The 56,491-nt window shown below is 45.8% G+C and carries 63 protein-coding genes, 3 pseudogenes, 1 riboswitch and 1 other annotated feature (2 of these 68 only partly in view); of the genes and pseudogenes, 33 read left to right on the forward strand and 33 right to left on the reverse strand.

Going from position 1 to position 56,491, the window contains the following annotated elements; translation table 11 throughout:
- The 3 genes in view from JZI27_RS04965 to JZI27_RS04975 are tightly spaced (at most 25 nt apart) and all read right to left on the reverse strand, a layout consistent with a single transcriptional unit that may run on beyond the window.
- A protein-coding gene (locus JZI27_RS04965) for an ATP-binding protein (protein ID WP_280206952.1) crosses the window boundary here: on the reverse strand, positions 1–913 show its start. The gene continues 1,247 nt to the left of window position 1, outside the view; 913 of the gene's 2,160 nt are visible here — the first part of the coding sequence; its start codon is at positions 911–913; its stop codon lies off the left edge, out of view.
- Between the two features lie 25 nt (positions 914–938).
- The gene (locus JZI27_RS04970) at positions 939–1,121 is read right to left on the reverse strand and encodes a hypothetical protein (RefSeq protein WP_122909238.1); all 183 of its coding nucleotides are present in this window, start codon (positions 1,119–1,121) and stop codon (positions 939–941) included.
- Positions 1,122–1,142: 21 nt separating this feature from the next.
- Positions 1,143–1,373: a YneF family protein gene (locus JZI27_RS04975; protein WP_122909237.1), complete on the reverse strand. Its 231-nt coding sequence runs from the start codon at positions 1,371–1,373 to the stop codon at positions 1,143–1,145.
- 151 nt (positions 1,374–1,524) lie between these two features.
- Between JZI27_RS04975 and JZI27_RS04980 the strand changes: the two genes are divergently transcribed.
- Entirely contained in the window at positions 1,525–2,316 is a 792-nt protein-coding gene (locus JZI27_RS04980; RefSeq protein WP_122909236.1) for an N-acetylmuramoyl-L-alanine amidase family protein, read from the forward strand.
- A gap of 22 nt (positions 2,317–2,338) precedes the next feature.
- Here the strand turns inward: JZI27_RS04980 and prpE are convergent, their stop codons facing one another.
- The 7 genes from prpE to JZI27_RS05015 all read right to left on the reverse strand — a co-directional run bounded on the left by prpE (position 2,339) and on the right by JZI27_RS05015 (position 7,865).
- Positions 2,339–3,160: a bis(5'-nucleosyl)-tetraphosphatase PrpE gene (gene prpE, locus JZI27_RS04985; protein WP_122909235.1), complete on the reverse strand. Its 822-nt coding sequence runs from the start codon at positions 3,158–3,160 to the stop codon at positions 2,339–2,341.
- A 97-nt stretch (positions 3,161–3,257) separates the two neighbouring features.
- Positions 3,258–3,887: a response regulator gene (locus JZI27_RS04990; protein ID WP_280206953.1), complete on the reverse strand. Its 630-nt coding sequence runs from the start codon at positions 3,885–3,887 to the stop codon at positions 3,258–3,260.
- Between the two features lie 9 nt (positions 3,888–3,896).
- Complete coding sequence (locus tag JZI27_RS04995; RefSeq protein WP_280206954.1) at positions 3,897–5,048, reverse strand: sensor histidine kinase; 1,152 nt, start codon at positions 5,046–5,048, stop codon at positions 3,897–3,899.
- Between the two features lie 13 nt (positions 5,049–5,061).
- Complete coding sequence (liaF, locus tag JZI27_RS05000; protein ID WP_280206955.1) at positions 5,062–5,919, reverse strand: cell wall-active antibiotics response protein LiaF; 858 nt, start codon at positions 5,917–5,919, stop codon at positions 5,062–5,064.
- A gap of 35 nt (positions 5,920–5,954) precedes the next feature.
- Positions 5,955–6,512 (reverse strand): class I SAM-dependent methyltransferase, encoded by a 558-nt coding sequence (locus JZI27_RS05005; protein ID WP_122909231.1) that lies wholly within the window; start codon positions 6,510–6,512, stop codon positions 5,955–5,957.
- A gap of 96 nt (positions 6,513–6,608) precedes the next feature.
- On the reverse strand, positions 6,609–7,322 hold the full coding sequence (locus JZI27_RS05010) for a PspA/IM30 family protein (RefSeq protein WP_122909230.1): 714 nt from the start codon (positions 7,320–7,322) through the stop codon (positions 6,609–6,611).
- Between the two features lie 132 nt (positions 7,323–7,454).
- Positions 7,455–7,865: a LiaF transmembrane domain-containing protein gene (locus JZI27_RS05015; RefSeq protein ID WP_122909229.1), complete on the reverse strand. Its 411-nt coding sequence runs from the start codon at positions 7,863–7,865 to the stop codon at positions 7,455–7,457.
- Between the two features lie 317 nt (positions 7,866–8,182).
- A riboswitch (cyclic di-AMP (ydaO/yuaA leader) is annotated at positions 8,183–8,321 on the forward strand.
- A 4-nt stretch (positions 8,322–8,325) separates the two neighbouring features.
- On the opposite strand from JZI27_RS05015, the gene JZI27_RS05020 reads away from it, so the two are divergent.
- The 3 genes from JZI27_RS05020 (at position 8,326) to JZI27_RS05030 (ending at position 11,167) form a co-directional block, all read left to right on the forward strand.
- Positions 8,326–8,853, forward strand: a complete 528-nt coding sequence (locus JZI27_RS05020; RefSeq protein ID WP_122909228.1) for a C40 family peptidase — start codon at positions 8,326–8,328, stop codon at positions 8,851–8,853.
- 214 nt (positions 8,854–9,067) lie between these two features.
- Positions 9,068–9,787, forward strand: a complete 720-nt coding sequence (locus tag JZI27_RS05025; RefSeq protein WP_122909227.1) for a response regulator transcription factor — start codon at positions 9,068–9,070, stop codon at positions 9,785–9,787.
- Positions 9,788–11,167: a sensor histidine kinase gene (locus JZI27_RS05030; protein ID WP_122909226.1), complete on the forward strand. Its 1,380-nt coding sequence runs from the start codon at positions 9,788–9,790 to the stop codon at positions 11,165–11,167.
- 208 nt (positions 11,168–11,375) lie between these two features.
- On the opposite strand, the gene JZI27_RS05035 is transcribed toward JZI27_RS05030, so the two are convergent.
- The 5 genes from JZI27_RS05035 to JZI27_RS05055 form a co-directional block, all read right to left on the reverse strand.
- Positions 11,376–13,076, reverse strand: coding sequence for a YcdB/YcdC domain-containing protein (locus tag JZI27_RS05035; protein ID WP_280206956.1), 1,701 nt, complete (start codon positions 13,074–13,076; stop codon positions 11,376–11,378).
- Positions 13,057–13,593, reverse strand: a complete 537-nt coding sequence (locus JZI27_RS05040; protein ID WP_280206957.1) for an RNA polymerase sigma factor — start codon at positions 13,591–13,593, stop codon at positions 13,057–13,059. The genes JZI27_RS05035 and JZI27_RS05040 overlap by 20 nt, the downstream gene beginning before the upstream one ends.
- Positions 13,594–13,840: 247 nt before the next feature.
- Complete coding sequence (locus JZI27_RS05045) at positions 13,841–15,187, reverse strand: cytochrome P450 (RefSeq protein WP_122909223.1); 1,347 nt, start codon at positions 15,185–15,187, stop codon at positions 13,841–13,843.
- Positions 15,188–15,305: 118 nt separating this feature from the next.
- Entirely contained in the window at positions 15,306–15,878 is a 573-nt protein-coding gene (locus JZI27_RS05050) for a biotin transporter BioY (protein WP_122909222.1), read from the reverse strand.
- 96 nt (positions 15,879–15,974) lie between these two features.
- The gene (locus tag JZI27_RS05055; protein ID WP_122909221.1) at positions 15,975–16,532 is read right to left on the reverse strand and encodes a hypothetical protein; all 558 of its coding nucleotides are present in this window, start codon (positions 16,530–16,532) and stop codon (positions 15,975–15,977) included.
- A 147-nt stretch (positions 16,533–16,679) separates the two neighbouring features.
- Here JZI27_RS05055 and JZI27_RS05060 point away from each other — a divergent pair, with 147 nt between their 5' ends.
- Positions 16,680–16,994 carry a hypothetical protein gene (locus JZI27_RS05060; protein WP_183185020.1) on the forward strand — a complete coding sequence of 105 codons (315 nt, stop codon included), beginning with the start codon at positions 16,680–16,682 and terminating at the stop codon, positions 16,992–16,994.
- Positions 16,995–17,087: 93 nt separating this feature from the next.
- Here JZI27_RS05060 and JZI27_RS05065 read toward each other — a convergent pair whose 3' ends face one another.
- The 3 genes from JZI27_RS05065 to ilvA form a co-directional block, all read right to left on the reverse strand.
- Positions 17,088–17,615: an ankyrin repeat domain-containing protein gene (locus JZI27_RS05065; protein WP_122909220.1), complete on the reverse strand. Its 528-nt coding sequence runs from the start codon at positions 17,613–17,615 to the stop codon at positions 17,088–17,090.
- Positions 17,616–17,805: 190 nt separating this feature from the next.
- Positions 17,806–17,967 (reverse strand): protein YhfH, encoded by a 162-nt coding sequence (yhfH, locus tag JZI27_RS05070; RefSeq protein WP_122909219.1) that lies wholly within the window; start codon positions 17,965–17,967, stop codon positions 17,806–17,808.
- Positions 17,968–18,150: 183 nt separating this feature from the next.
- Complete coding sequence (gene ilvA, locus JZI27_RS05075; protein ID WP_280206958.1) at positions 18,151–19,398, reverse strand: threonine ammonia-lyase IlvA; 1,248 nt, start codon at positions 19,396–19,398, stop codon at positions 18,151–18,153.
- An 83-nt stretch (positions 19,399–19,481) separates the two neighbouring features.
- Positions 19,482–19,751 (reverse strand) — a binding site (T-box leader).
- 132 nt (positions 19,752–19,883) lie between these two features.
- Here ilvA and JZI27_RS05080 point away from each other — a divergent pair.
- Together JZI27_RS05080 and JZI27_RS05085 are read left to right on the forward strand one after the other, a co-directional pair.
- Positions 19,884–20,681, forward strand: coding sequence for an eCIS core domain-containing protein (locus JZI27_RS05080; protein WP_280206959.1), 798 nt, complete (start codon positions 19,884–19,886; stop codon positions 20,679–20,681).
- On the forward strand, positions 20,678–21,325 hold the full coding sequence (locus JZI27_RS05085; RefSeq protein WP_251244309.1) for a hypothetical protein: 648 nt from the start codon (positions 20,678–20,680) through the stop codon (positions 21,323–21,325). Before JZI27_RS05080 ends, JZI27_RS05085 begins: the two co-directional genes overlap by 4 nt.
- A gap of 16 nt (positions 21,326–21,341) precedes the next feature.
- Here the strand turns inward: JZI27_RS05085 and JZI27_RS05090 are convergent, their stop codons facing one another.
- On the reverse strand, positions 21,342–21,863 hold the full coding sequence (locus JZI27_RS05090) for a DJ-1/PfpI family protein (protein ID WP_280206960.1): 522 nt from the start codon (positions 21,861–21,863) through the stop codon (positions 21,342–21,344).
- A gap of 146 nt (positions 21,864–22,009) precedes the next feature.
- Between JZI27_RS05090 and JZI27_RS05095 the strand changes: the two genes are divergently transcribed.
- Complete coding sequence (locus JZI27_RS05095; protein WP_122909215.1) at positions 22,010–22,381, forward strand: winged helix-turn-helix transcriptional regulator; 372 nt, start codon at positions 22,010–22,012, stop codon at positions 22,379–22,381.
- A 100-nt stretch (positions 22,382–22,481) separates the two neighbouring features.
- Here JZI27_RS05095 and JZI27_RS05100 read toward each other — a convergent pair whose 3' ends face one another.
- A complete protein-coding gene (locus JZI27_RS05100; protein ID WP_122909214.1) occupies positions 22,482–22,823 on the reverse strand; it encodes a hypothetical protein in 342 nt (113 codons plus the stop codon).
- 421 nt (positions 22,824–23,244) lie between these two features.
- Between JZI27_RS05100 and JZI27_RS05105 the strand changes: the two genes are divergently transcribed.
- The 3 genes from JZI27_RS05105 to rlmD all read left to right on the forward strand — a co-directional run bounded on the left by JZI27_RS05105 (position 23,245) and on the right by rlmD (position 26,170).
- Positions 23,245–23,460: a hypothetical protein gene (locus JZI27_RS05105; RefSeq protein ID WP_122909213.1), complete on the forward strand. Its 216-nt coding sequence runs from the start codon at positions 23,245–23,247 to the stop codon at positions 23,458–23,460.
- 334 nt (positions 23,461–23,794) lie between these two features.
- Positions 23,795–24,652, forward strand: coding sequence for an alpha/beta fold macrolide esterase (gene mle / locus JZI27_RS05110; protein WP_122909212.1), 858 nt, complete (start codon positions 23,795–23,797; stop codon positions 24,650–24,652).
- A 126-nt stretch (positions 24,653–24,778) separates the two neighbouring features.
- The gene (gene rlmD / locus JZI27_RS05115; protein ID WP_280206961.1) at positions 24,779–26,170 is read left to right on the forward strand and encodes a 23S rRNA (uracil(1939)-C(5))-methyltransferase RlmD; all 1,392 of its coding nucleotides are present in this window, start codon (positions 24,779–24,781) and stop codon (positions 26,168–26,170) included.
- Between the two features lie 134 nt (positions 26,171–26,304).
- Here the strand turns inward: rlmD and JZI27_RS05120 are convergent, their stop codons facing one another.
- Together JZI27_RS05120 and JZI27_RS25030 are read right to left on the reverse strand one after the other, a co-directional pair.
- A complete protein-coding gene (locus JZI27_RS05120) occupies positions 26,305–26,736 on the reverse strand; it encodes a hypothetical protein (RefSeq protein ID WP_280206962.1) in 432 nt (143 codons plus the stop codon).
- A 716-nt stretch (positions 26,737–27,452) separates the two neighbouring features.
- Entirely contained in the window at positions 27,453–27,632 is a 180-nt protein-coding gene (locus tag JZI27_RS25030) for a helix-turn-helix domain-containing protein (RefSeq protein WP_481752793.1), read from the reverse strand.
- A 393-nt stretch (positions 27,633–28,025) separates the two neighbouring features.
- Between JZI27_RS25030 and JZI27_RS05125 the strand changes: the two genes are divergently transcribed.
- Positions 28,026–28,181 carry a hypothetical protein gene (locus JZI27_RS05125; protein WP_280206963.1) on the forward strand — a complete coding sequence of 52 codons (156 nt, stop codon included), beginning with the start codon at positions 28,026–28,028 and terminating at the stop codon, positions 28,179–28,181.
- 2 nt (positions 28,182–28,183) lie between these two features.
- A complete protein-coding gene (locus JZI27_RS05130) occupies positions 28,184–29,665 on the forward strand; it encodes a recombinase family protein (RefSeq protein ID WP_280206964.1) in 1,482 nt (493 codons plus the stop codon).
- 73 nt (positions 29,666–29,738) lie between these two features.
- Here JZI27_RS05130 and JZI27_RS05135 read toward each other — a convergent pair whose 3' ends face one another.
- Together JZI27_RS05135 and JZI27_RS05140 are read right to left on the reverse strand one after the other, a co-directional pair.
- Complete coding sequence (locus tag JZI27_RS05135; protein ID WP_280206965.1) at positions 29,739–31,289, reverse strand: recombinase family protein; 1,551 nt, start codon at positions 31,287–31,289, stop codon at positions 29,739–29,741.
- Complete coding sequence (locus tag JZI27_RS05140) at positions 31,289–31,450, reverse strand: hypothetical protein (protein ID WP_280206966.1); 162 nt, start codon at positions 31,448–31,450, stop codon at positions 31,289–31,291. The genes JZI27_RS05135 and JZI27_RS05140 overlap by 1 nt, the downstream gene beginning before the upstream one ends.
- Before the next feature lie 443 nt (positions 31,451–31,893).
- Here JZI27_RS05140 and JZI27_RS05145 point away from each other — a divergent pair, with 443 nt between their 5' ends.
- Both JZI27_RS05145 and JZI27_RS05150 read left to right on the forward strand, forming a co-directional pair.
- Entirely contained in the window at positions 31,894–32,070 is a 177-nt protein-coding gene (locus JZI27_RS05145; protein ID WP_155807955.1) for a helix-turn-helix domain-containing protein, read from the forward strand.
- A complete protein-coding gene (locus JZI27_RS05150; RefSeq protein ID WP_024983574.1) occupies positions 32,070–32,321 on the forward strand; it encodes a hypothetical protein in 252 nt (83 codons plus the stop codon). Before JZI27_RS05145 ends, JZI27_RS05150 begins: the two co-directional genes overlap by 1 nt.
- A gap of 678 nt (positions 32,322–32,999) precedes the next feature.
- Here JZI27_RS05150 and JZI27_RS05155 read toward each other — a convergent pair.
- On the reverse strand, positions 33,000–34,190 hold the full coding sequence (locus tag JZI27_RS05155) for a DNA cytosine methyltransferase (RefSeq protein ID WP_280206967.1): 1,191 nt from the start codon (positions 34,188–34,190) through the stop codon (positions 33,000–33,002).
- Positions 34,096–35,349 carry a hypothetical protein gene (locus JZI27_RS05160; RefSeq protein WP_280206968.1) on the reverse strand — a complete coding sequence of 418 codons (1,254 nt, stop codon included), beginning with the start codon at positions 35,347–35,349 and terminating at the stop codon, positions 34,096–34,098. The genes JZI27_RS05155 and JZI27_RS05160 overlap by 95 nt, the downstream gene beginning before the upstream one ends.
- 349 nt (positions 35,350–35,698) lie before the next feature.
- On the opposite strand from JZI27_RS05160, the gene JZI27_RS05165 reads away from it, so the two are divergent.
- A complete protein-coding gene (locus JZI27_RS05165; RefSeq protein ID WP_280206969.1) occupies positions 35,699–36,472 on the forward strand; it encodes a TdeIII family type II restriction endonuclease in 774 nt (257 codons plus the stop codon).
- Positions 36,473–36,514: 42 nt separating this feature from the next.
- Here the strand turns inward: JZI27_RS05165 and JZI27_RS05170 are convergent, their stop codons facing one another.
- Positions 36,515–37,825, reverse strand: coding sequence for a DNA cytosine methyltransferase (locus tag JZI27_RS05170; protein ID WP_280206970.1), 1,311 nt, complete (start codon positions 37,823–37,825; stop codon positions 36,515–36,517).
- Between the two features lie 115 nt (positions 37,826–37,940).
- Here JZI27_RS05170 and JZI27_RS05175 point away from each other — a divergent pair.
- Together JZI27_RS05175 and JZI27_RS05180 are read left to right on the forward strand one after the other, a co-directional pair.
- Positions 37,941–38,234 (forward strand): annotated as a pseudogene (locus JZI27_RS05175) (IS66 family transposase); the annotation flags it as partial.
- Between the two features lie 692 nt (positions 38,235–38,926).
- Complete coding sequence (locus JZI27_RS05180) at positions 38,927–40,564, forward strand: trypsin-like peptidase domain-containing protein (RefSeq protein ID WP_280206971.1); 1,638 nt, start codon at positions 38,927–38,929, stop codon at positions 40,562–40,564.
- A 483-nt stretch (positions 40,565–41,047) separates the two neighbouring features.
- On the opposite strand, the gene JZI27_RS05185 is transcribed toward JZI27_RS05180, so the two are convergent.
- Together JZI27_RS05185 and JZI27_RS05190 are read right to left on the reverse strand one after the other, a co-directional pair.
- Complete coding sequence (locus JZI27_RS05185; protein WP_035317551.1) at positions 41,048–41,962, reverse strand: IS3 family transposase; 915 nt, start codon at positions 41,960–41,962, stop codon at positions 41,048–41,050.
- Positions 41,963–41,973: 11 nt separating this feature from the next.
- Entirely contained in the window at positions 41,974–42,285 is a 312-nt protein-coding gene (locus JZI27_RS05190) for a transposase (protein ID WP_007786541.1), read from the reverse strand.
- Positions 42,286–42,525: 240 nt separating this feature from the next.
- Between JZI27_RS05190 and JZI27_RS05195 the strand changes: the two genes are divergently transcribed.
- On the forward strand, positions 42,526–42,858 hold the full coding sequence (locus JZI27_RS05195; protein ID WP_280206972.1) for a transposase: 333 nt from the start codon (positions 42,526–42,528) through the stop codon (positions 42,856–42,858).
- Between the two features lie 170 nt (positions 42,859–43,028).
- On the opposite strand, the gene JZI27_RS05200 is transcribed toward JZI27_RS05195, so the two are convergent.
- Positions 43,029–43,850 (reverse strand): DUF6597 domain-containing transcriptional factor, encoded by an 822-nt coding sequence (locus JZI27_RS05200; RefSeq protein ID WP_280206973.1) that lies wholly within the window; start codon positions 43,848–43,850, stop codon positions 43,029–43,031.
- 153 nt (positions 43,851–44,003) lie between these two features.
- On the opposite strand from JZI27_RS05200, the gene JZI27_RS05205 reads away from it, so the two are divergent.
- The 7 genes and pseudogenes from JZI27_RS05205 to JZI27_RS05235 all read left to right on the forward strand — a co-directional run bounded on the left by JZI27_RS05205 (position 44,004) and on the right by JZI27_RS05235 (position 48,729).
- Complete coding sequence (locus tag JZI27_RS05205) at positions 44,004–44,516, forward strand: VOC family protein (protein WP_280206974.1); 513 nt, start codon at positions 44,004–44,006, stop codon at positions 44,514–44,516.
- A gap of 421 nt (positions 44,517–44,937) precedes the next feature.
- Positions 44,938–45,246: a hypothetical protein gene (locus tag JZI27_RS05210; RefSeq protein ID WP_280206975.1), complete on the forward strand. Its 309-nt coding sequence runs from the start codon at positions 44,938–44,940 to the stop codon at positions 45,244–45,246.
- Positions 45,247–45,452: 206 nt separating this feature from the next.
- Positions 45,453–45,770, forward strand: a pseudogene (locus JZI27_RS05215) (DinB family protein); the annotation flags it as partial.
- A 231-nt stretch (positions 45,771–46,001) separates the two neighbouring features.
- Complete coding sequence (locus JZI27_RS05220; RefSeq protein WP_280206976.1) at positions 46,002–46,571, forward strand: SF0329 family protein; 570 nt, start codon at positions 46,002–46,004, stop codon at positions 46,569–46,571.
- Positions 46,572–46,660: 89 nt separating this feature from the next.
- Positions 46,661–47,368, forward strand: a complete 708-nt coding sequence (locus JZI27_RS05225) for a DNA alkylation repair protein (RefSeq protein ID WP_122909204.1) — start codon at positions 46,661–46,663, stop codon at positions 47,366–47,368.
- Positions 47,369–47,484: 116 nt separating this feature from the next.
- Positions 47,485–48,194 (forward strand): annotated as a pseudogene (locus JZI27_RS05230) (amidohydrolase family protein); the annotation flags it as partial.
- A 19-nt stretch (positions 48,195–48,213) separates the two neighbouring features.
- A complete protein-coding gene (locus JZI27_RS05235) occupies positions 48,214–48,729 on the forward strand; it encodes a DUF6843 domain-containing protein (RefSeq protein WP_251244094.1) in 516 nt (171 codons plus the stop codon).
- 29 nt (positions 48,730–48,758) lie between these two features.
- On the opposite strand, the gene JZI27_RS05240 is transcribed toward JZI27_RS05235, so the two are convergent.
- The 3 genes from JZI27_RS05240 to JZI27_RS05250 form a co-directional block, all read right to left on the reverse strand.
- On the reverse strand, positions 48,759–49,595 hold the full coding sequence (locus JZI27_RS05240; protein WP_280206977.1) for a pentapeptide repeat-containing protein: 837 nt from the start codon (positions 49,593–49,595) through the stop codon (positions 48,759–48,761).
- A 39-nt stretch (positions 49,596–49,634) separates the two neighbouring features.
- The gene (locus JZI27_RS05245; RefSeq protein WP_280207024.1) at positions 49,635–50,504 is read right to left on the reverse strand and encodes a GNAT family N-acetyltransferase; all 870 of its coding nucleotides are present in this window, start codon (positions 50,502–50,504) and stop codon (positions 49,635–49,637) included.
- A gap of 98 nt (positions 50,505–50,602) precedes the next feature.
- On the reverse strand, positions 50,603–51,118 hold the full coding sequence (locus JZI27_RS05250; protein WP_122909201.1) for a hypothetical protein: 516 nt from the start codon (positions 51,116–51,118) through the stop codon (positions 50,603–50,605).
- Positions 51,119–51,415: 297 nt separating this feature from the next.
- On the opposite strand from JZI27_RS05250, the gene JZI27_RS05255 reads away from it, so the two are divergent.
- From JZI27_RS05255 to JZI27_RS05280, 7 genes are all read left to right on the forward strand, one after another.
- Positions 51,416–51,796, forward strand: a complete 381-nt coding sequence (locus tag JZI27_RS05255; RefSeq protein ID WP_280206978.1) for a putative RNA methyltransferase — start codon at positions 51,416–51,418, stop codon at positions 51,794–51,796.
- Positions 51,729–51,902 (forward strand): hypothetical protein, encoded by a 174-nt coding sequence (locus tag JZI27_RS25035; protein ID WP_415783032.1) that lies wholly within the window; start codon positions 51,729–51,731, stop codon positions 51,900–51,902. Before JZI27_RS05255 ends, JZI27_RS25035 begins: the two co-directional genes overlap by 68 nt.
- Before the next feature lie 14 nt (positions 51,903–51,916).
- Complete coding sequence (locus JZI27_RS05260; protein ID WP_122909199.1) at positions 51,917–52,177, forward strand: SRPBCC family protein; 261 nt, start codon at positions 51,917–51,919, stop codon at positions 52,175–52,177.
- A gap of 219 nt (positions 52,178–52,396) precedes the next feature.
- Entirely contained in the window at positions 52,397–53,311 is a 915-nt protein-coding gene (locus tag JZI27_RS05265; RefSeq protein ID WP_280206979.1) for a copper amine oxidase N-terminal domain-containing protein, read from the forward strand.
- Between the two features lie 211 nt (positions 53,312–53,522).
- Positions 53,523–54,557: a TRAP transporter substrate-binding protein DctP gene (gene dctP / locus JZI27_RS05270; protein ID WP_280206980.1), complete on the forward strand. Its 1,035-nt coding sequence runs from the start codon at positions 53,523–53,525 to the stop codon at positions 54,555–54,557.
- Positions 54,558–54,620: 63 nt separating this feature from the next.
- Positions 54,621–55,187, forward strand: a complete 567-nt coding sequence (locus JZI27_RS05275) for a TRAP transporter small permease (protein WP_280206981.1) — start codon at positions 54,621–54,623, stop codon at positions 55,185–55,187.
- A gap of 2 nt (positions 55,188–55,189) precedes the next feature.
- Positions 55,190–56,491: the 5' portion of a TRAP transporter large permease gene (locus JZI27_RS05280; protein WP_280206982.1), read on the forward strand. Its footprint extends 15 nt past the window's final position; only the first 1,302 of its 1,317 coding nucleotides appear in the window; it begins with the start codon at positions 55,190–55,192; its stop codon lies beyond the right edge, outside the window.

The following is a 56,491-nucleotide window of genomic DNA, read 5'->3' on the forward strand; positions in this document are numbered from 1 at the left end:
CCGCGTTTTTATACTGATCCTCCAGTTTTTCGTTGATGCTTCTCAGCTCTTCCTGCTGAAGCTGAAGCTCTTCTGACTGACTCTGCAGCTCTTCCGTCAATGTCTGTGATTCTTTCAGCAGATTACTGACCTGCATATGAATGTAGATGCTGTTCATCACGGTTCCGATATCACGTAAAATTTCCTGAAGAAATTCTTTTTGCAGAGGCGAATAGCTAAGAAAAGTAGCCAGCTCCAGGACGCCCAGTACATGTCCCTCATGAGAAATCGGCATGATCGTCAGCTCAGCCGGTTTAGCGTGCCCAAGCCCGGAACCTACCTGTATGTAATGATCCGGGACATGACTCAATTCAATGGCTTTATTCTCCAGGGCGGATTGGCCGACCAGACCTTCTCCAAATTCAATGGTTTTTACCTGCATCTCTTCAGCGTCATAGCCATAGGTACCTGCTTTGAAGAGTCTCTGGGAGTCTGCTTGTCCATCACGAACATAGAGTACAGCATATTGCGCATTCACCAATGGCGTGATTTTATTCACAAGCGTTTGGGCCAACTGGTTGATGTCCTGAATACCTTGGCAGCAAGACGTTACGTCCAAAACCTGCGTCTTCAGCCAGCTATGGTCACGCATCGCCTGCTTGTATTCTTTTTCTTGATGGGCGTGATTTTCCAATGATTCTGCCAATTCGTTGAAAGCACGGGCAATGTCACCAATTTCATCTTTGGTATCCATCTGGATACGCGGGAGGTTCTCTTGAGTCCGAAAAGCCACCTGGGAGATGACGGACGTAATTCGCTTTAAGCGATACCTCATATTCCGAATCTTCCACACGGCTACCAGAACTCCGAAAACCAAGCCACTCAGAATAAAAATCGTACTGATGGTTTGTATGTATTGATATTGATATGCCACGCTCCCAATTTTTCCCATTCTTTTCCTATTCTTTTCCTCTTTGCTGTTTCAAACGAAGTATGATGCCGTCAATCAGCAGGCCGATGCCCGCTCCGTAAAAAGGTGCTGCGAATCGAGTTCCCTCTGCTACGGGCAACTCTTTCATATACACGAGAAACACACCGATAATGAAACCGATCATCGTGTAACGCAGACGGGTTGGGCCCATTGCGACACCACTCCTCCGTCTTTATTTTCCGAACTTGTTCGGCATTTTCATGTTTTTCATCGTACGGCTCATTTGTTTGAGCTGCTTTTGATTCAAATTCATGCCCATCGAACGTGCCATTGCTTGCAGCTGTTTATCATCCATCTGCATGTTGGACATCTGTTTTTTCAAATAATAAGTAGCTCCGTAAAAACCACCTACAAGGCCCAGGAGCAATGTAACGATGGGGATTACCCAGTTGTACCATGCCATCTAAGCATTACCATCCTCTTTGCAAAATTATAAGCCCTTTTATTGTATCATAGTTGAACGTTCATGACATGACTCCTTAGGAAAATGATGAGGCTGCCCTATGCATGTTTTCACTCTTTTTCATATGCTAGAAAAGAGGTGATGATAAACAATGGCTCCGATCCTGATCATTGACGCTGGACATGGAGGGGTTGATCCCGGCGGCGGAAACAATGCACAGTTCACAGAAAAGAACATGAACCTCAACATTTCGCTTTATCAATATAGACGATTTCAGGAATTGAATATCCCCGTCGCGATCACACGCACGACAGATGTTACCTTAACAGCCGACCAACGCACAAAAATGGTACGAGAAAGTGGAGCGCGCTACTGCATTTCCAATCATATCAATTCTGGCGGGGGAAGAGGGTCAGAGGTGATCTACTCCATCTATGGCTCACCTCAGCTTCCCAATCTCATCCAGGCAGAATTGAAGGCTGCGGGAATGCCCAATCGCCGAATCTTCACACGTACACTCCCAAATAACCCGAAAGCGGATTACTACTTCATGCACCGTCAGACCGGCAGCGTAGAAACCGTTATCGTCGAATACGGCTTTGCGGATAACGCACAGGATGCAAGTACACTTGCCTCCAACTGGGAGGCTCTGGCCGAAGCCGTCATTCGAGCATTTTGCATCTACGCCAAATTGAACTATCGCCCGCCTGCTGCACCACCGTCACCAACTACACCACCTACGACTACCCCCGCTCCAGAAAATCCAGGTAACGGAGGAGGCAATAACGTGCCCGAATGGAAACTGGAAGGTATTAACTGGTTGTACGAACAAGGCTTCCTGAGCGACGAGGTCTGGCGTCAAAGAGTGGACCAACCGCTGCCGCTTTGGGCCGAAGCTCTGATCTTAAAACGAATGTACGAGAAGATCACGGGAGGACAATAAAGAGACATGGCCATTGACGTCCTCACTCTGTTCCGTAACGGGTAAGAGGCGTATCCTGTAAACCTGAGTAATTTTTCCTGGCCGGCACACTCACCAGCTCGTCCTCGGGAAAGCGATAGGCAGTAAGCATGCCGCCAAACACGCATCCCTGGTCGATATTGAGTGTGCCGTTCAATCGTTCTGGTTGTGGACGAGGGTCATGACCCCACACAATCAAAGGCTCTTTTAATTTCCGTTCCTTTGCCCAGTCCTTGCGAATCGGCCGTCCATCCGGTCCTGTACCGGCTACATCTCCGTACCGACAAAACGTATGTACCGCAGGGGATTCCATGCCAATGTAATCATCACGTATCCCAGCATGTACCGCTACCGCTACCAGCTTGTCATTTTGTCTGACCATCATATGAGACGGCGAAGAGAATAACAATCGACGGCTCTGCTCTTTCAACAAGGACGTTTTTTTCGGTCCAAACTCCTGCTGGAATCGCCGAAACTCCTCATCCACCTTTTCATCCCCATGCGCCAGTGTGACGGGTCTTCCATCCAACCAGCGAGCAATCTTCCATCCGTGATTGCTATCGACCATCTCAGCCGCACCTGACGCGATGTGGCGAATAAAAAATTGCAGCATCTTGATAGAAGCAGGTCCGCGACTTGTGATGTCACCAAGGGATAAGAGCTTTCGACCCTGAGGATGGCGGTATGTTCCGTCCGAACCGCGCTCGTACCCCAGTAGCCGCAAGAGTTCCATAAATTCATCAAAACAACCATGTACGTCTCCTACAAAATCAACCCCATGATCTGCGTTTAGAATCTTGGAACGCGTCTGTGGTTTATGTCTCACGGTCTGCCCTCCCTTCTTGATTCGATTATTTACTATCTTTACCACATCTACAAAAAAAAACTCACTCCTTTATTCTGGAGTGAGTCGGCTTTCGCTGTCAACCGAGGTTGTGGGTATGGACGTAAATCGCTGCCTGCGTCCGATCCTCCACATCTAATTTTGCCAGGACGTTGCTCACATGCGTCTTCACCGTCTTGATTCCGATGATCAGTTCGTCAGCGATCTCCTGATTGGACTTGCCTTTCCCGATCAGCTTCAGCACCTCCAGCTCCCGAGGCGTGAGCTGCTCATGTGGATGCGCCTCCTGACCATGACGAAAACGGGCCATGATCTTCCCGGCAACCCTGGATTCCAATACCGGTTCGCCAGCCGCTGCTGCCCGAATCGCTTTGGCAATCTCCGCTGCACGAGATGTTTTGAGCAGGTAGCTGAAAGCTCCTGCTTCGATCACGGGGTACACCTTCTCATCATCGATAAAGCTGGTCAAGACGATGACCCTGCTTGCTGGGCATTTCTCCCGGATCCGACGTGTGGCTTCGACACCGCCAATCCCTTCCATGACCAGATCCATCAGGATAACATCCGGTTGCAGCTCCACAGTCAGCCGTACGCCTTCCTCACCGCTTCCTGCTTCCGCTACCACTTCGATATCGTCCTCTGTAGACAAGTAGGCCGCCAAGCCCATTCGCACCATTTCATGGTCATCTACCAGTAAAACTCGAATCACGGATTACCCTCACCCTTCTTCACGTTCCGACTGTAAAACCAAGGGAATCCGCACTTCGATTTGCGTTCCCTTTCCAATTGCCGAATAAATTTCCATTGAACCGCCGACTTCTGCAACCCGCTCCCGCATGCTTCGCAGCCCGTACGAGGTCCATTTTTTTTCGTCCGGATCAAATCCGACGCCATCGTCGGTAATGCGCATCCGTACTTGTCCCTGCAGCGTGAACAGCTTGACCACCACTTGCGTAGCTTTGGCGTGTCTAAGCGTGTTGGACAATGATTCCTGCAGGATGCGGAATAGATGATCCTCAATTCCGCTCGGCAAGCCTTCGACTGCTTCAATCTCCCAAGACAATTGCATGCTGTTTTTTTGCGTCAGCTCTTCCAGGAGATCCAGAATGGCTTCCTTCAGGCTTTTATTTTGCAAAGTGGCAGGACGCAAATGCAGCAGCAAGGCTCTCATCTCTGCTTGCGCTGCGGCAGCCATTTCCTCCACCAACTCGATTTGTTGAGCCGCCCGTTGTGGATTTTTCTCCACCAGCCTTTTGAGCGCTGCTGTCGTCATCGCTATGGCAAACAACTGCTGACTGACGGCATCATGCAGCTCCCGAGCCAATCGCTGGCGCTCTTCCGTCACGGCCGTATGCTTCAGCTGATCAGCCAAGGCAGCATTGTGGTTGGACAAACGCTGCAAAGAAGCCACCTGCTCCTCCCACTGTGATGCCAGCCTGTTCAATTGCCACCCCAGCTCTCCAACCTCATCCGTCCCCAGCTCAGGCACACGATAGGACAGAATGCCGCGCCCCAGATTCATCGCTGATTCCAAGAGGACATTCATTCGCTTCTTCAACAGGTTGCCGTATACGTATGACGCGATCAGCCCGCCAATCGCACCGACTGGCAGGGAGATCATCAGCGCCAGGACCATGATCAGCCAATCCGGATCATTGGGAAGTGGGATCGAGGTGAACTCTTTCATATAGCTGTTCGCTTGCGGATCATTCGCCACCGTGGCGTACCATTGCTTGATCACAGGATCTTTCAGAGCCAGGAAGTAGACGCTAAAAAAGCAGACAAACGAAACAATAACCACGCTCACAGCCAGCAAAAGCCCGTAGCGCATGCACTGCCATTGTAAACTTGATAATCGCTGTCGTCGCATTTGTCAGTACCCCCTAGATGTACTTGACTTTTATATCTCCGACGAGCAGCGAGATATGAAGTTGTACTTTATTTACAGCCGTGTCGTAATGATCGGAACGCACCATGACACAGCGGCTGATTCCTCCCTGACGATGCCCGAAAACCTCCAGGTCACCCACACTCACTTCTGCCGAAACCGATACAGGCAGATCAACGGGCACATAGATGGTGACATCACCGATCCACCCGTCTACGGAAAGCCTCGCTTCCTGGTTCACCAGCATAGCCCGCGACAAATCAATCACGACGTCGCCGATCCCGTGCCAAACGTGCAGATGGCTCAGCTCAAAACGACCCGAGGTCAAATGAAAGTCGCCAATCAGTGAACTTCGGGAATCTTTAGGCAACAAAATCCCGCTGCCGTGTTGGGCATCTGCATCACGCGCATCTGAAGGTCGGGCTCCCTTCCAGCGGTAATGCCCTTCGTGAGGGGGTTGCTTTTTGGGCGGTGCTTCTTCTGAAGGCAAATCTTCTGTAACAAGCTCCTCCTCCGGGAAGCGCTCCTTTTGCTTCAGGGAAAACTTGCTTTTGCCTCTTATCAGGTTGTATCCAAAGTAAATAAACAAAAGCGGTACGCCAATCTGGAACATGTCCTCAATTCCAATTCCGAGCCACATTTCCAAAGCAATCACGACGCCGAGAAAAAACAAGATACCACCGCGGACTTTCTTTTTCTCGCCCCACAGTCGTAAGCCAAAGTATACGAGCACCATCGGCCACAGATCAAACAATCCGAACGAGATGATACCCAAGCTGTCTAACAAGAGTCCAATGCCCGTCAAGATGATCAGGACACCGGCCATCATTTTGTGCAAGCGGGACAATTTCACGAAAGTCTCCTCTCCTACGCCCCATGCTGATTGTTTCACTTACATGTATTGCGACAAGTATAAATAAAGGCAGGGGGAATATTGAACAGGGTGAAATCTGTCTCGACCCTAGAAAAACGTGCCTGCAGTTCAGCCTGAAGTTGTAATGAATATTGAAACGTAATGAACATGCCATCAGGTGCGAGTACAGATTGAACCTGATCCAAAACAGCTGCGCGCTGTTCTGGCGGGAAATTCGCAAATGGCAAACCGGAAACAATCACGTCTACTTGGGGAAGGTTCAATTCTTCCAGATACTCACGAAGCTTCGTCGCTTCCTCCCGAATGAGAAGATCGGGAAACCGAGAATGGAGCATAGAACGAAACTGTTGATCTCGTTCCACCAGCAAGTATTTTGTATCTGGTCTTATATTTTGGTAGATCGTCTGCGTAAAAGCGCCTGTTCCTGGACCCAATTCAAAAATGACATCCGTTGTCGACCAGTTGATTTGACTCAGCATGTTCTCACATAGAAACCGAGAACTGGGGATGACGCTACCGACCTGTCCAGGCTCAGCAATAAAACGCCGTAAAAAGGCCAAAAAGTCTGCCAAGAATCCGTACCTCCTAGGGGAAAAGCAGCCTGATGAGACAGGCTGCCTAATTGCCACTATCTATTCTTATCTAGTTCGGCGGAACGGTCTCTTAGATCAGGATTGATCAGCTTTAACAGCTGGTGCTGGCTTATCTGTCTTTTCCTTCTTATCCACCATTGCCGCCTTTATGCTCGCCAATTCCGCATCCAGCTCATCTTTTTCCAGCTCGGACAGTGCATTCTCCAGTCCGTAGCTTGGCTGGCGCCATTGCCCACTCATTTGGGCTTCTGCTTCCATGCGGATCACTTTTTCTTCCATGCGGGCAAATCCACGCCCTGCAGTCTGTGTACCAATGCCAACTACTGCGTGATTCACCTGTTTTTGCGTACGAGCTACCTGTGCACGTGCCATCAGCGTGAACCTTTTCGCACGCATTTTGTAGAACTCTTCCTTCAGCTCGTTCAGTTTTTCTCTCATCTGTGTCGCCGCTTCAGAAGCGGTCAGATAGAGCTGCTCGTATTCCAACGCGCGTGCTTCAAACTGCTTCTTGTCCGCCAAAGCTCGACGGGCAAGCTCATCCTCACCCTCAGCGAGCGCCAGCTTCACCTGACGATCTCTTTTCTCTACTAAGGCATTTGCTTCTTCCCACTGCTGACGGAATTTCTTTTCCAGTGCCACCTGACGGGCTACCGCCACTTCAACCTGGCCAATTTCCACTTCCATATCTCGCATATATTGATTCAGCATGACTACTGGATCTTCCATAGAATCCAATGCATCATTCACCGAAGCTACAGTCAGGTCACGCAATCGTCTAAAAATACTCATTCTCTTTTCCTCCTCATCATATCACATCAGAATGGTCTTCCAAAGTACTTCGTTCAACCCTACTAGCTTTTTTGAATGAACCGTGTTGGCCGTATATCCTTTCCCCATGCAGAGAGGGGCAAGCGATTTTGGTTACGACCGTTTTGTTTTGTTCACTCTGCTTTCCCATTGATCCAACGTTTCTTCTTTTAATACTCGACGCGCCCATTGCCGTTCCCATTCAGGTGGTGCCTCCTTGGAAACATCATCCTTGGAACGAATCAGCCGGTATCCCAGATAGATGACCCCGACCGCCAGAAGGCTGGTAAACAGTAGATGCAGCTTTCCAATCAGCATCAGGAACCCGAACAGAAAAATCAGTATGCCCCAGAAGCGAGACCCTGAACTTCCCATGATTTTTCGAGCTCCGTAGATCATGATCACTGCCGGTATCAGCAGTCCGATCACATCACCACTGTCGATGCCGATCTGATCTAACAGAACCAATCCACCAATGAGCAGTAGAACCAGCCCGAGCAGAATCTTTCCAGACCGTTCTCCCATCTTGCGTTTCCCTCCTCTCTACATCTGTTGATGCAGATGTCTTCCTCATGCCTTTATTCTAGCCCCAGACACCTGCCTGCCATAACGGGCGAGCGGTTGGTTTTTCCCTCCGTCCTCGGACGGATGTTGATTCCTGCCTCAATCGGACGAGCACGATCGACAAACCCTAAAGACCCAGACCGAATCAGGCCCTGTTCTGTCGAAGGGATTTGGTTACACCATCTGACAATAAATTGTGACGAAATTGTGAACAAACAGGATAATAAAAGGAGATTCCGGATGAGCATGGAATACGTAGGAGTGCTCGTGTAAAAAAATATCGAAAATAGCCGAGTTCCGTTTGACGGAAACGGGGGAACCATGTATTTGGGGTGAATGGCTGTCCACTTTGACAGTCTAGGGAGTCCTTTCGACCGAACCCTTCAGCTAACCTCGTAGGCTCATGAGAGGAGCAGTTCTTTTGCGCAAGTTGTTTGCTTCATTACTGATTGTTGGATTACTTGTGATGGGAGCCGGCGCTGCGCATGCGGAAGAGCAGACAACAAAGCTGCAAGATGTTGTCAGTGAACTCTACGGTGTCCCTTACAAAACTTCCGGCAAGACCAAAAAAGGATTTGACTGCTCCGGTTTCACAGGCTATGTCTTCAAGGAATTAGGTGTGGAATTGCCAGCGAGCTCTGCTGCCCAGTACAAGGTTGGTACTGCTGTTGATAAGAAGGATCTGCAACCAGGCGATCTTGTCTTTTTTAACACGAACGGCCGCAGCATCTCTCACGTAGGCATCTACATCGGAGACGGAAAATTCGTTCATTCTGAATCTGGCCGCGGCGTCGTCAACACCAAGTTGAACGACCCTTACTACTGGAGCAAGCGTTACGTAGGTGCCAAGCGCGTCAACGTACCTGTTCTGGAAGCAAAGGCAGAGGAAGTACCGGCAACTCCGGAAAAAGAAAAGGCTGTTCAAGCAGCTTCGTTGCCGCAAAACTAAACATCCATCAACACCATGTAAGCCAGGGATCTTGATCTCTGGCTTTTTCTGACTCCATTTAGTACCAGGTGTCAAGATGTGACGCTATTTTTTTGGACTTTGTCAGAATATGCTTTATTTTTTTCGAAAACGCTTCAAGTCATGTTATGATAGGCATGAGTATCCACTGAAAAAAATGCTCACTATTATATAGAAGTAACTGGGGGTATATCCTGTGCAAGATCATATTCTTATTGTGGATGATAATCAAGAAATCATAGAATTGCTGGAAGATATATTGGAAAACGAGGGCTTTCAGGTATCCTCTGCCGAGAACGGTGCCGAGGCCCTGATGCAGCTAAAGCGAGGAGAAATTCCAAACCTGATCCTTCTCGACATCATGATGCCGAACATGAGCGGCTACGAGCTTTGCTCCCAGATTCGCCGGGAGTGGGATTTGCCTATTTTATTCTTGAGCGCAAAAGGCAAAGCTGTAGACAAGGTAGTCGGCTTCGAGATCGGCGCAGACGACTACATCACCAAGCCGTTTGATACAGAAGAGCTGCTTGCCCGCATTCGCGCTCACCTGCGCCGTTACGAGCGGATTCGCAAGCACACCGAGGAACAGCCGGAAAAAGAAGCTTCTTCGTCCCCAATCACGATCCTGAAATTCAAAGGACTGGAGATTCACAAAGAAACGTACTCCGTTTTCGTGAGCGAACAGAAAATTGAGCTCTCTACAAAGGAGTTTCAATTGCTGACGTTCCTTGCAGAAAACGCCGGAATCGTCTTTACCCGCGAGCAAATCTATGATCGGGTATGGGGTTATGGGTACGGCTCCCTGAATACCGTGACCGTGCACATTAAAAATCTGCGCGAAAAACTGGAAACAGACCGCCAATTCATCAAAACGCAGTGGGGGACGGGTTATGTCTTTATCGGGGAGAAGCTCTAGATGAGCTTACGCAACAAACTGTTTCTTTCTTTTATAGGACTGATACTCCTCAATGTCCTGCTATTTAAATTTGTCTTTGAAGACATCATTGTAGAGCAGCTGAAAACAGATCGACACAACCAGTACCAGTACGAAAAGGACACGGCCGAGAAGGTGCGGTTCATGCAGCTGTTGCGCTCGCATTACTTCAAGGACCCGACTGAACGGCTGGAGCTGGACAAGCATCTGCCGGAAGACCTGATGTACAGGATTGTGATAAAAGACGCAAGAGGCAACGTGATCGATTCGCGAACCTCGAAAGCCTATGATGTGAAACAACCGAAAGTCACTTCACCACGCAATGAGGAAAGCAACAGTTCCCTCAAAATCGTTGGCGAATATCACTTTCAGATGGAGCCTCCCAGAGAAGGGGAGACGGTTATCTACTTCTACACCGATGAATATGACATCATGCAGTCTAAGGGTGTCACGATGATGCTCGGATTCATTTACGGCAGTATCACGCTCGTCGGATTAGTACTGCTCGCTCTATTCGTACGCTGGGTTCTGCATCCTGTCAATGAATTGACACGCGTCACACAGGATATTCGCAATGGCAAGCGGCTGATCTCCTTCTCCTACCGCTCGCACGACGAATTCGGTCAGCTGTTTCAATACTTTGGAGATATGGTCGATGATATGCGTGTCGTAGAGGAGCGACAGTCGGAATTGATCTCTGCGATTGCTCATGATTTTCGCACACCACTAACCACGATCAAAGGCTACGCTTCCTATATCAGCTCTGGTCGTGTGACCGATCTGGAACGCATACAAAAACAGATGCGAAAAATTGAGCAAAAAACTTCCGATCTGGAAAAGCTGCTGGATGAATTGCAGGATTTCAGCAAGGACAGCTCAGAGGTCCGTTTAAAAATTAGCCGCATCCATGTGAAGCAATTCATGAAAGGGATCATCGAGGACTATCTGGAACGCATCAAGGATGCTGGACTCTCCTTTCAATGGAAGCTGCGCGTCTCCAACGAGCTGCATATCGAAGCCGATGAGGCCAAGCTGCGGCGCGTGATGGAAAATCTGATCAACAATGCCATCTACTACAATAAACCAGACGGCTCCATTCTGATTACCTGTGACCAGCGAGATGGACATGTGCTGTTTTCCGTCATCGACAAGGGCGAAGGGATCGCTCCGGAAGATCAGACAAAAATTTTCACCAAATTCTACCGTGTAGAGAAATCGCGCAATCGCGATCACGGTGGTACGGGACTTGGTCTGAACATCTGTCAAAGCATTGTTCGACGGCACGGTGGTGATATCACGGTCGCCAGCGAACTCGGTGTGGGAAGCAGCTTTTCCTTCACCATTCCGTTCTATACCACTTAATTTTATTTCAGTTTATGTTTATTTTACTGTTTCTTTATTTTTCACTGTTATAGTAATCATCGTAAGCATGTTGCTTTCAGTGATAAATAACCCCCAGTTCCGGTATCTGACACACGCGGCAAAACCGTAAGTGACTAGATGCCTTTTTTTTGTCTTTTTTCATGAAATAAGCCACCCACACTCGTTGGGTGACTCATTTTTCTGTTCTCTACCGCCGGGTCATGAATGCATTCCCGGTCTGTGCATCGATAAAGATCCGGTAATCTTTATTTCGCTGATCCTCTTGGGTATACACCAATACTGGAGAAGGACGTCCTTCTTCACGACGATACGCCAGCGAAAATGGGTTGTATTTTACATATTGGGTGACCGCTTGCTCCGGCGTGATGATTTCCTCTTTCAGTGGAAGTTTTTTTTGCAAGCTGGCCATATCCGGTACGGCGTTTTTTCGAAAGGCTAGCAATTCGCCTGTCGTACCATCGACTGCAATCTGATAAGCGATGTCTTGGTCTGGTTCCTTGACTACAGGTATACCAGCATAGCTCACCATGAAAGTAAACGTGTAGAGGTTCCGAACCTTTTCGTAGCTGGTGTGGGCCACCTGTACCTCGGAAATGGTAGGGTCCATGTACATCTGCAAATAACGGACAGCCTCCCGCTGCGCTTCTTCTTGGGCGAGTCTTCCATTGCCACGTTTCGGCTCCCGAGACAACTCAACTACTTTACCGGTGACGGGATCTGCGGCTAACATAGCCGAACGGCCACTTCCATCCCAGCTGTAAATCTTATAGCCTTTGAGAGGTCCTCTATCCCTAGCTTTCTCCATAATCTGTATATCACTCTCCACAGGCAACCCCCATGCTTGACGGAAGTATATGGCCGCTTCCTGCTTGGATTTGATCTGCGGACTATTTTCTTGCGGACTGACTGGAATCGGAGAAACGCCTCGACTCGTATCTCGATCGTAATTGGAGGTGTAGATGATCTGTCCCGATTCGGCATTCAAGCTCACTGCACCGGAAAAGCGAACAGCTGGAGCGTACTCAAGCATTGGCCCTGTCCGCGTGATCTCCCCTGTATCTGGATCTACAGCCTCCAGATTTTCGATATAACGAAGTCGCATCTGCTCGCGTAATGTTGCTTGCAGCTGTTCAGCAGTGATTGCCTGATCAGGTCCAATCAAGTCAGACAACCGCAAACCGAGCGCCCCATGCGAAGCGGAATATTGGACAACCTTTCCTCGTTCATCGACACGAATCGCCACTTCGCTGCCTAACAACGGTATTCCATTCAGAAACTGCTGATACACCATTTCCGAGGACCTGGAGATCATCTGATAGCGCGAGCCCTCCTCGCCCATCATGCTTTGCAAAAACGTCGCGGCAATCCCCTCTTTTTGGGATTCTGAAATGGCCTTTTGTGAGTGTGAAGCTAATCCCTTCCCATTGTTCTGGTACCAGAGCAAGGCACCCGTTTTCGAATCAATTCTGATATCCGCCTGCTGGCTCTCACCATGCTTTAGGCGGCGATTATACACCTCGTCGAAGGTTTCAGATTCGATCTCGTATTGTTGCAATTCCGGAACCCATTGATATAGAACAGCCAATCTGGATTTCACCAGTTCATTCTTAGCTTGGTGCGCCACCTGCTCACTTCCGGCGATTTCTACCTGTTGGGCAGGACGATCTTTCAAGACGATATAGGCTGGAACTAGAAGTACCAGGCAGGTCAAGGCACCCTTGAACAGCCATTGGAGCCGAACTTTCATTCGCTGCTGGTGTGTCCAAATCTGCTCTTGAGCTTTTAGGTTTTGCAGCATTTCCTCCGAAGTCTTCTGATTCATCTGATAGCGTCTCGCTTGTCTGAGCCTCGTAAGGATATCCTCGTTGTCATTTAACGAATGATTCAAAGAAACCACCACCCTCCTGATTTTCCTCTAACCATTTGCGCAGCTGCTTTCTCGCACGATAAAATGTCACATGGACATTCGATTCTGAGCACCTCAGGACTTGGGCCGTTTCAGCTGCCGAAAAGCCCTGAATTCCGTAAAGTAGCACGACCTCCCGATACGACACCTTCAGACGTGACACCGCCTCGTATAGCTGATTGATTTCTTCCTTTTGAACATATCTCTCCTCTACGCTCTTTTCACTCGAGGAAAAAGCATGCATGAAGGGATCTTTGACCCATTTTCTAAGCCGTTCCTTACGTAGATGATCGATGGCATGATTTCTGGCAATGCTAAAAAGCCACGTCTTTCGTGTTGCCTTTCCAGAAAACTGACTTTGCTTTCGGATGGCTTTAATAAACACGTCCTGTACGAGATCTTCCACATCATGATGACCGAGATAATAAACCAGGAAGCTGTACAGCTCGTTACTGTACAAGGTAAACCACGTCTCGATTTCCTGCTGATTCCCATCCAAAATCCTCATCCCCCGATCAATTGCACTATGATAATAGACGGATATGCACCAATTACCCTTACACCTTTTTCCATTAGAAAACTTGGCTACGCCAAGCTTTTGGCGGAGCCTTAGTTGCACTTATACTATCTTCCGCTAATCTTTTTAGCGCTTTAGCGCACTCAACACTTTCCGATAGTATAAAAAAATATAAAACACCGAATCCACGAAGAGCTTTCGCAGAACGGTGTTTCATATCCTTGCCCATTTATGAGCCTCGTTTTTCCAAACGCATCATCAAGCCATTCTTCGGACGCAGGGTAACCAGTGGCTCTGGCTCTACCTGTTTCTCTGGCTCTGCCAAGCGAAGCTTATACTGCTGAGCAATGGTGGCCAACAGCAGAGCTGCCTCCATCAGCGCGAAGTTGTTGCCGATACAGACTCGCGGGCCCCCGCCGAATGGAAAATAGGCGTACGCCGGGATTCGCTTCAACAAATCCCCCTCAAATCGCTCTGGGCGAAATGCATCCGGGTCGTCGTAGTACTTTTCCATGCGATGCATGACGTACTGACTCATCATCAGCGTGTCACCAGGCTCATAGGTGTGGCCGCCGATCTCCACTTCTTCCACCACCTCCCGATTGATCACCCAGGCCGCCGGATAAAGCCGCAGTGTCTCCTGTACGATCAGATTGGCATATGAAAGCTTGGGAAGATCTTCGACAGTGGGCAATCTGCCGTCGAGTACTGCCTTCAGTTCATCGTGCAGCTTTTGCTCCGCCTCCGGATGAGTGGCCAGCAAATAAAAAATCCAAGACATCGTGTTGGCTGTCGTCTCATGACCCGCGACAAAGATCGTCATGACTTCATCGCGTACCTGCTCGTCCGTCATGCCTTGTCCATCATCCTCATCCCGCGCAGCTAGCAGCATCGCCAATAAATCCGTATGTCCGGACTCGCCGCTTTTACGCCGCTCCTCAATCAAAGCGTAAATCGTCTTGTCCAGCACCTCACTCGATTCGATGAACTCACGATTGCTGCGAGTAGGGACGGAAAGCGGAATGTCGATAAAGGAAGTGGCTTTGGAAGAGACGTATTTCAAACCGACATCGATCGCATGGGCAATCTTGTCGGATCCCTCCTTGACCGTTTTTCCGAACATGGTTTCCGTAATGATGGCGAGTGTAACCTTCATCATATCATGATGGATATCAAGGACTTCTCCGTCTTTCCATTCGCTCATCAGCTCTACACCCTGACGGACCATCACATCGCCATATCCTGCGATCCGATCTCGATGGAACGCAGGCTGCATCAGTCTTCGCTGCCGCATGTGTTTTTTTCCTTCACTAGTCAAAATACCGTCACCTACTACTGCGCGCGCGACCTGCAATCCTTTCGCTTTGCGAAAATGCGCTTGCTTGGTGACCAGCACTTCTTTGATCTGATCGGGGTTGTTCAGCATGTAGATATGACGTTTTGGCCCAAAACGAAAGTGCGCGACGTCGCCGTATTCCTTTGCCGCATCGCGGATAAATTGCAGTGTATCACGTCGAAAAGCCAGGATATTGCCGGATAACGGAAGTCCCTTTGGGCCAGCAACGGTTTCGTTCATCTTGTCCTCCTTCAATGCCACACTTGGGATGTTTCCCCATAGTATCCGGCAGACCATGGAGTTTATACGAAAAAAGCCGTCCCTCTTGAGGACGACTTTTATTTTAGAAGGAAAACACTTACGGCTGCGCGATTCCAGAAGAGCTGCGAGGAAGCAACAGCCTGTTGGCAATCAGCCTCTCCCTTACTTTGATGCCGATCAGGGAAGCCAGTACAGCTTTGATCACACCTACCATCAGGAACGGAGTCACCCCAAAGGCAATCGCCTGCTCCCACGGGATATCGAGCACGTATTTCAGTTGGACAGTACCGAAAATCAGCGTAATGACCATACCGACGAGATTTGCAAGGATGGCAGTAACATAGGTAAAGCGCGTTTTTTCCATAATGAGCCCTGTCACATAAGCGGTAAGAATAAATCCGGTAATATAGCCGCCAGTCTTGCCTACGAGAACCTGGAAACCGCCACTCGCTCCCGAAAAGACAGGCATTCCGACAGCTCCCAGCAAAATATAGATCAGGATCGCCAAGGTCCCATATCGGCTTCCCAGGATTGTAGCCGTTAACCCGACCGCTAACGTCTGTCCCGTAATTGGGATCATCGGCAAGGGAATGGTGAGCTGTGACAAGACAGCCGTGACTGCTGCAAAAATCGCAGATAAGAGCAGCCAACGCAGACGTTCATTTCTCATAGAGTTCTTCCTCCAAATTATTTGTTAACTAAAATATAAAATCAGTTAACAAAATAATAGTATGGATCGGAAGAAATGTAAATGCCCTGCTTGCCTTTATTTTTTCGTGTCGCAAAAAATCTGCAGTTGACGGAGAGATTGTACCGTATGCTCGATCAAATCCCGCAGGTCGTCGATGTTACCTTCGTCAATTTTGCGATGAAAATCCAACGTCACTCGATTGTCATACTGCTGCGGCGGCCACTCTACGCGATGCTCGCCCAAACGCGCCGACACGGTCTGAGTTATATAGGGACGGCTACCCCAAATGTCATTGAGTATCGTAGCTATCGCCTTCACATCTTCCTGCACCTCACGAATGACGAGATGAAAATGGATGCAAATCGTACAACCGATATGGTCCGTCAACGGCTGCTCCAGCTGTTCAGCAGCGATGTCAGCCAGCCCGGTCCGAAGCTGCATCTGGGCACATACAGCCTGTTCGCGACTCTCCATCTGCGCCAGCTCGAAATGGATTTGAAACAATCGATGAAAGGTAGCCATATCCATCACGTCGGATCGGCCTGTAATGGTGATCGCCCCTTCAAAATCACGATCGTACACCGCGCCTTCCAGGACCACCCGAATATTATCGAATACTAAAGGATGAAACATCTGCCTTTCTCCCTCCACACTCCCTGACTTCTCCTGTCTAGGATGCCCGGTTTTACGCTCTTTTGCAAGCGGATGTCACTTCGATCATAGCGTTATAGCCCTCGACAGTGGTACCATGAAGATGATCCAACCATTGAGGTGACTGCCATGTTTTTAATTGCCATACTCGTCCTCGTCGCGATTGCAGGAGAAATCCTCCATCGACTGAACCCCTGGAAAAAACCAGAGCCTGCCTATGAAGACCTGGTAGCCCAGATCAAACAGACCGGATGGTATCAGGAGCTGGCGGCTGATGATGCATGTCGGCATGTACTGGAGAACGATCCGAACGTACTCAGCTTTTACTCAGGGACCTATGAAGCGCAGCGCCTCTTGACGCAAGAAGGCTTTCAGTTGGGCCTCATCGATTATGTGAAGGAGCAAGCAGAACATCAGAAGCGGGCACCACGCCCAAATAACTAGACCACTGGCCTGTCCCGCTCCAGAATTCATAGGTTCGTTTATACGTTAAAAAGAAACGCCGCTCAGGTGAATCCCGAGCGACGTTTCTATACGTTATTCCACAGACTCAGCGGCATGCTCACGTAAAAGCTGCGCAACTCGATCGTTGCCCTGAGCGACGGCAAGCTCCAAAGCCGATTCCCTTCCTTCCTGTCTAGCGTTGACCTGCGCACCATGCTTCAGCAATAGCGTAATGAGTTCTTCCTGGTCATCGTGGAATGCGGCTGAATGCAAGCAGGTATGGCCATTACTATCGAACAGATCCGTCCTCGCCCCATTCTCCAATAACAGACGGATAACGGCGAGATTTCGCTCTCCGGCAATCGCCGCATGCAACGCCGTGTTGGACGGGATAAAGGAAATCTTGGAATGGGAGCGTGCATTGACATCTGCTCCGGATCGGAGCAGTATCTGTACGGCTTCAGGGTGGCCAAAATGCGCCGCATACCCCAATAGAGTGAGGCCATTTTCATTTTCCGCATTTGCCAGCGATGGATGCTCCTGTAACAGTGACCCCAGCTGATCTTTTTTTCCGGATTGTGCTGCTTCAAACGCAGCTTGAATTACCGCTGCTATGCTCACAGTGAAATCCCTCCTCTGTTTTTTCTGTGACAGCCTTCTCGAAAATCACCTTTTTTAACGAAATCGATCTGGAGGTCGCCCCTTACTCTTCTGGAGAAAATCGGCATTTTCCTGCAAAACAAAAAAGCATACGCGCCGGATTCTTCCCTAGCGGTATGCCTGTTATAGCAGCTGTATCATCGTAGCCTGATTAGTTCTTTTTGTAGTAGTGCTTGTAAGAGTCAGCTGTCGCTTGATCCTGGCAGGAGAAGCACTCCGTCGCATAGGATTCAGCCTGCTCAGAAATCACCTTGCCGCAAGACGCGCAGCATTTTGCTTCGAGATTGCGAAAAAAGGTAGTGATCGGTGTCATGATTATTCCCTCCAGAGCTGTTGTTAACTGTATTGTAATACAACAGCATCTGTTTTATAAAAGTTTGTTATAATACATTATGGCGGATTATTGAAATTCTGCTCCGTTTTTCTACCGATTGCTCCTGTTTTCGCTGTATTCATACATTTTTGCAAATTCAACATCTGTTGTAACACAACCGCCTTATATCAATAGGTTAAACAGATACGGATCATGTGTAATCTCCACATAGCCTACCCCGTGCTGCTTCATTCTGTTGATGAGCGGCTCGTAGTCATCCTGGCATTTCAGCTCGATTCCCACCAGAGCAGGTCCGTTTTCCTTATTGGTTTTTTTCGTATATTCAAAGCGCGTAATATCATCGTGAGGGCCGAGAACCTTTTCCATAAATTCACGCAAGGCTCCCGCACGTTGTGGAAAGTTGAGAATAAAGTAGTGCTTCAATCCTTCAAACAGCAGGGAACGCTCCTTGATCTCTTGCATGCGATCAATGTCGTTGTTGCCTCCGCTGATCACGCAGACGACATTCTTGCCTACGATTTGGTCACGGTAATAATCCAGAGCAGCGATAGACAGAGCACCTGCAGGCTCTACTACAATGGCGCTGCTGTTATACAGCTCCAAAATCGTCGTACACACCTTGCCTTCTGGCACCGGCACGATATCATCGAGCACTTCCTTGCAAATCTCCATCGTCAGCTGTCCGACCTGCTTTACCGCTGCTCCGTCCACGAACTTGTCGATTTCGTCCAGCGTCACCAGATCGTCTTTTTCCAGCGCTGCCTGCATGGAAGACGCTCCTGCTGGCTCTACCCCAACGATACGCGTGTGCGGACTGATTCCTTTTACATACGTCCCGATCCCGGCAGCCAATCCTCCACCACCAATCCCCATGAAGACAAAATCAACCGCCTCCTCCATGTCGTTCATGATTTCCAAACCAACCGTCCCTTGGCCGGCTACCACCAACGGATCATCAAAAGGATGCACGAATGTCCGATCTTCCTGAACACAATATTTCATCGCTTCAGCGAACGAATCGTCAAAGGTATCTCCTACCAGCACGACTTCTACATAAGAACCGCCGAATAGCTTTACCTGCGTAATTTTTTGCCGCGGGGTTGTCGTCGGCATGAAAATCGTTCCCTGAATTTGCAGATGGTTGCAGGAAAAAGCAACTCCCTGCGCATGATTTCCCGCACTGGCGCAGACGACACCCCGTGCCCGCTGCTCGGCCGAAAGACTGCGAATGAAATGGTACGCTCCACGGATTTTAAACGACCGGACGACCTGCAAGTCTTCTCTTTTCACATAGACATTGCACCCGTAGCGTTCGGACAACAGCTTGTTTTTTTGCAACGGCGTTTTTTCCACCACGTCCTTCAACGCATGGTTGGCGACAACGATCTCTTCCACTCTCACTGTACTCATATAGGGGTTGCTCCTTCCGAGGTGTCTCGATCCGAAATAAAATAAAGCTCCCTCCTCGCCAGCAGCGCTTTTGGCGCATGGCTGGCTGAGGCGAGAGCATCGCGGTACCACTCAGCTATTCTGTTTCCCTCACGAAAAACAGACTTAAGAAGTTCAACGAGGAACTCCCGTCCTGTAACGGGGACGAATCCGTTGTCCTTTACACGGGTCAGAAATAAGATGCATTTTCCCGGCCTTTCCAGGACACAGCTCCAAGGTGATTTTCAAAACAGGCTGGCGGCCATCCTTTCAGCATGTGGACGGCTCTCTGCACGCTGCTCTCTGTTTTTACTCTTCCTTTTCTACGCTATCCAATACGAACTATTCGAATTAGTAAAACATTCTACGGGTAAACCAGCAAGTTGTCAATCTTCTGCTCCACATGCAGGAAAACAGTTGGAAAAACTGCGAATATGTACTCTATTCTTCTATCGGTGGTGTCTTTATTGAAAAGCTATAGCCCCGAATCAAACCATCCAACCCGCGAGCCAAACACCAAACAGCAGATTTTATCAAGTTCATCATCACACAGCACCTTGCCCGATCGGGTCATGCAGCTCCAAAAAAGCATTGGCAATCAGGCTGTACTCCAGCTGATGAAAGACAAAAAACAGGATCAGGTGCTTCAGCCCAAAAAGAATGAGACCGGGTTGCCTGATGCGCTCAAGACTGGACTGGAAAACCTTTCTGGTCTGGATATGTCGGATGTAAAAGTCCACTATCAGTCGGACAAGCCCAAACAGATCGGGGCACTGGCTTATGCCCAAGGCACCGACATTCATCTCGGACCTGGCCAGGAGCATCATCTTCCCCACGAAGGGTGGCACGTCGTCCAACTGATGCAGGGGCGCGTAAAACCCACCGTACAGATGAAATCAGACATTCAGATCAACGATGAGGTCAGCCTGGAAAAGGAAGCCGACCAGATGGGGGCACAAGCACTGAGATTGGGCAAAGCGAATCCAGATGATCCATTCTCGCCACTCCTCGCTCCCTCTTCACAACCAGCGATCAGACCCATACAAGGAGTCTGGGCATCGGTTCAGGGGACAGCAGCCGGCAAGCTCAATCTGAAAACGTTAACCGGAGAACTGTCTTCTTCAGGCAAGCAGTTGTATCAATTATCCAGGACCGGTGACTTATACGAAGAAGTAGGATACGTTCACGGTGATCTAGTGGTCAAACCTTATGATCCTCCTACTTCTAACTCCGTCGTATACATTCCTTCTATGAAAATTGGATGACCGGGCAGACAACCAGTCTGTCCATCAACACGGAATTCGGGCCGGTTGCCGCCAGACACAACCGGGGCGCACCTTACATTACCTCAAGAGAAGAAGATTACAACAATGCCAAGCTGGGCACGACCTACACGTCGTTTATTACCGGTCTTCGGAATGGAACCAATGATGATAGTGATGATGCCGTTTTGGCGCAAGCACTTCTCGATAACGATACTACTGAACTGACGACCGACCTCCAACATCGTGCCGCTGCCATGCTGAATACGACAGTCTATCTGGCTGAAGAATGGCGCAAGCAAGGAGCGGGGAAAATTTTCCGCGCACTCCTGCGACAAGTTATTAATGAAGAGATTACCTTCGACGATTTCTTGCAATCCTTCCGATTTATCGCGAGTGCAGACGAAGGCAGACGGCAGGTTGCCCGCTTTCAGGATGTCATCGATGAAGAGTTGGATTACGATGATCTCGATGAAGATGAACAAGGAATTTACGACAACATGTCGGAAATCGAGCACGACGATTTCAGTTCCGACGATGAGATGCGCGAGGATAAAGAGCTGAAAAAGCCCCGATTGTTCGCAGCGAGATACCAGCAATCCCGCCAAAAAGCCTTCGGAGTCAACATCCGAAGGCTTTTCGTTTAACTTCTTCATTTCGACCTTATTGTTGCAACGCCTTGACCAGACTTTGCCCAAACTCTCTGGCACCATCTGGACCATCGCTGGTAATAATGTCATCATGCGCCACTACATGCTGCTTCACGTACTCGACTTCGTTGGCAGCAAGCTCGTTGATCATCACATCGACAGGATAGCAGGTACCCTGGCGGCCTGTGAGCAAGCCGGTTTTCGCTACCACAACGGAACCCGCGCAAATACCAGATACAAGAACGTTATGCTCATAGGCTTCCTTTAGATAGGAAAGAAGCTCCTGATTGCCCCACAAGTAATCAATCGTACCCGATCCACCGATCACGGCCACGACATCGTAATCCGTAGCACTGACATCAGAGAAAAACACTTCTGCATTTGCTTTCCCTGCATTGTCACCCGTGATTTCACCCGTTTTGGTGCTGGCGACGGTTACCTGAATTCCCGCTTGCTCCAGCTCTGCTTTTGGATGATTCAATTCATCCTCGTTGAATCGATCCGGCGGAATGATCAGCAATGCTTTTTTACTCATATGAAAAGCCCTCCCAGTAAGCGAATAGCTTCGTTTTTGAAAACCTACACACATTCTATCTCCTGCTTGCAGCCCCGTGAAGTATGCACCTTTTTGTACGGAGGTTACAAAAATGTTACTATCGGTAGAGGAGGCGTATGGATTCCATGTCAGATACACTACGAAAAGAAATCAGAGAAAAAATACAAAATGGCGATTACAACTGTGAAAAGGAACTCACCATGTCCGTCATCAGCGGTAAATGGAAAGTTGTCATCCTGTGGCATCTCGGTGTGGAAGGACCACATCGTTTCAGCGATTTGCAACGGCTTTTCCCGAAAATCTCGCACAAGATGCTCACGAACCAGCTCCGCGAGCTGATCGAGGACGGCATTGTTCATCGAGAAGTCTATCCCGAAGTCCCTCCCAAAGTAGAATATTCCATGACCGAGCTAGGAATGACGCTTTTGCCGATCGTGGAAATGATGTATGAGTGGGGCAAGAATCGCATGCAGACACTCAAGGCACATATGTCTTAGGTGTTTCACAGTCACACCCTGGTTGCCTCAAAGCACGCAAAAACGGGTCCCTTTTCGAGTAAATCACTCCAAACGGAACCCGTTTTTCTATAGGGCGATCCTATACCGTTTCGTAAATAGCTTCGTAACGTTTGCCGATCTCTTCATCGTTCAGACCCTCATCACGCAAGCGTTTGATAAGCGCATTTGCCCAGATTTCGGTACGTTGCGCCATTTTTGCGTATTTTTTCGCTTCCTTTTCCTTGCGCTTTGCACGGTCCTCGCCATTGGACTTGAGATTATCGAGGATGAACAGCATGTGCATCGTGTCATCCTGATTGAGTTCAGTCCACTCGTCGTTCAAGAACGCAACCACCTTTTTATAATAACCGTCAAACTCATTGAAGGAAATCTCTGTATCCATATTGAGATATTCTTTCATTTTTTCAAATAGCTCTTGCATCTAGCGTCACAACTCCCTCATCCATTTCTTCCGCACCATTATATCAAAAAGGAGTTCACTGAGGAAGTTGCCATTATTTGTGAAGCTATTAACTTCGATGAAATTGATTCGAAAGTCATTTGCTCATGCGTAATTGCCTATGTTATAGTCTCCTTTGTCTGAAAAAACAAAAAATTACGAAGGGGATGTTGATACTGAAGAAGCTGTCGTTTCTGCTAACGACTGGCGGGATGGGTGTTGGGGCATTGGCTAACTCGCACCTGCAGGAAATCAAGAGGATTATAACAATACCCTGTATTCGAAGGATCCAAGCGATACGACCTTCGGGGGCAAAACCTACACTGAAGTACTCATCAGCCCGGCCGGTACGAATATTGAATATACCGCCTTCACCCCGAATGGCAAGTATCAGAAGCTGTACTTGCAAATAGCCGCACTCGGAACAGAGATCAAGGATATCCGGATTTCCGACAACGATACCCATGCAACTCTGAAAACCATCGAATCGCTCTCGTCAGGTGACGGCATGCAAACAATCGAAGTCGATATCACTGGTGTGAAAAACATTGCGATCAACTTGAAAAAAGAGCATGACAGTGGATTTATCATCCCTCTGACCACCTCTTACTACAAGTAATGTAGCCACAGCTTTTTCTCCGACGACCTACTCAAAGGTGAACCCTCTTCCCCGTAAATCACCGCTTCTCGTTTGACTCCATCCGCTTTTTACAGGTAAATTTCCTAGAAATATAATGGTTTTGAATAAGAATGTCCATTTGTTATAATCGAAGGTGGGTACGAAGCCCATTCCTTGTTACAAAGGGGAATCATGCCATGATGAACATCCATTTCATTCGCTTGCGATAAAAATACTTGTCAAGAAAACCCAGCGTTTTTCCTCGCATTTGCTTGGGTTTGTTTGAACATGCTTTTTATTTGCTAAAATAACGAATGAAACGGAGAGATTGGCTATGAAAGAAAAGATTCACACCATCTCAGGTATTGACATATGTTCGGAGAGTTTTGGAAATCCTGCCCATCCCGCAATTCTGCTCATCATGGGAGCGACTTGCTCCATGGTCTATTGGGACGAGGAGTTTTGCCAGCGCCTGGCGGACACTGGACGATTCGTCATCCGCTACGACAATCGTGACACGGGCCGCTCGACGACCTATGAACCAGGCACAGCCCCTTATACCGTAGCAGACATGGCTGACGATGCCATCGGTGTACTCGATGCATACGGGATCAGTCAGGCTCACCTCGTCGGCATGTCGCTCGGTGGAATGATTGCCCAAATCATGGCAGTCAAGCATCCCATGAGGGTGTTGAGCATCACGCTGCATGCCTCCGGATTTTACGGGCCTGCTCATGAGGTAAATGAGGCAGAGCTGCCGCCCATGGACGAGGAAATCCTCGCTCACCATGCGAGAGGCGCCGCACTGGACTGGTCAGACGAAGAGGCTGTCGCAGACTATCTGGTAGCCGGTTCGAGAATGCTTTGCGGCTCCAAGCATGTGTTGGACGAGGCGCGGACATACAGGCAAGTAAAAGCTGAGATCAAGCGTGCCCGTAATCTGCTCAGCATGTTCAACCACGCTTTGCTGCAGGAAAACGAATCGTATGAGGTGAAGGTGGCGGATATTCGTGTGCCTACTCTAGTCATTCACGGCACAGATGACACCATCCTTCCCTATCAGCACGGTGTTGTCCTCGCCCGGGAATTGCAAGATGCCAAGCTGATCACGCTGGAAGGCACAGGGCACGAGCTCCATCCAGACGATTGGGAGACCATCATCAAAGCCATCGCAGCACACACTGCCAGCTAGATAGGCGAAACCGAAATACGAAAAGGGTTACACATTCGGCTCTGCCACGTGTAACCCTTTTTCTTTTTAAAACCGGAAAACTCGTTATAATAGGATCATAATCGAATCGTGAGGTGAACGGACCAGATGAAACCATATCCAAAGGAACAAGACGCCAGCATCCGTGTCGGCCAGCAAATGACCCTCACCATCAAAAGCCTTGGCATCAACGGCGAAGGCATCGGCTATTTCAAGCGAAAGATCGTCTTCGTAGATAAAGCGCTACCCGGCGAGGTCGTACATGCCGAAGTTACGGAAGCACGCGAGAAGTACGCCATCGCCCGGCTTTTACGCGTAGTAGAAAAATCCTCTGCCCGAGTCAAGCCTCCCTGTCCCGTCTACGAGGAATGCGGTGGCTGTAGTTTGCAGCACATGGACTACCAGGCACAGCTCGCCAGCAAACGCGAAATCGTCATCGAATCACTTCGCAAATACGCCAAACTCGACCATCCTCCTGTCTCTCCCACTATCGGAATGGACAACCCATGGTCGTATCGCAATAAGGCACAGTTTCAGGTAGGCAGTCAGGACGGTAAGCTGGTAGCCGGTCTCTATCAGACTGGCAGCCATAAGCTGGTCAATCTGGAAAGCTGCCAGGTACAGCATGAGGCGACCACCCAGATCGTGCAGGCAGCGAAGACAATTATTGAGGAGCTTGGCATCCCCTCGTATGACGAGCGAAAGCGCAAAGGTGTCATTCGCACCATCGTCGCGCGGGTGGCTTTTGCTACAGGAGAGACTCAGCTGACGCTGGTCACCGCTACGCCAGACATTCCCCGCGTCAAGGAACTCGTGCTGGAGCTGCGGACACGTCTCCCCCAACTAATCGGCATCACGCAAAACGTAAATCCGCAGAAGACCTCAATCGTATTTGGCGAGAAAACGGTCACCCTTTGGGGCAAGCCCTCTATCGCGGAAAAGCTGGGTGATTTGTCATTTGACCTGTCCGCTCGCGCCTTTTTCCAGTTGAATCCCGAGCAGACCGAAAAGCTGTATGATCAGGTGAAGCTAGCGGCTGGACTGACGGGAACGGAGCTTGTGCTGGATCTTTACTGCGGGACAGGCACCATCGGTCTGTGGCTGGCTCCCTTTGCACGTGAAGTGCGCGGCATTGAAATGATCCCCGAAGCCGTCGAGGATGCCCGTCGCAACGCCGAACGCAACGGCGCGACCAACTCCAGCTTCCACGTGGGCAAAGCCGAGGTGTTGATGCCCAAATGGGCCAAGCAGCAAGGTGTTCGCCCGGACGTCGTCGTAGTTGACCCACCCAGAACCGGGTTGGATGATGCTTTGATCCGATCGTTGCTGGAGGTGCTGCCAAAACGGATTGTTTATGTTTCCTGCAATCCGTCCACGCTGGCAAAGGATGTTGGGAAGATGCTCGGAAAGTATGAGCTGGTGAGTGTGCAGCCGGTGGATATGTTTCCGCATACGGCGCATGTGGAGTGCTGTTCACTGTTAGTGCGGAAGGACAATTAAATTGGAGATGTATTGGCGGAAATAGTAAAGAGGGGCGGAAATCCCCTCTTTTTTGTGCTTAAATAGAAGTTGGTTTTTGAAGAACGCTTATTGAGGTTAGGTAGTCGTTTGGTTACAGAAAATGATTAGTGAAATTATTTATTCCCTTTGAACGTATAATGGTCAACATATTTTGGAACTTCGTTTGTGTCTAGGTTTTCCCAATCAGTATCCATTAGGGTACTGCCTTTAACTTGAATTTCGGCTACAATTTTACTTGTTTCTTTTGTGATGTAATGAAGATTTACTTCCTCAAAAAGATTTAGCTCTTTTCTAGGGGATTTCTTAACCGCATCAAGTAATATTTTTGTTTCTAATTGGATATGTAATTCTCCATCTTGACTCCATGTTTTCTCCTCATCTAGCAACGGAATTTCAATATTTAGGACACCATTATTAAATTCGGATATTATGTTGTAAGAGGTACTTTCATCTAAGTATTCAAGTAATTTTTCTTCCTGACTTTGAGAACAAGCTGACAGTCCAATCATTAATGCCAATAAAATTAATGTCCAAATCCGGTTCATTGTTTTCTCCCCTTAAATAATCCCCGTTGAAAATAAGTATATCAAAAAACGGAATAACTTTCCTCGTTTATACTCCTGTTAGTATTATGTAGAAAATTGTTGAAAGCAGTTTTTTACGCCTAACCGATATTCTAAAAATTTTCAGGCGTGCAATTCGAACCTAAACTCTAACTGTGAGGTAATTACCCGAAGACTAGGCACTCCACCCCATTATGCAAGGTTGTCTAAGGAATTAACAATCCCCTTGCCCTTCGCTTCGCTCGGTCAAGGCTTCGCTTCGCTCAGAGGGTTCGCTCCGCGTTGCTCCGCTCACGGGGCTGTCGCCCTGAATTTTCTTGGGGTGAACACAGGTGGGTCTAGGAAACGTTATTCCCCTTATACAAGGAGGGGAATGGAAAACACAAGTGGGTTGAGGTTTCCTACATGACATCTGACGCGCTCAGGTACGGCTTTACCGCGTGTATATAAAAACATACTCTGTCATGAATCCCTCGCCATATGGCGACCGTGACGGGGCTACTGTTAAAGTAGAATCTGAGATTTGAGTTACTAACTCAAATTAAATAACTAACCGTCTAACGGGGCTACATCGACTAGTGAAAGTCGAGCCAGTTTTTTTCGTGTTCTCCTGTAACCACGTTTATTCATTATTTAATTACTGGCTAAAGTCCTGCCGCTATGAGCGCACAGTCGCTACCACGGTGCAGAATAGCTTATTACCTTCCCTGCTTGTTTTCCTCCATGAATTGGATTATGTCAGCTTCTTTGAAGCGGATGCAACCACCCAAACGGGTATGCGGAAGAACATTCGACTTACAAAGTTGATAAACGGTGCTTTTAGATACCCCTAAGACCTGCATGACATCCCGAACAGAAATATATCTCCCCACCGCCACCCCTCCTTCTTTTTAATTTTCTATCCCTATTAAAAGTAAATCGTTGGTTTTTATAACATTACGCGCGAAATCGAAGGGTTTGTTTTGTGCGGAAGTCTGTCGGCTTAATAGGTAGAAGCAGAGCGAAGTTAATAGGAATAGGTACTTTATGGAAGTAACTGTGATTTCTTATTTTGATAATTCGTTGATTGAACCAGAAATAATACTGCTTCGAGATTGCTAACGAAAGATATTAAGAGGTTTACTTTATCGCGTTAATTAATCGGGTTGAGCATCATCTTGTTGCTTTATGCCGCCCGTATTTTTAGCGTGTTAAAAATTAGGTACTATCTCGCAATTATTTGTCTTCCTGCCGCGATTGTTAGTGCGATAACGTCAAGGGAGGAATCACGAATGAAAATCGAACGTACTTATGATGACAGCGCAACATTCCTAGACCTGTTTATGCCGCTCGTTTACTCGGAAATCGACAGATTGATAGAACAGGCAGCCGATTTCCAGTATAATGATGGTAACGCCAATACATCTCATAGTGAAGGAGTGGCCTAACTATGAGATGCGCAGTTTATATACGAGTTTCCACAGACAAAGATGAGCAGAAGTTGTCGTTAGAGAACCAAAGAAGTTTGTTCTATAACTACATTGAGGGCAAGAAGTGGGACGTTCACCATCTGTATGTCGATGTAGAGAGTGGAACAACGGAAAAACGTGAAAACCTAATTAGAATGATTGAAGATGCGAAGGCTCGAAAGTTCGATGTTATTCTTGCCAAAGAACTTTCGAGATTAGCACGTAACGGTGGGCTGTCGTACCAAATTAGGGACATTGCCATGCAGAACCGTATTCACATCATCACTTTGGACAACGCGATTAACACGCTAGAGGGTAATAGCGAAATGTTTGGCCTATATGCGTGGTTGTATGAGCAGGAATCACAGCGCACGTCCAATCGAATCAAAGCCGCCCTCAGCAGTAAAGCGCGAAAAGGTGAGTTCAAAGGTTCGGTTCCGCCCTATGGGTACAGACTTCAACAAAGCAAGTTGATTATGGCTGATGATGGCACACCGGACGTTGTAAAGCGCATCTACCGTATGTACCTTGATGGTAAGGGTTTTGATGCAATCGCACGAACACTGACACGAGAAGGAATACCTACACCTGCTCAAATCATTGGTAAGAAAAATGCAGGGCAATATTGGCATGGTTCATCCATAAAAATTATTCTGAGCAATCCTCATTATGTCGGCGATTTGGTGCAAGGCAGGCAGACGACAACAAGTGTTACAATTAAAGGCCGCGAAGAACTGCCGAAAGAGAAGCAGATAGTTGTTCAGAACGCCCACCCTGCCATTATCTCTAGGGGAGACTTTGAAGCGGCTCAGAGGTATATGGAAGGACGGAAGCAACAACAGGCTAAACCGAAGGCTAAAAAGCATCTGTTCACAAATCACCTGTATTGTGCGGACTGCGGAAAAAGCTTATGGTATGTCCATCATCGTAAAGGTTACGTTTGCGGAAACTATTACAAGCACGGTAAACATGCCTGTAGCCAACATAGCATCAAGGAGAACGAACTTACAGGGGTTATTCTGGATGACCTGCGCTGCCTGACAATAACGCTCAACAAGAAGGGCGTAATGGAACAACTAGAGTTCAAAGTTAAGCAGGTGGCTAAACAAACGGAAAAACAGGTTCAATCCCTGTCGAGACAAATTGAGAAGTTGAGGGAAGAAAAGAAGGGCTTCATCAAACTTCTTGCCAGTGGAATGATAACGGAAGAAGAATATAAAGAAGTAATTCAGAGTAATAACGAGGAAATTGCAGGTTTGCAGTCCAAGTTAATGAGACTTACAGTGAATAACAGTAGTAGCGGTGCAGAAAGTATGTTGCGATTAAAGAGGGAACTAAAGAAGTATATGGGACTGATGGAACTAACGCCCGATATACTTCATCGTTTAGTAAATAAGATTGTAGTCAAGGCGGATGGTTCGGCGAACATTCAATATAAGTTCGCCGCCACCGCCATTATCTAGGCAAGTTTACCAGTGACCAGTAGTCCAGTCATGTGGAGTGTACAGTGTTACTAAAATTAAGAGGGGCAAATGACTAAGCCCCTCGTTTTTCCAACGCCCTGACCGAATTAGGGCGGGTAATGTTATAATGAATTGCTTTGATCGTGCCATCTTCATTGACTTCTATTCTCTGAATAAGTCTTTGAAGAACCTGTTTCAAAACTTGTTCATCGTCGATGTCTAGCTTTGCGAAGCGGGCTATCTGCTTTTTAAAGGCATGGAGTTGTTCGTCCATGTCTTTTTTCGTTTCAAGCAGCGATTCAATCTCAGCCTTCTTTTGAGTTAGCCTAGTTTGTTCCTCTTGAATGTGTTCGTTCTGTACCTTGAATTGTACGATGTCGATAACCTTTTCAGAGTACAGTTGCAACAGGCTTTGAAATTCTTTATTAAGCTGTTTCAACCGTTTGCTGATGTTGGTCAACTCTTTGGCATACTTGGCTTGCTGTTCACTGGCTTTGCCATTTACCGCCCCGTACAGCTTTTCCATCTTGACGTTATCAGCAATTAATTCTTTTAGATCATCTTTTACCGCTCGTAGTAACGTATCAGATTCTACGATGTGTGAGGAACAATAAGATCGTGAATGCTTCACATAGCCCCCACAAACATAAGCCCCGCTTTTTCGTCTGTCGGTACGGAAAACCATTCCCTTACCGCAATCAGCACAGACTGCGATGTGAGCAAATAGACTCTCGCGTCCGTTGCTTTTGTTCTTGCCCTTTTGCTTCATCTTCTCTTGAACTGCGTTGTATTCGTCCATAGAGATAATGGCAGGGTGGGCATTTTCAAAAACAATCTGCTGACTTGGTTCTACTCGTTTACGCTTCTTGGAAATGAAGTCCTTTGTTTCTTCTCGATGATGAACAAGCGTACCTGTGTAAACTATGTTACTCAAAATGAGTTTTACCGTGCTTTGATGCCATAATTCCCCTGCGTTACTACCGCCCGATACGGTTCTTGGAGTTGGAATGCCCCGATCAATTAGGTGGTTGCTGATTTTGTACATGCCCCAATCTTGATACAGATACAGGTCAAAGATTTCCCTGACAATGGGGGCATAATCTTCATCCAGTTCCAGCCGCTTATTAAACGGGTCACGTTTGTAACCAAATGCGGGGAGGGAAGCCTTGTAAACTCCCTGCCTTGCACTCGCCCGCAATCCTATCTTTATCCGCTCAGACAGTTTTGCGCTTTCTTCCTCAGCAAGTACAGCCTTCAAGTTAAACATGAGTTTGCTTGTGCTTGTTTCCGTATCATAGTTATCCTCAGGAAGAATCAATCGAACTCCAGCGGACTCTATTTCGTAGGCAGTCAGCATATTCTCAACACTGTTCCTTCCCAGCCTAGATACGGATTTTGCAATTACAGCGTCAAACTTTTTCTTTTTTGCATCGTTGAGCAAACGCATGATGCCATCACGCTTGTTCCTGGTTGCTCCACTGATACCATCATCAATGTATTGACCAACAACTGTCCAGCCGTTTTGTGCAGCCAGGTTCATAGCGTAGGATACTTGATTTTCAAGACTGTTCTTTTGGGCATCTCGCTTAGTACTTACACGGGCATAAATGACAACTTTCATCATTAGTTTTTTCCCCCTTCATTGTCCACGCAAGAAAGGGGAGTATTCGCTTTATCGCTATCGTAAGCGGCTGATAAAATTTTGTCAATTTGACCATTCAGAATAAAGATCAATGCTTCCTCCAATGAATTTCTTCCGATAAACAAACGATCTACTTTGTTCATCAGTTATCCCCTCCTCACCGTCCCTATCGTGGGGAGTGCGGAAACAGTTGCGAAAAAAATTAGGGGCGGGAGCGGGGCAACAGAACTATTGGATAGGGTACCCACTGCCTGATAGTTAATTGATTCTCAGATAGGGATAGGTAACGCTTGAAATATGAGTACAATAAATTCCTCAATCTTTTGTGCGCACCGAAAATTCTGTTCCCAAATATAACCTAAATTCCCTTTTGTGTTATTTCGGTACTGAATTGATGTTCACTAAGGTAACTCCGATGAAGAACGAAGCATTATTTAGTGCAGATACTTCCATTTTATTGAAATAAAATGTTGATTTCGTTTTGCCTATATTTTTGTCAGAAGGAGATTCTACATTCCGTAGTTAGCGTTTTTATACGGTTACTTATACTATCCAAACAAAACAGTAAAGAGGTGATTTTTTGTCGATGTTGAGCAAATTTTATACGCCCCGCCAGGTAGCCACGATGCTGGGGCTTACTCAATTGACTATCTACAAATGGATTGATGCTGGAAAACTAAAGGCTTACAAGGTTAACCAACGCTGGATGATCGAACACAAAGACGTTGAGAACCTTTTTTACGGTAAAGGAGGGATTCAGTAATGAATTACTACTCCATTTCTGAGGTTGCTAACATGCTGACCAATTCTAGCCGTAGCAGAATGATAACACAGGAGCGGGTTTGGCAGTGGATTGAGAGGGAGGGGCTACGTGCTGAACGTGTACCTCCCAATTTAAGAGTCGGCTCAAGACCGTATCTTATTGTTGAATCTGATCTTATTGCCTTTTTACAGAAAAAGGGCTGGGATGTTGATTCTATTTTCCCAGCCCGAAAAGACGAATTTTCTCTTTAAAATCATAAGTATATCTTCCGTGGTTTTACGGTAGCACACGTTAAATAACCGTCCCGACTAATCAGTCGGTGTGTCGCTCGTTAGAAGAGCATGCCCCTGTACTACTGGTTTGAATACTACACGGTACAGGGACAACTCGCAACTGATCATTGCATCCCTCAGATTCTACCTTATGTAGCCCCGTCACGGTTGCCGAAAGGCAAGGGAGTCATGGCAGACTTATGATTTATCATAAACGCGGTAAAGCCGTACCTGAGCGCGTCTGATGTCATGTAGGAAACCTCAAACCACCTGTTTCCTTTACTCTTCCCCTAAAATTAGGGGGAGTAAAGTTTCCTAAACCACCTGTTTTCCCCCCCAGCCAAAGAATAAATAACCCCTCCTCAATTCAGCGGGCGAAGCGCAGCGTAGCCCGCATGTGAGTAGACGTGAGCGAAGCGAACGGCTACCACATCAAAAAACATGATTTTCATAAAGAAAACCCGCCATGGGCGGGTAATCAGTAAAGTTAAGTTGTAAATCTGTTCAGCAGACAGGCTTTCTATACTTCAATCTTTAACTTTCTCTAGTTCTACTTAATATACTTAGGGTGACGAAAACGACACTTCATGAAGTGCTGAAAACGACACTTCACTTTGCGTTTTGAAGTGACGAAAACGACACTTCACTTTAGCAGTGTTAAACAAGTCTTGGTAAACCTTTAAAGGCTTCCCCCACCGATACATATGGGTTTGGCGATAATAAATCGGGAGTATCACTATGGGTTGGAACAGGGAGTTCCATAACCCCTAATTCCTTTTTACAGCCTAAGAAAATTAGACGTTTTCTAAGTTGTGGTGCACCATAATCCGCCGCTAGAAGCGGGGCAACAGTCACATTGTAACCAAGATTAGACATACGCTCCAAAATGTCGCGATAAAGTTCCCCGCGTTGAACTCCTTTTAAGTTCGCTACATTTTCCATTACAAAAAACGGGGGACTAATTTTCTCAATAAATCTGAGGTATTCGTAAATCAGATTTCCCCTTGGGTCATTTGTTGCCTTTTGTTTACCAGCTTGACTGAATGCCTGGCAGGGCGGCCCACCAAATACAATATCAGGAACCTGATCGCATTTTGATTCTTGATGCCATAATAATTTTGGGTCTTGTATCTCTGAAATATCTCCTTGCAAAACGCTTGCTCGCCCTTGGTAGAATCCTCTAAGAGTATCACATGCGTCTTTCCAATTATCTAATGTAACTAAGGTTTCTATTTTCATTGATTTATATGTAGCTTGCTCCGCACCGATATCAAGTCCACCAGCACCGCTAAAAAGACTAAAAGCAGTTAAGTTTCTTTTACCATATCCCAATTTTCTAACAGAAATTAGTACCGCTTCAAAAACCGCTTTAGCCAATTGTACTGGCACTGCATTGCCAACTTGCATTTGCGTACTGGTTAATGAGCCTTCAAATTTTAATGAATCTGGAAAGCCCTGAAGTCTTGCAGCCTCGCGCACGGTAATAAAGCGATTCTCATAAGGATGCACAAACTTATTAAAGATATATCCAGTTACCGTTAAAGAAGGTTTAGACGGATCGAGGCGTATCATTCGCATGTTTGGGCCGCCGCGTCTATTTGGGTCTTCCTTTACATAATAACGAAAGCTATCATGCCAAAGTTCTTCAGGAAGGTCTTGCATTTTTTGTCCAATTTTTAATGCGTTAATCCTTTTTTGTACTTCAGAACCTGAGCGACGAAAGACATGATTAAAAACAACAGCACCTGATTCATCAGAATTGGAAGTTTTCTCTAATCCATTCGTCTCTAGGGTGATTTCGTGTAAAGGAAATGATTCCGTCAAATAAGTTGTAGATTGGTGTCTCACTGTCAAGTTCACCTGCTTTCTTCGCTAATCCTGTTTCATCTAAAGCCCAAACTACATCTTGTAATGAGGTTAGATATTCGTCGTAATGTCTTGCAGCATGTATATTTGATATTAGTGCGGTTTTAATCTGATATTGCTGGTTAATAGGTTTGCTCTCAGCGCCTAACTTTAACACTTGATAAATTCCTTTTTTAATATCGTCAGTTCTATCCATGCCCACACTAGTTTTTCCATCGGAAACAGATTCATAGCCTGTTCCTGATCTGGCAGGCCAATCGACAGGTCTTGGCTTAGGTTGTCCACAAGCGTTGGTCAACCAGAATATGTTGCTTGATCTGTCTTTATCGTGATAAGCCACTTGATATGCTTCAAATGCCCTTTTCCAAGTATCTAAGTATAAATCAAAAAGATCATCATTTCCCCTAATAATATTTTCAAGCTGGGTGTATGCCCAAATAGTATTTGTTAAAATATCATCTTTCGTTTGAAGTTCAACAAATTTACTTTGCCAAGTCCCATTATGAAAAATAGGGAGAAGCAAGCAAATATTTGATGAAGATAAAGATGAGTTGTCTACAGCAGAATGAGGTATTTCAACTATTTCACCATCGACTAAATCAGTAATTTTTTCTTCAGATCGAACCAATAATGGCAGGGTAATTAGCGGCGCAGCTTTAACTTCAGCCAATAGCAATATGTTTTTTTGCTCATCGTGTATTAAAATATCGATAGGTTCACTGCCTTTGAAAATCTTAAAGTTCCTTGATGATTTTACAAAAAGCCTATCCAGAAACACACAAAGCAAACGGGATGTTGCAGTGCCAATTTTTCCTGATTCCGGTTTATTAGAACGATGAAAATAAAATTTTCCCGAAAGTACACATGCAGGGCAAGTATTGGTATAAGGGAAAATTAAGGATTGGTGTTCCGGACAGTAACACCACCCTCTGTTGATTACGCTTCTATAATACTCGGCACCTACCAATAAATCGAATGATGCGGCCAGAGCAATTCCGATAGGAACATTGGTTCTCTTTACTGCATTGTAACACAAATCGATCAATGTATCGGCTAAATTTTGTTCATGAGTTTCTGGCTTAACAAGTTGGGCTTTATCTAACATTTGATCTGCCCATACTGATTCTTTACTTTCCCCCATAAATGATCGCTCCCAAAGGTTAATATCACAATGTAGATTATAACTGATTTGGACTTAACCATCTATTGGGATATAAACAGGTAATACAGCGAATACTCCCGCTTCCTTTGGACACAACGTACTTTGTTCTCACTGTCTATTCAACACATGTGGAATGTTGCTCACTGTTAATTAGAAACGAAAAGTAATATGAGATGTATTGGCGGATGATGAGTAAGGATAGAGTATCGGATTTGATCCCGATACTTTATCCTTATTTGTTTTTCTTTGATGGGATACACTGCCTATCTTCATATATGTAGCCGTGGTATAATCTACCTATCTTTATTGTTTTGAAGGGATGGTATCTGTGAATCAAGCGGTAAAGGGAGAAATTCGAGAATTAATCAGGAGTAAACTAATATCGAAAGTTGAAAATTATAAACCAGAATCAGAGCATAAGCCATTTTTTACAGCCATCTTTTCCGAAGACAAAGTATTAACTGCTTCATTAGTACATTCTTTTTATACAACATTTGGAATGTCAATCTATGAACAGTTAACAATGATGTTAGCTAGGGCAGCTAATTATCATGTAGAAAAACAATATAAACTCGAAGGGGACATTGATTTACGAACTTCCCAACTTATAGATGAAATGTGGGAGTCGGACAAATCAAATGGTAGTGCGGATAAACTCGAAGAGTTACAAAAAATAAGGGACAGCATTTATCCTGCTCGACAAGTTCAGGTTCAAAATGATTCTGTTGTAGATATTTTTTTAAGAAAACCGAACGGTGAAGAATATTATATTGATATAAAGACGGTTAAACCAAATAAAGGAGAGTTCGAGTACCATAAAAGAAAGTTGTTGAGATGGGCTGGCTATCGTTACTCAGTTAATAGAGATGCAAATGTCTCTACATTCCTTGCCATACCATATAATCCTTTTCATCCACAGCCATATACCAAAAAAATGTGGGGAAAAGTGAAGTGCATGGATGGCAACAATGATCTACTTGTGCAAGAAGACTTTTGGAATTTAGTTGGTGGTTCCCAATCAACATACGATGATCTAATAGCTATCTTTAAAGACGTAGGCGATGAACTCAGTGATGTAATTAATTCTAGGTTTAAAAAATAAGAAAGCAATTACTACTGAGAACAGTAATTGCTCCTTAAACATTTATATGCTCAATGCTAGTTGATCGCTGTCTTCATAATCACTTTCAATTAAATTGGTACTGTTATGGCTAGATAAACAACTCACGATAGCTTGTCCAAGTTGGAAAGCTAGCTTAACAGGAACTGCATTTCCAATTTGTTTATATTTATCGCTCATAGAGCCTTTAAATTCCCACCAATCAGGGAAAGTTTGAATTCTTGCATATTCTCTCACTGTAAAAGGTCTGACTTCATCTGGATGGCATCTTTCTGTTTGTTTTTGAGAAGGGGAAGTGGTTAGGGTAAGGCATGGCTCGTCCCATGACAATCTTCTTGCCATTCCTGTCCTTCCCCCTCCAGAGTAAAAACTTTTACCCATAAAGTCTTTCTGTATTTCTAATGGGAGGTCTCTCCAGCACCCCCCAGGAGGTACAAGTTCTAAAACCTGCTTTCTTCTTGCAGAATACTGCATCCCCTCGGATTTAGGGACGTCTTTTAGTGCTTCTTGAAGGGTGAGGATTTTTTTATGTTGCTTAGGATAATTAAATCTGTACCCCTTTTGGGTTCCGACAATCACAACCCGCTCTCTTTTTTGCGGAACACCGTAGTTAACAGCATTCATTAAACGGTATTCAACATGATAGCCAAGATCAGTAAGGATTTGAATTATCGTTTTTAATGTACGTCCTTTATCGTGGTTGATAATTCCTCTTACATTCTCAGCCATAAATAGTTTAGGTTTGATTTCCTTAACCGCTCTTGCAAACTCAAAGAAAAGAGTTCCTCTTGTGTCTTCAAAGCCAAGTTTTTTGCCTGCGTAACTGAATGCTTGGCAAGGAAATCCGCCCGTAACTACATCTACATTAAATTTTGTAAAGTCAATATTCCGAACATCTTCATTTATTACATTGTATTGAGGACGATTGTGCTTTAATGTTTCACACGCTTGCTTATCAATTTCAATCAGAGCGGTTGTTTTTAATCCTGCTTGTTCAAGTCCAAGAGCCAAACCGCCACCACCTGCAAAAAGTTCAAGAACAGTAAAATTTGTTTTAGTCTTGGGGACAGTATATTCTATCGTAGATTCTGCAATCATTAAGTTTTTTGAGTTATGTACTACCTCAGTATTTTCCTCAGACTCTAGTAAATCCATAGGAGTAACACCTAATAACTCACATAAATTGAGAACATTGCTTTTGATAGGATTAAATTTAGTTGATAGCATTACGGATAGTTGATTTTTTGTAATACCAAGTAATTCGGCAAGTTCAGTTTGAGTTGCTATCCCTTTTTTGTTCATCAGTTCTTTAACTTTTTCTTTGTTAATCCGCATGCATTTCCCTCCTTTACCCGTTCGCAAAACTAAGTTAGTTATGATTTAATAATAACACACTAAAGAGGATAATGGAAGTGTAACAGAACATTTGTTCTATTTTATTTTGCCTTTTTATAAGACGGACGGACGTCTGGAACTAGACAACAACCGCAGTGAACGTTCGATCAAGCCATTTGTGATCGGGCGTAAAAACTGGCTGTTTGCGAATACTTCACGGGGAGCAACGGCGAGCGCTACTATTTACAGTGTCATTGAGACGGCAAAAGAAAATGGGCTACACCCGTTCCGGTATCTTCAGTACCTATTCGAACAATTGCCACAGCTTTCAGATATTCATGAGCCGAAGGCACTGGAACCGTTTATGCCGTGGTCAACTTCGTTGCCGAATACCTGCCGTGTTCCTTAATCTCCATCTATCATACGCTGGCTCCCATCTACCTACTAGGTGGGGCCTATTTGACGTTCACGTATGTAAGACGGTAAGAGGCGCAGGGAGAATCCCTTGCGCCATCTTGAGCGTTATTCCGATTCCTTCTCAGCTCAAATCCACTTTTATAATTAGAAGTGAATAAGATGTTCCATTAACATTGAAATGTGATTTCATTCTCAATGTTTAAAATTTCGTTAAATTAAAGCATTGCCTAAGCTGTATTGATCTGAAAGAAGGATAGTTAAAGCCTTGTCGGTAATCGGGATGAGATTTACACTATTAGCAGTAGGGCACGATAGATTGTCTCTTAACTTTCTATTTTACAAATAACTGGAGAATAGTATAATCTAACTGACAAGCAAGTGGGTAATTGACTTTTGGTGGTGAAAATCGCTACCTGATATAAAAATGTATTATTTATCTGCGCACTGTTTACTGTTTTGTTTAATGGTTGTGCGCATGTGTACGCGTTAAGCTTTTGAAGGGTAGAATTCAACTTGCTTGTCACATTTTATAATTGTAAGGAGTAGGGTGTTATTCCTAGTCATATCCAGATTGAGTTAAAGAACAATCCCACTGATATTAGAAATAGATTTAAAAATTTATCAGAGTTTGAGGATATTGCTACCCTCTTAGAAATTCCGGTTGAATTTCTTTGGAAAATATTGGTGAGAGATAAACTTAATAATTACAGAATGTTCAAACTTCGAAAGAAAAACGGTAGTGAACGTAACATTTACTCCGCTTCAACAAATTTAGCTATTCTTCAACAAAAACTAGCATACATATTATCCTTAAACTTCAATGATCATGAAAGATCCCACGGTTTCGTCAAAAATCGTAGTATTGTAACAAATGCATCTGTACATTTAAATAAAAAATATGTTCTTAATTTTGATCTTGAGAATTTTTTTGAGAGTATTAAATTCCCCAGAGTAAGGCATATGTTTATGGCTTATTTTAAATTTAATGCTAAAGTAGCTGCTACTTTAGCAAATATTTGCTGTCACCCAGATGGATTTTTGCCTCAAGGTGCAGCAACTTCGCCAATAATCTCAAATATACTAGCTAAAAGTCTAGATAAAGATCTGACCAGGATTGCCATAAACACAAAGTGGTGCCATTATACTCGTTATGCAGATGATATTACTTTTTCAACAAACAATAAAAAATTCCCGAAAGAAATTGCCTACTTGAAAGAAGATGGCAGTGTTGCTTTGAATGATAACATAGTCAATGTAGTTGAGAAGAATGGCTTTCAAATCAATTTTGAAAAAACAAGACTCGACTCTTACAAAGAAAATAAAACAGTCACAGGAATAACAGTTAATGAAAAGCTAAATGTTAGTAGAAGATATATCAGGAGAATTAGATCAATATTAAATTGTATTGAAAAAAACATCGAAAATCTCGATAATGCAAAAAAAATATTTGAATCTAAATACCCCTTTCGCCAAAGAGAAAAGGCAAAGCAACCTGACATGTTTCGTATTTTAAGGGGAATGATTTCCCATGTGGGACATGTAAAAGGTAGACAAGACCCTGTTTACTTGAAACTAGCTAGGAGATTTAATGAAATTGCAAAATTATATTCCCTGCCTTCTATTAAATTACCGTTATCCAGTAGAGAGTTTCATGAAAGTCATACATTTGTTATAGACTGTGACACGCAGTATTATATAACGAAAGATGATGAACTATCTGAGGCTTTTTCTGGTCAAGGCACTGGTTTCCTACTAAAAAACATAGGTTTAGTTACAAACTCTCACGTAATTGAAGATTTTATTGATATTATAGCTGAGAAAGGTACTTTTACAAAAAAGTTCTACATAAAATTCTATAAATCTGTGAATTATCTTGAGAATCAATGGGCCAGAATTATTTGTTTCGATAAAGACAAAGATATTGCAATATTAAGCGCAGAAGGTATAGACACTTCAAGCCTAGGATATCTGTATAATGAATCTATTGATAAAGGGCAACCTATTGAACTTGTTGGTTTCCCAAACTATAGACAAGGACAAGAAATTAGGATTCAGAAGGGATTCGTTCAGGGTATTAGGATTCATAAAAGCAGGGATGAAAATAACAATTACAAGCGCTATGAAGTCTCAACTACTATTTATGCTGGAAATAGTGGGGGACCAATTGTTAATGAAAACAATGAGGTTGTGGGGATTGCAGTAAAGGGAGCAACAATGGACGGTGTATCACCTAACGAAATAATCCCAATATCGGATGTAATTGAGTTAGCTAGGAAACACGGTATTGGACAAGATCAAGAAAATTTATCACTTCAAGACTAATTTTTGGTTGCTCGTTTTAATTTTAGTATAATACTATTTCACAATAATAATGTTGCTAGAGATATTATCAAAACTCACAATGGGTCTAAGATACATCTAACGTATCCTGACCCATCTTTAATTTAATTAGTATCTCTGAAAGTTAGTGACCACATTTTTGACCACACAGTAATGTAACAAGCGATGGCTGACGGTGAAATTAAATGCTTTAGACATCCTCAAAGCAGCACACCAATAAGGATTTAGCGGATTAACCCCCTAGGTTTGGACACATACTCTCTTATTCTTACTTTTTCATAGCTTTTCGTTTTTGGGTGAGGAATACTATTGACGGTAACGGCTTGACATGGAGCCTCTACGGGCATAATTTCTTACTCAAGTCCGATGCCTAAGGGTTTCGTAAGGCTACCCAGCCTATCATGCCCGCCTCTCCATGTAAAGCCTAACGAACTTTCCGGTATGAATCCATGTGACTCTAGATTATTACACACGAACGGCTTTAATGGGGATAGGACTTACTTGGTTTTGTCTATAAAACTCGGCAGGTGCTAAATCACGAATGCTAGAGTGAATTCTTCTCTCGTTGTAAAACTTCATATACTCGGTTACCACCTCATACGCTTCCTTGTACGTTTCAAATTCGTGTCGAGATAAGCAATCGTCCTCCAATAGTCGGTGAAAGGACTCAATATGTGCATTCATATTCGGAGTCCTGGGCGGAATTCTCTCATGTTCAACCTTGAATGATTCACAAGCCTCTTGGAAGGCATGGGAAATAAACTGTGGTCCATTGTCTGATCGGATCACAGGTTTTGGGTCATCTTCAAATAATTGGCGTTTCCATAGAGCCTGTTGTAGAGTTCTTGCCACATCTTTTCCTTCACAAGTTAATCCGATATGATAGGCAACTGCCACTCGATCATAGACATCTAAGACGGTCTGAATAAAGAAAAAGCGGTCTTCTCCTACAATGTAACCATACTTGATATCTGTCTCAAAAAGCTGATTCGAATTCGTAATGTTACGGTTTCTAGCAAGCTTTCTAGGGTAATGCGTTCGTTTCTGGCGTTGTGGACGAAGAATATCTAGCTCTGTACAGAGTCGATAGACTTTCTTCTTGTTGATAATTAAATCATGCTCGCGGCGCAGGAGAACGGTTAGTTTGCGATAACCGTAGGCATACCCGTCTCCAGTGATGCTCTCCATCAGCCACTCCTTGATTTGTTCATCGGAAACCTTGGTTCCATCTTGTTTGAATGAGTAGCCCGGTATTTCTCGTCCCTCACGTACTGTTTTTTCTAGATGTGGTTGAGTCTTTTGTTGCTTATGATAGTAGTAGGTCGATCTCGGAATCCCTATAAGACGAAGCACTAAGGCTGCTTCGTATCCCTGTTGAATATAATGTTCGGCTACTTCAAGCTTTTCAGTAAGTGAGGGTTTTTCTTTTTTATGAGGTCACGCAAGATGGCAATCTCTAAATCCTTTTCACCCAGTAAACGCTTGAGTTGATCGTTTTCTTTAACCAAAGCCTTGGAACCTGCATCATCGACCACAGCCATATTGAAATCCTCGAACTTTCCTGCATCTGCATCTTTCATCCAACGTTGGACGACATTGTAGTGGAGTTCGTATCTTCTGGCAACGGCAGCTCGATTTCCACTTTCCAGAGCTTCTTTTACCACTTGCATTTTAAACTCATTGGAGTATTGTTTTCGTTTCATTGTTGCCTTCCCCCTGTTCACATATAGTGTACTAAATTACACTCCATGTGTCCAAGTTTCCTAAGGGGCTATTGAGTTAGCTATTAAAATTATCACAAGTAACCAGCATCCCGAAACGGCGCATGTGGAGGTGACAGTGAGACTTGAAAGAAAAGATACCTCTTAAGCCCCAAAATTGGATTTGAGTCTACCCCCCTTATCTTGTTAAGCTGGTATCAGAAGAACAGAGGGGGATTTTTTATGCAACGAAAACGCTATCCAATCGAGTTTAAACAACAGCTGGTTCAAGAAGCCCAAGATGCAGGAAATGCAAGCCAAGTTGCCAGACGGCATAGGATCGATGCGAAAATGTTGTATCGTTGGATACGTGATTCGAAACATGCGGATTGGAAAAACACTCCTGCCGAAGCCAAAGCGGTAACGAGTTATACTCCGAGCCCGGGAGAATTTCGTGAATTGGAAACCGAGAATGATCAACTGAAGAAACTACTTGGAGAAAAGGATTTGGAAATCGCGATCCTCCGTGATCTTGTAAAAAAGGTGAACCCAGCTTATCGGACAAAGTGGAAATAGCCGACAAGTGGATACAGCTGGGGTATACAGCCAAATTGGTGCTACGTGTTCTTTAGAGGGGTACGACAACTATTCTGACACAGGGGGTATTGATGGTTGGCGGATGAAGGCCAGAGCACTCAGGAATAGTTGCGGAGTGTCTGGGATTGCCTTCCTGCGGCCAATCCCCTTCAGAGGATGTCCGAGCCTTTTCGATATTCTGCCGGTGATAGGCCAAGGACCGACTTGAAATCTTTAATAAAATGCGCCTGATCGAAATAGCCCAGCTGCACCGCCAGTTCCGCCCATTGCGCCGACTTGTCCCACTCGAGCCGAAGAGCCGTTTCCTGCAACCGGAAGCGCTTGATGACCCATTTCGGTGTAACGCCGACATATTTTCGAAACAGGCGCTGCAATTGCCTGATTGACAGTCCGGTACGTTCGCTCATCTGCTCCACGCGAATGATATCTCGGTAGTCCATTACGTCCTGCACGATGCGAGCCGCCAGTTCCGCCTGCGCATCGCGCTCCGGCAACCGCGTCGACAAGGCGATTTCTGCCTGCCGGGCCATCGCTGCATCGTCGCCAGCGTCCAGCACTGCGTGCTTCCACTCGTCCGCCACAGAACCGAACACTTCGGACGCCTTGACCGTCGCCCCGGTCAACAATGAGACGTCTCTCTGCCAAAACGGGTAAAAGCCGCCCGCACGAAACTTCACGCCAAGCACACGCCCCACTCCGCGCAGCTTTCGGACGAACGGCTGCTTCGGAATGCCATACAGCAGCGCCCGGCGTCCCAGGTCATCGTGCTCGAAAACCAGATGCACGTTCGGATACGACAAGACTGTTTGGGAATAAGGCGTTTCGGGGTGCACATCGAAGTGTATAGTCCAGTAATGCTCGATGAACGGTTCGAGCAACGGACCCGGTTCGAAACGGGATAACGCAAACTTGTCTCGACCGGCGGTCGCATGCAAGATGCCGCGCGTCGACGAGCCGTCTTTTTCCTTCATGCCTGGTCAACCTCCCGGTAAGTCGGCGATGTCGCCTTTTTACAATACTTTGGAAGTACGAAACGCCTATAATCAAGAATAGCAGTTGCGATCCGATTTCAATTTCGATGAAGTCGCAATTGTCAGCTGACTTGACGAATTGGAGGAATAACAATGGACAACCACCAAAACGATGCAGGATCTTTGGGGAAATTCACCAAAAATGGAACGCCAAACGGATATACCACTATTACGCCGTTTATCGTTGTAAACAAACCAGCTGAAGCGATCGCCTTTTACGAAACCGTATTTAACGCAAAGGCGAAAAGCGTAACGGAATTTGGCGATGACGGCAACAAAATGATCGTACATGCAGATATCGATTTTGGCAACGGATATTTGCAACTCGGTGCCGCAAACCCAGCCTATCGACTCGTTTTACCAACGGGGGAAGGCAACGTGTGTTATTCGCTTGGGATTTATGTACCCGACGTTGACCGGACCTTTGCCTTGGCCGTAGCCAACGGAGCGACAGTCAGAGAGCAGGTTGCGAGCTTTGTTTCAGGCGATCGTTACTGCAGCATTCTGGACCCGTTTGGCATCAGATGGTCTATCATGACACGGGTTGAAGATATTTCTGAGGAAGAAAGCTACCGCAGAGTGGCAGAATGGAGTAAGAGCCAGTAACGGGAATTAACGGCTAGGCTTCAAGAAGATGCAGGCGAACACTCGCCACATTGTAAAAGTATGCGACATGCGGGATTGAGACGGCGGGAGCCGTTTCGCTCCCAATGCTGCTTCGACTCGTACTTCCGACTATAAGTACGGAGGCGTAATTCATCCAATGTTTTACAACAATATAGAGCATTCCACACATGTGGAGTGCTGTTCACTGTTAGTGAGGAAAGATTATTGATATGCGATGTATTGGCGGAAATGATAAAGAGGGGCGACAGCCCCTCTTTTTAGCTCTTGGATTCCTCTGCTAACCTTTTAATAACATCTAAAGTTTCTTCCCAGTTTTTGTCCGAATGCTCGTATTATGAAAGTAACTGGCAGGATAGCCGAACAAGAAAGAAGAAAATGAAAATTTAAAGGGGGATTAGATATGATTGCTTGGCTTAATCTTGGTAGCCTCGTGCTTGGAGCAATCGCATGGATTCTTCCAGCTATTACTATATCTAGATATGATAAACGTTCTAGAAATTGGGTTGCTCTTTCTATTATGAGCATTAGTGCTTGTTCTATTTCGTTGTTTCTCCAGATTTGTAGTTTCTATGAACGTGTAAAGGCTGAGGATTGGTCTGCTCTAATGGATACAGTAAGTTTTATTGCATCTGTTCCAGCAATTCTGCTCATCGGTACAATCCTATTAAATGCAATTACATTGTATATGTATCGTGACAGAGCAGCATGATAGGGTTTGTAAAACGGTGTAATTAAAGCAAAGGGAACGATAGTTAAGGAGCCTGCTTCGTCACGGCTCTTTTGTTGTTTGTTAAAGTAACGGGAATATAGTTGAACTAACGTGTCGGTATAGATTCTCGTGTTTTCATCGGCAACTGGAAGGAAAATCCAAAAACCTTTAAAATCTTGGGAGTACGAAGCCGGAGCAACACAAAGACTACTAAAGCCCCAGCTGAAGATTGGCCTGTTCCTGCTTCGGCCCAATTTATTGCAGACAGCTACCATCAAGCCAGTGATGCATTTGTTCAGGCATTAAAAACGCAATGGATCGATCAGACCTTAGAAGAACGTATTGACTTTTTAGGTCAAAAAATGCCAAATGGGTCTCTTTTGATGTTTTTGCTTCTGCATCAAAACCACCATCGAGGACAAATGACGGTTCTTATGCGACAAGCAGGCTTAACCGTTCCAGGTATTTATGGCCCGTCAAAAGAAGAATGGGCTAATTTTGGTATGGAAGCCCCGAAGATGTAACCTAAGCATGATGGAAATTTTTGATCACACAGTCATATAACTTTAAATGGTTAATGGTGATAATATATACTTAGAGAGCCTCAAAAATGGATTTATTGATACCTCTCCCCTCTTAAGCTAGTGGCATGAGGGATTCATGATAATACCATGAAACAGAGATTATGGTTTCGAAAAGATAGCCTGACAGCCACAACAACTGGTTAGTCAGGCTTTTAGAACATAGGAGGATACATGTCCTGGAGCAAATTAAAGCAACAGCTGGATAGTTTTCTCTGCCCTGCGTTATATGGTAGAGTCGAATACCGTGCAACTGGTTACCGTTATTTACCTGATAAAGCAGGAATTTGTTATATTTCGGTAGATAAAAAGAACCTTCTTAATATGAATGATAAAACTACTTTAATCAAATGGTATCAGACGGAGTTGGAAATTAAGAACGATTCAGCTATCCAAATTCCCATCAGCAATGAAGAAATTGAAGCAGCCAGAAAAGATACCCAAGGAAACGTTCCAGAGGATCGTCTGAAGGTAATTGTAAGGAATAAAAAAATATCCGTATATGCAAAGGAGCTATTGTCAGCGCAGGCTTCATTAAGTAAATCAAATTTTTTCGTCGTAGCTAATAAGTTTCTATCTATTTCTATAGAAGAAAGCTTAGAGAGCCATGATGTCTTATTGAATATTCTAGCTTTGGTGGACAGACGAGTTGGAAAAAAGCGAATTTTAAACATGACCGAGAAGATGAAGGTAAAGCATCCAATCGTCCAGTATTTTTATGAACTACGGCTTAGTACATTATGAAAATAAATAGCTTTCATTGAAAGTGGAGCGTTGCTTACTTTTAGTCAGGAAAGACTAAGGAAACCCGCCAATGAAAGAAGTGATATGCGATGGATTTTGAAATGATCATGCGTGAGCTTGAGGCTCTCGGCAAGGAACGAACCAAGAAAATATATATATCCAATGGCGCTCACGAACCACTTTTTGGCGTGGCTACAGGCAATATGAAGCCTATCGCGAGAAAAATCAAGATAAATCAGCCCTTGGCTGAGCAGCTCTACGCCACCGGGAACTACGATGCCATGTACTTTGCTGGTGTGATTGCAGACCCAAATGCAATGACCAAGGCTGATTTTGAGCGGTGGATGGATACAGCTTATTTTTACATGCTGTCCGATTTTGTGGTTGCAGTAACCTTGGCTGAAGCAGATATTGCACAAGAAGTCGCCGATCATTGGATCGCGAGCGGCGAAGAGCTGAGAATGTCAGCGGGCTGGAGTTGTTACTGCTGGCTTTTGGGTAACCGCCCGGATCATGAATTTTCCGAGAGCAAAATTGCCAGTATGCTACAAACTGTGAAAAATACGATTCACGATTCTCCCGAACGAGCGAAATACGCGATGAATCATTTTATTTACACCGTGGGCACTTCCTATTTGCCACTCCACGATAAGGCGGTCGAAATGGCAAAGGCAGTAGGTCCGGTCGAAGTCCAAAAAGATAAAGCAAAAAGCAAGTTCCTAAACGCTTCCGAAAATATTCAAAAGGCAGTAGTGAAAGGACAGCTTGGCTTCAAACGGAAACATGTAAGATGTTAATCCCTTTGATTACCACACGCATCTGCTAAGCTATTCGAAAAATTTTCCTGTTCATTCTGGTTTTAAGAGTAATGGAGAGGAATCGGATCAAGTAATTCCGTGTAACCAAAAATTGTATTCCTCACTTTGAATTTACGAGAGAATACGGAGTGGATTCATTAAAAATCGTCTTCGACCTCGCTGAAAAGTACAATCGATTAGTTGACATTCATTGCGATGAAATCGATGATGAACAATCTCGCTTTGTTGAGGTTGTGGCAAAAGAGGCATACGAACGGGGAATCGGTACTCGCACAACAGCGAGCCATACAACGGCGATGGGCTCTTATAATGATGCCTATACGTATAAATTATTCCGCCTATAAAAGCTTTCTTCCATCAATTTTGTATCAAATCCTCTTGTGAATATTCACCTTCAAGGTAGATTTGATACGTATCCAAAACGCAGAGGACTTACAAGAGTAAAAGAGTTGCAGGAAGCAGGACTCAACGTTTGCTTTGGCCACGATGACATCTTTGACCCATGGTATCCGCTAGGAACAGGAAACATGCTTCAAGTCTTGCATATGGGCATCCATGCATCGCAATTAATGGCTATGAGCAAATTGTCAATTCCATTGATTTCATTACGAAAAATAGTGCCAAAACACTACACATTGAAGAGAATTACGGAATTGAGGAAGGTAAACCAGCTAATTTCATTGTCTTGTCTGCAGAAAATGAATATGAAGCCATTCGCAAGCAAGCGGTCGTTACGTATTCCTTTAGAAATGGAAAGCTGATTGCCAAAACATGCCCCTCCCCCTCCGTTTTGGCTGTTTTTTGAGACTGTAGACAAAGTGTGAATGTCAATCAAAATGTTGACCACCGTGCTCATCAAAAAATTGACCACCATGGCAAAAATCAAAATAAGTGTCGCTATAGTGTTCATCCTGCTCTTCGCAGGCATCGCCGCGTTCATCTTCACGAAGGGCGTGGGGCAAAAGGGGGTAGATCAAACCTTTTTATTGCCGATGGATTTTGAAGGCTGTGTCGTGATTTACTACGACCATAAAGATGCACCGCCTTTGCAGATCGTGAACAATGAAATCATCTACAGCGTTCCAAAGGACGGTGTGATTCGCACGTCCTCTCCGATGGAATTTGGATGGGTAAATAAAAACAGCTCCGGTGCATACCGCACAAGAGCCTTTTACGTTGACAGGTATGGAAAGAAAATCGATGAGCTGCCGCAGGAAGACATACGCTTCGGTGCTACGGGCTCTGTACAGGAACAGGGAGGGCTTGAGCAAAAACACTTTTATCAAATATTTGGTTCCGAAGAAGTTGAAGAACGAGGATGTCCCCAGTTAGAAGGATAGCTCCACATTCATTACCATGTCACGAAACCTTAAAACCAATGCTCCGGACGGGAAAGCGATGGCGGGATCTTGGTCTCGCCGTCGCCTTTCGCTGCGTTGAGCTGGGCTTGGGTGAGAAAAATACATTCGGTGAGGTCAGCACCCCGAAGGTCCGCATCTCGGAAGTCAGCACCGATGACATCCGCTACTCGCAGGTCAGCCCCTCTGAGATCAGCAGCAATCAGGTATGCCCCTCGCAAATTTGCACAGCGAAGATCTGCTCCTTTGAGCTTGGCACCGATCAGATCCACTCCCCTGCCGTACTTCTTCTGATTACCTTTCATTCCTTTGAATCCTCTTCTGGCTTCATCCCGGACGAGCTCGCTGGCCTTTAAAAGCCATTCATTCACTTCGGCACGATGTGCTGCAACGTCGAGCTTTTTAAGATCATCTGCAGGGAGTTCAGCGAATCGTTTGGTTTTCTCGAACATCGCTTGGAGTGACGTATGAATAGGTCGGGCTGGCTGCAGGGTAAGGGCTTCACTGACGTACCAGAGCAGCTCATGAAGCTGCCACATGATCGGGAATACCTCAAACATTTGCTTCGCAGAGCCGGGAGCTTTCCGCCAGTTGCTCCCCCCAAACGTCACTTGGGAAACCTGTTGCCCCGCCCCAAAACAATCGTACACCGTGCATCCACGAAAGCCTCTCTCCCGAAGGCTGCTGTGAATCCCGCAGCGAAAATCAGGATGCAGGTTTTGACAGGCCGTCCCGCCCTCCTTGTCGATGGCAAAATCTGACGAAGCTGCGAAGGGCAGCGCGACACAGCACAATCCAAAGCAGTTTTCGCAGTCTGCTTTCAGCGTCAATCGATTATTCTCTTTCATTCTGTAAGCTCCCTTCGCAGAGGTTTTCAACCTCTATTTTCAGGCAATAGACGTCAAAGGATGATTCACTTTCACCGGATACAGCTGATCCCCATTGACCCTTACAAAAAGGCCATTATCCCATGCAGTCCGATCTGTTACGATCCCTTCGTCTTCCGGTGTGAAATAAAAAACGACCTTTGTCGTGTCTACGCTCGCTAGCTTCTCTACGATCGCTTTCAGATCGACTTCCTTTTTGCTGACCAGATCGTACATGTGCAGGCACTCGTTCTCATGCCGATACATCACGATCACATCCTCTTCTTCCAGGTAATAGAGATCCTGACCGTAGACGTACAAGGCATAAAACATAAAGATACCCGCACTATCCTCTGTCCCGAACCGTTGCGACACAGGGCGTCTCTGCGAAGCAAAGCGAGCTATAAAATCCAGGTCTTCATGACGTGAGATTTCTAGCTGTCGCAAGCCTGTCTGGTCTACTGCTGGGCGCGGCTTGATATCCGCTGAAAACTGGAGCTCTTCTACCCTGCGAAATCCAAACCTGGGGTAGAAATCCATCACAGACTCATTGGCAAAAAGGTACATGATTTCATATTCATTCTCGTATTCTTCCACTATTTGATTCATCAGGCGAGCTGACAAGCCCTGTCTGCGATAGTCGGGATGGGTCATGACCGTTCCTATTTGGATCGCTTTCTTCTTCTCGCCATTGATTACGAGTGAAAGAAGATTCACTGAAACATTTGCCACTACCTGGCCCTGCCATACGAAAGAATGAGGGATGTAACGCTCATTCCAAAAGCCTTTCTGGTACCACTCTTCAAAATCAATGCCAAAAGTCGCGTTGGCCAAGGCACAAAAGCTCTTACGAAGCGTTTCGTCATGTCGATAGCCCTTGGCGTATATCATCTCCTGCAAAATCGCAGCCCCCTTGTTCATTCTCTGAAGGCTCAATGGCAAGCCTGTTTTGAATTTTACCACAAAACGGAAAACACGACCTCTTTCGTTCAACGTTGTTTGTTTCGCTTTTTCAATTCCTTGGCCAATAACGAGCTTCGAAAGCCTTTTTGCTGAATAAACTCCCTGATCTCTTCTACACTCATATACGACAGACGAATATGGTAGTAATTGACGTGCTCAATAATCGCAAACGCAAACAAGAAGACAAACCAGTAAAACTCTTTCGGAAAGACCATACACTGGTAAGCCAGAAACAGAAATCCGATGACGATTAACACCAGATTGCTCCTTTTCAAGAACACAAACAACCGCAGCTGTTTATCCGCAAGCTGGGAAAAGACACCCCTTTTCACCTGTCTCCACTTCAAAAACCAGTAATACCCTCCTTGAAGCAGAATCCATTCTAGCAAAACAAAAGCGTAGATAGATGAAACTGGAGTCAGATATGCTTCGAACCCTTCGTCGAGTTGTGTATATAGGAACCACAGCACGGCAAATAATAGAGTTGCAAACCACTCGCCTGTGAATAAACTGAACAGCTTTTTCCGTACTTTATTTTGCATCCGCTTTTCCTTTCTCCTTGCTGCTGGATTTGGATGTTTGTTCGTAACCTTCGTGAAATCCTAATTTTAGCGAAAAAATGTTACAAATGCGAGTGGGTGGATCCTATGCTATACTGATTCGCAGAGAGAGTCTTCTCTCTGATCGCCCTTTAGAGGAGGGTTTTACGCCATGATCATCCAGTTCATTCGTTACCGTTCATGGAAGGTACAGAGAAGTAGGCTCACGTCATTTTTTTACAGATGGCTTGGGTTTATTTAACTGTGCCTTTTTCATTCATGAAAAAACCAATGAGGGTCATGTACGCCAAGAGCTTGCTTTGTTCAAGTGGCCATTGCTTTGATCTTGCCAAGCAAGGCTATGTGAACTTGCTGACCCGTCCACACAAAACCAAATATGACTCACAGCTGTTTGAAGCTCGGCAAAAAGTGAGCATCAGCGGATTTTTTGAACCATTGATTTCCCACATAAGCGAGCGCATCCCCCACATGATGAAACCGAGCTGCGACATGATCAGGATGTTGGATGCGGGATGCGGAGAAGGTTCACATTTGACCGCCATCCAGAATCGAATCCTTGCACGAAACCAACCTGAATATCTTTGGAGTCGGGGTGGACATATCCAAAGAAGGAATCCGGATCGCTGCGAGAAGCACGTCCGACATCTGGTGCGTGGGTGATCTCGCCCATTGTCCATTTAAGGACCAATCCTTTCACGTGATCTTGAATCTCTTGTCTCCTTCCAACTATTCCGATTACAGAAGATATAATCTATCCATCTACTGAAATGAGGTGCCGTCATGAACCGCACATCCTTTTCCGACACAAGCAAGCAGATTGGCAAAACCGCTTCTGTAGGATTTCAGGTTGGCGTGCGTAGAACCTTCCCCATCCCGCAAGAGCAGGCTTGGGAGATGCTAACCTCGTCAGAAGGGCTGACATTATGGCTCGGCAATTCCCCCTCCGTACAGCTAGAAGCTTCATTGGGAGGACGTTCTGCTCACCCTTCAGCAAAAAATAATAGGTCCGTGATAGAAGGGACCTATCCCGCCACCCTCTGACTGATCAGTAGGGTGGTTTTTTCATCTCTTTCTTCCCAGTTTGAAGGCTTTGCAGATAGGGTATAGGGTATAAACGCATAAGGAATAGGCTTTTTGGAACCAATTTCTTCACCAAACAATATTTCTTTTTAATAAAAATGAAATAAGACCTATAGACCTTATGCATGATCTATACGAATATGAAAAAAACCTGTCTGTTTGAGAAAGGATGCCAAAATAATGAAAAAATTCATGCCCTCAATCTTGGCTTTGTCGCTTATGGTGACGAGCACGTCAGTCGCAGCTGCAATGAATACGGTGGATCAAAAAGAATCAAAGGCAGTCGGTCAAGGAAAAGGCAGCAAGGCTGATGACGACGACGACGATGACGACGATGATGACGACGATAAGGAAGAAAACAAAAAAGAGAAAAAACACAAAGACAAATACGAAGGCATTGAAAAGAAACTTGAACATCTCCTGAAAGTACGCGAACAAAGTAATAATGAACACCAGAAAGAAGCTCTCGATAACGTGATTCAAAAAATGGTTACCATGCTCCAAGAAGAGGGAACGGTCAAAACGGATGCCGAAGCCATAGAATCACTCATCGAGAAGCTGGAGACTGATATTGAAGACGGAACGGCCTCTTCCGAGAAAATCGTGATCCTGGTCGAGATGAAAATGAAGAACAAAAAGGCCAAGGAAGCACTGAAAAACCTGGAAGATGGACTCCAGCACCATCCGAAATCCCAAGAGCTGTACAAGCTGTTAAGCAAGCTTTACGCTGAACAGGGAGATACGCAGAAAATCAAAGTCTTCGTAGAAGGTAAAAAGCCAGCTTTTGATGTGGAGCCTTATCTGAAAGATGGACGCAATCTGGTTCCCGTCCGTGCTATCTCAGAGGCACTCGGCTCTGATGTAAGCTGGAACGCGGACAGTCAAACCGTCGTTATCAAGAAAAATGGCACCGTCGTTGAATTGCCATTGGGCAGCACCAAAGTAAAGGTTAACGGGGAAGAGCGCAGCATCGATTCGACTGCCGAGCTGAAGAACGGGCGAATTATGGTTCCAGTCCGTTTCATCTCTGAATTTTTGGGACAAGAGGTAGAGTGGGATTCCACCAGTAAAATCGTAATCATTAAATCTGTGTAACCACTTGCCACCAGCACATCAATATTTCGGGATCGCTCCCTTCGTCTGAACAAGACGGACGGGAGTGATCCTATTTTTTTCCCTCACAGGCTGGTTCCCGATTCCCAGAAAGTCAGGACCGTAGAAACGTTAATTCGTTAATAGTTAATCATCCTAAGCTGATAGATAATATGATTAATTTTGCAGCTACTCTAGAGGAGGAATTTACAGAATGTTCAAATTTAACAGAACACGCATTTTTATTCTATCATTCATTTCCTGTATGCTGATCCTCGCTGGGTGTGGAAATGGCAGCAGCCCCGCAAGCCAACCTGCAAGCTCCGGTGAAGCCTCCGCTGGAGCTGTCGAGTTGAAGCTGGTCAGCTTTTTAGCGCTAGACCACCCATTCCCCAAAGACATGGTTCCCCTGTGGAAAGAGAAAGTAGAGAAAGCATTAAACGGCGCCGTGAAAATCCGGGTCGTTGGTGGACCAGAATCCTTGCCGGTAGGCGACCAGTTTGATGCTGTTCGCAATGGTGTCGTAGACATCGGCTTCAATGTCAGCTCCTACTACGGTCACCTGATGCCAGAAGCTCACTCCCTGAACATGTCTCCTTTTACACCTGCTGAGGAGAGAGAAAACGGGTATTTTGACTACATGGCGGATCGCTTCGAGAAAAACAACCTCGTCTATCTGGGCAGATGGCTCAGCGAGTCTCCCTACTATTTCTGGACGAACAAAAAAATCAGCTCCCTGTCAGAGCTTCAAGGTACAAAGTTCCGTTCCAATTCCACCTATCACGAGGTCATGCTTGCTTTGAACATGGTTCCGATGGAAGTCAACCCCGGTGATGTCTATACCTCGCTCGAACGCAAAATGGTGGATGGATTTGGCTTCCCGCTCCTAGGTCCTCGCTTGAACGGGTGGACAGAAGTGACCAAGTATTTGATTGACGAACCGTTCTTTAATCAAAATGCAACGATCATCATGAACGTAAAAGCTTTCCAATCCCTGTCACCTGAGAATCAGCAAAAGCTTCGCGATGTAACCAAAGAATTCGAACAAGAAATGGTGGCGTATTTCAAAAAAGAAAACGAAGCAGAAAAGAAAGCCCTACAGGAAAAAGGCGTAGAGCTGATCAAACTAAGCCCTGATGAAAGCCGTTCCTTCCAGGACATCGTGAAAAAAGAAAAGTGGGCTGTGATCGAGAAGGCCGTTCCAGATCAAATCGCGGATTTAAAAAAGCTGCTCCAATACAACCCTTGAGTTCTTCTTGAGGGCTGCGCTTTGCAACCGGCTTTTGCATATAGGCTAGAGGAGTGACACTGAATGAAAGACATCCTGTTCAGATGGCTCGACCGCATAGAAAACGTCTTGGCCGTTCTTGCCTGTCTCCTGCTTCTGTTCGCTACTTTTTCCATCGGCGCTCAAGTCATTAGTCGCTACTTTTTCAACTATCCACTCATGTGGGTCGACGAAATCAACGCCTACATCCTGGTCTACCTGCCGTTTTTGGCAGGTGCCTGGCTGGCGCGCAGCAGCGACCATATCACGGTCGATATTATCGATAGCACCTTGTCACCGCGTATGCGCGCCTATAACGACATACTTGTCGCGTTGATCGGCATCGGAGTGAGCATCGTCCTGGTCTGGTACGGCACTCTTGTGACCATCGATCATTTCGTCCGGGATATTCGCAGCATGTCTGTCCTGGCTTTTCCCAAATTGTATGTCGTCTGCATCATCCCGATCGGTTCGTTCGTTTTGCTCTTGGAATTTACACGAAAGCTGTACCTGGCTTTCCTCCATCGCACGGAAGCGAGTACGGACGATGAGTCTGCCTTGCCAGAAACAAAGGCGATGTTTGCCAATGAACAGGTCGTAAAGGAGGGATAATCGTGGATTGGTGGCAAATTCTCTTCCTGATTTTTTTCAGCTTGCTGGCACTGATGCTGATCCGAGTGCCCGTAGCCTTTTCATTCCTCGCTGTCAATATCGTAGCCGCCATCTTTCTGTGGGGTGGCGAAGTCGGCTTGAAGCAGCTCATGGGGAGCATTGAAAGCTCACTCGCAACCTTTGCCCTGGCACCGATCCCCTTGTTTATCCTGATGGGCGAGATTATGTTCCACACGGGCATTGCTCCCAAAATGATAGATACGCTGGACAAGTGGTTCGGGAAAGTGCCGGGACGCCTGAGTCTCTTGGCTGTAACGGGGGGAACCCTGATCTCGACACTGACTGGCTCGACGATGGCCAGCACCTCGATGCTGGGCTCGACGCTCGTACCAGAAATGGAGCGCCGGAACTATAAAAACCAGATGTCGATCGGCCCGATATTGGGCAGTGGCACGCTAGCAGCCTTGATCCCTCCGAGCGCATTGGGCGTACTCTTGGCTTCGATGGGCCAAATTTCAATCGGCGCCTTTATGATCGCGATCATTTTACCAGGTGTCTTGATGGCCATCCTGTTTGGTCTCTACATCATCATCCGGGCGAAGCTTCAGCCGGATCTGGCTCCGAACTACGCCGTAGACGCGATTTCGCTATCTGAAAAAATCAAAGCGACTGTAATCTATATCTTTCCATTGTCCCTGATCATTTTTCTTGTGGTAGGCCTCATGTTTTTGGGCGTGGCCACTCCTACAGAAGCGGCAGCGATGGGAGCAATCGGCAGCTTGCTTCTGGCCGCCTACTACAAGCAATTGAATTTCCATACGCTGCGCAAAGCGCTGGTCGGCACCTTGAAGATTTCTGCCATGATGCTGATGATTATTGCCGGCTCCACCGGATTCAGTCAAATCCTCTCTTTCTCAGGAGCCACCAATGAGCTGGTCAGCCTGATCGCGAGCATGGATCTTTCGCCAACATTGCTGATCATCGGAATGCTATTGATCGTTCTGGTGTTAGGCTCCTTCATGGAATCCCTGTCCATTCTTATGGTTTGCCTGCCGATCTTCATTCCCATTGCCAACATGATGGGCATTGATCTCTTGTGGTTTGCGGCGATGCTGCTCATCACGATCGAAATCGGCACGATCTCGCCTCCATTTGGTACCGGACTCTTTGTGATGAAAGCCGTCGCTCCCAAAGGAATCCGAATGGGGCAGGTCTACACGGCAGCATTCCCGTTTATCCTGCTCGATTTGTTGCTGGTCGGAATCATCATGGCTTATCCTCCGATCGCAACCTGGCTCCCTACT

This window comes from Brevibacillus sp. AY1, from assembly GCF_029870785.1.
Classification (GTDB): Bacteria; Bacillota; Bacilli; order Brevibacillales; family Brevibacillaceae; genus Brevibacillus; species Brevibacillus invocatus.

What these genes read in the sequence shown, in the direction of transcription:
- JZI27_RS04970 (WP_122909238.1), bottom strand. Translation starts at nt 1,121, where the DNA reads ATGGGCCCAACCCGTCTGCGTTACACGATGATCGGTTTCATTATCGGT.
- JZI27_RS04975 (WP_122909237.1), bottom strand. Translation starts at nt 1,373, where the DNA reads ATGGCATGGTACAACTGGGTAATCCCCATCGTTACATTGCTCCTGGGC.
- JZI27_RS04980 (WP_122909236.1), top strand. Translation starts at nt 1,525, where the DNA reads ATGGCTCCGATCCTGATCATTGACGCTGGACATGGAGGGGTTGATCCC.
- JZI27_RS04995 (WP_280206954.1), bottom strand. Translation starts at nt 5,048, where the DNA reads ATGCGACGACAGCGATTATCAAGTTTACAATGGCAGTGCATGCGCTAC.
- JZI27_RS05010 (WP_122909230.1), bottom strand. Translation starts at nt 7,322, where the DNA reads ATGAGTATTTTTAGACGATTGCGTGACCTGACTGTAGCTTCGGTGAAT.
- JZI27_RS05015 (WP_122909229.1), bottom strand. Translation starts at nt 7,865, where the DNA reads ATGGGAGAACGGTCTGGAAAGATTCTGCTCGGGCTGGTTCTACTGCTC.
- JZI27_RS05030 (WP_122909226.1), top strand. Translation starts at nt 9,788, where the DNA reads ATGAGCTTACGCAACAAACTGTTTCTTTCTTTTATAGGACTGATACTC.
- JZI27_RS05045 (WP_122909223.1), bottom strand. Translation starts at nt 15,187, where the DNA reads ATGAACGAAACCGTTGCTGGCCCAAAGGGACTTCCGTTATCCGGCAAT.
- JZI27_RS05050 (WP_122909222.1), bottom strand. Translation starts at nt 15,878, where the DNA reads ATGAGAAATGAACGTCTGCGTTGGCTGCTCTTATCTGCGATTTTTGCA.
- JZI27_RS05055 (WP_122909221.1), bottom strand. Translation starts at nt 16,532, where the DNA reads ATGTTTCATCCTTTAGTATTCGATAATATTCGGGTGGTCCTGGAAGGC.
- JZI27_RS05060 (WP_183185020.1), top strand. Translation starts at nt 16,680, where the DNA reads ATGTTTTTAATTGCCATACTCGTCCTCGTCGCGATTGCAGGAGAAATC.
- yhfH (WP_122909219.1), bottom strand. Translation starts at nt 17,967, where the DNA reads ATGACACCGATCACTACCTTTTTTCGCAATCTCGAAGCAAAATGCTGC.
- ilvA (WP_280206958.1), bottom strand. Translation starts at nt 19,398, where the DNA reads ATGAGTACAGTGAGAGTGGAAGAGATCGTTGTCGCCAACCATGCGTTG.
- JZI27_RS05085 (WP_251244309.1), top strand. Translation starts at nt 20,678, where the DNA reads ATGACCGGGCAGACAACCAGTCTGTCCATCAACACGGAATTCGGGCCG.
- JZI27_RS05090 (WP_280206960.1), bottom strand. Translation starts at nt 21,863, where the DNA reads ATGAGTAAAAAAGCATTGCTGATCATTCCGCCGGATCGATTCAACGAG.
- JZI27_RS05095 (WP_122909215.1), top strand. Translation starts at nt 22,010, where the DNA reads ATGTCAGATACACTACGAAAAGAAATCAGAGAAAAAATACAAAATGGC.
- JZI27_RS05100 (WP_122909214.1), bottom strand. Translation starts at nt 22,823, where the DNA reads ATGCAAGAGCTATTTGAAAAAATGAAAGAATATCTCAATATGGATACA.
- mle (WP_122909212.1), top strand. Translation starts at nt 23,795, where the DNA reads ATGAAAGAAAAGATTCACACCATCTCAGGTATTGACATATGTTCGGAG.
- rlmD (WP_280206961.1), top strand. Translation starts at nt 24,779, where the DNA reads ATGAAACCATATCCAAAGGAACAAGACGCCAGCATCCGTGTCGGCCAG.
- JZI27_RS05120 (WP_280206962.1), bottom strand. Translation starts at nt 26,736, where the DNA reads ATGAACCGGATTTGGACATTAATTTTATTGGCATTAATGATTGGACTG.
- JZI27_RS05125 (WP_280206963.1), top strand. Translation starts at nt 28,026, where the DNA reads ATGAAAATCGAACGTACTTATGATGACAGCGCAACATTCCTAGACCTG.
- JZI27_RS05130 (WP_280206964.1), top strand. Translation starts at nt 28,184, where the DNA reads ATGAGATGCGCAGTTTATATACGAGTTTCCACAGACAAAGATGAGCAG.
- JZI27_RS05135 (WP_280206965.1), bottom strand. Translation starts at nt 31,289, where the DNA reads ATGATGAAAGTTGTCATTTATGCCCGTGTAAGTACTAAGCGAGATGCC.
- JZI27_RS05140 (WP_280206966.1), bottom strand. Translation starts at nt 31,450, where the DNA reads ATGAACAAAGTAGATCGTTTGTTTATCGGAAGAAATTCATTGGAGGAA.
- JZI27_RS05145 (WP_155807955.1), top strand. Translation starts at nt 31,894, where the DNA reads ATGTTGAGCAAATTTTATACGCCCCGCCAGGTAGCCACGATGCTGGGG.
- JZI27_RS05150 (WP_024983574.1), top strand. Translation starts at nt 32,070, where the DNA reads ATGAATTACTACTCCATTTCTGAGGTTGCTAACATGCTGACCAATTCT.
- JZI27_RS05160 (WP_280206968.1), bottom strand. Translation starts at nt 35,349, where the DNA reads ATGGGGGAAAGTAAAGAATCAGTATGGGCAGATCAAATGTTAGATAAA.
- JZI27_RS05170 (WP_280206970.1), bottom strand. Translation starts at nt 37,825, where the DNA reads ATGCGGATTAACAAAGAAAAAGTTAAAGAACTGATGAACAAAAAAGGG.
- JZI27_RS05190 (WP_007786541.1), bottom strand. Translation starts at nt 42,285, where the DNA reads ATGAAACGAAAACAATACTCCAATGAGTTTAAAATGCAAGTGGTAAAA.
- JZI27_RS05195 (WP_280206972.1), top strand. Translation starts at nt 42,526, where the DNA reads ATGCAACGAAAACGCTATCCAATCGAGTTTAAACAACAGCTGGTTCAA.
- JZI27_RS05200 (WP_280206973.1), bottom strand. Translation starts at nt 43,850, where the DNA reads ATGAAGGAAAAAGACGGCTCGTCGACGCGCGGCATCTTGCATGCGACC.
- JZI27_RS05205 (WP_280206974.1), top strand. Translation starts at nt 44,004, where the DNA reads ATGGACAACCACCAAAACGATGCAGGATCTTTGGGGAAATTCACCAAA.
- JZI27_RS05210 (WP_280206975.1), top strand. Translation starts at nt 44,938, where the DNA reads ATGATTGCTTGGCTTAATCTTGGTAGCCTCGTGCTTGGAGCAATCGCA.
- JZI27_RS05220 (WP_280206976.1), top strand. Translation starts at nt 46,002, where the DNA reads ATGTCCTGGAGCAAATTAAAGCAACAGCTGGATAGTTTTCTCTGCCCT.
- JZI27_RS05225 (WP_122909204.1), top strand. Translation starts at nt 46,661, where the DNA reads ATGGATTTTGAAATGATCATGCGTGAGCTTGAGGCTCTCGGCAAGGAA.
- JZI27_RS05235 (WP_251244094.1), top strand. Translation starts at nt 48,214, where the DNA reads ATGTCAATCAAAATGTTGACCACCGTGCTCATCAAAAAATTGACCACC.
- JZI27_RS05240 (WP_280206977.1), bottom strand. Translation starts at nt 49,595, where the DNA reads ATGAAAGAGAATAATCGATTGACGCTGAAAGCAGACTGCGAAAACTGC.
- JZI27_RS05245 (WP_280207024.1), bottom strand. Translation starts at nt 50,504, where the DNA reads ATGATATACGCCAAGGGCTATCGACATGACGAAACGCTTCGTAAGAGC.
- JZI27_RS05250 (WP_122909201.1), bottom strand. Translation starts at nt 51,118, where the DNA reads ATGCAAAATAAAGTACGGAAAAAGCTGTTCAGTTTATTCACAGGCGAG.
- JZI27_RS05255 (WP_280206978.1), top strand. Translation starts at nt 51,416, where the DNA reads ATGTACGCCAAGAGCTTGCTTTGTTCAAGTGGCCATTGCTTTGATCTT.
- JZI27_RS05260 (WP_122909199.1), top strand. Translation starts at nt 51,917, where the DNA reads ATGAACCGCACATCCTTTTCCGACACAAGCAAGCAGATTGGCAAAACC.
- JZI27_RS05265 (WP_280206979.1), top strand. Translation starts at nt 52,397, where the DNA reads ATGAAAAAATTCATGCCCTCAATCTTGGCTTTGTCGCTTATGGTGACG.
- dctP (WP_280206980.1), top strand. Translation starts at nt 53,523, where the DNA reads ATGTTCAAATTTAACAGAACACGCATTTTTATTCTATCATTCATTTCC.
- JZI27_RS05275 (WP_280206981.1), top strand. Translation starts at nt 54,621, where the DNA reads ATGAAAGACATCCTGTTCAGATGGCTCGACCGCATAGAAAACGTCTTG.